Source organism: Sphingobacterium alimentarium (genome assembly GCF_004342685.1).
GTDB lineage: Bacteria > Bacteroidota > Bacteroidia > Sphingobacteriales > Sphingobacteriaceae > Sphingobacterium > Sphingobacterium alimentarium.
In genome coordinates, this window is the sequence record NZ_SMBZ01000002.1 from 1 (window position 1) to 57,671 (window position 57,671).

At 37.5% G+C, this 57,671-nt stretch carries 48 protein-coding genes and 2 tRNA genes (1 of these 50 running past the window's edge); 28 read left to right on the top strand and 22 right to left on the bottom strand.

Annotated features, from left to right (window positions below):
- Positions 1-237 precede the first annotated feature (237 nt).
- Together EDC17_RS00935 and EDC17_RS00940 are read right to left on the bottom strand one after the other, a co-directional pair.
- A complete protein-coding gene (locus tag EDC17_RS00935) occupies positions 238-1,953 on the bottom strand; it encodes a protein-disulfide reductase DsbD family protein (protein WP_132776296.1) in 1,716 nt (571 codons plus the stop codon).
- 106 nt (positions 1,954-2,059) lie between these two features.
- A complete protein-coding gene (locus tag EDC17_RS00940) occupies positions 2,060-3,124 on the bottom strand; it encodes a PLP-dependent cysteine synthase family protein (protein WP_132776023.1) in 1,065 nt (354 codons plus the stop codon).
- Positions 3,125-3,609: 485 nt separating this feature from the next.
- Here EDC17_RS00940 and EDC17_RS16965 point away from each other — a divergent pair, with 485 nt between their 5' ends.
- From EDC17_RS16965 to EDC17_RS00970, 7 genes are all read left to right on the top strand, one after another.
- Positions 3,610-5,967 carry a hypothetical protein gene (locus EDC17_RS16965; protein ID WP_449441390.1) on the top strand — a complete coding sequence of 786 codons (2,358 nt, stop codon included), beginning with the start codon at positions 3,610-3,612 and terminating at the stop codon, positions 5,965-5,967.
- A gap of 113 nt (positions 5,968-6,080) precedes the next feature.
- Positions 6,081-6,338: a hypothetical protein gene (locus tag EDC17_RS17695; protein ID WP_449441391.1), complete on the top strand. Its 258-nt coding sequence runs from the start codon at positions 6,081-6,083 to the stop codon at positions 6,336-6,338.
- Positions 6,339-6,361: 23 nt separating this feature from the next.
- Complete coding sequence (locus EDC17_RS00950; RefSeq protein WP_132776025.1) at positions 6,362-6,631, top strand: hypothetical protein; 270 nt, start codon at positions 6,362-6,364, stop codon at positions 6,629-6,631.
- 197 nt (positions 6,632-6,828) lie between these two features.
- Entirely contained in the window at positions 6,829-7,779 is a 951-nt protein-coding gene (locus tag EDC17_RS00955; protein ID WP_132776027.1) for a hypothetical protein, read from the top strand.
- A gap of 29 nt (positions 7,780-7,808) precedes the next feature.
- A complete protein-coding gene (locus EDC17_RS00960) occupies positions 7,809-8,075 on the top strand; it encodes a hypothetical protein (RefSeq protein WP_132776029.1) in 267 nt (88 codons plus the stop codon).
- Positions 8,076-8,089: 14 nt separating this feature from the next.
- A complete protein-coding gene (locus tag EDC17_RS00965) occupies positions 8,090-8,701 on the top strand; it encodes a hypothetical protein (RefSeq protein ID WP_132776030.1) in 612 nt (203 codons plus the stop codon).
- Positions 8,702-8,975: 274 nt separating this feature from the next.
- The gene (locus EDC17_RS00970) at positions 8,976-10,457 is read left to right on the top strand and encodes a hypothetical protein (RefSeq protein WP_132776032.1); all 1,482 of its coding nucleotides are present in this window, start codon (positions 8,976-8,978) and stop codon (positions 10,455-10,457) included.
- Positions 10,458-10,611: 154 nt separating this feature from the next.
- Here EDC17_RS00970 and EDC17_RS00975 read toward each other — a convergent pair.
- Positions 10,612-10,685 (bottom strand) — tRNA-Pro (locus EDC17_RS00975).
- Positions 10,686-10,992: 307 nt separating this feature from the next.
- Between EDC17_RS00975 and rplS the strand changes: the two genes are divergently transcribed.
- Positions 10,993-11,346: a 50S ribosomal protein L19 gene (gene rplS / locus EDC17_RS00980; RefSeq protein ID WP_132776034.1), complete on the top strand. Its 354-nt coding sequence runs from the start codon at positions 10,993-10,995 to the stop codon at positions 11,344-11,346.
- A gap of 75 nt (positions 11,347-11,421) precedes the next feature.
- Here rplS and EDC17_RS00985 read toward each other — a convergent pair whose 3' ends face one another.
- The 9 genes from EDC17_RS00985 to mobA form a co-directional block, all read right to left on the bottom strand.
- Positions 11,422-12,408 carry a potassium channel beta subunit family protein gene (locus tag EDC17_RS00985; RefSeq protein ID WP_132776036.1) on the bottom strand — a complete coding sequence of 329 codons (987 nt, stop codon included), beginning with the start codon at positions 12,406-12,408 and terminating at the stop codon, positions 11,422-11,424.
- A gap of 191 nt (positions 12,409-12,599) precedes the next feature.
- The gene (locus EDC17_RS00990) at positions 12,600-13,502 is read right to left on the bottom strand and encodes a helix-turn-helix transcriptional regulator (protein WP_132776038.1); all 903 of its coding nucleotides are present in this window, start codon (positions 13,500-13,502) and stop codon (positions 12,600-12,602) included.
- Entirely contained in the window at positions 13,481-14,050 is a 570-nt protein-coding gene (locus tag EDC17_RS00995; protein WP_132776040.1) for a metallophosphoesterase family protein, read from the bottom strand. Before EDC17_RS00995 ends, EDC17_RS00990 begins: the two co-directional genes overlap by 22 nt.
- Positions 14,037-15,710, bottom strand: coding sequence for an AAA family ATPase (locus EDC17_RS01000; protein ID WP_132776042.1), 1,674 nt, complete (start codon positions 15,708-15,710; stop codon positions 14,037-14,039). The genes EDC17_RS00995 and EDC17_RS01000 overlap by 14 nt, the downstream gene beginning before the upstream one ends.
- Before the next feature lie 113 nt (positions 15,711-15,823).
- Complete coding sequence (locus tag EDC17_RS01005) at positions 15,824-18,115, bottom strand: DUF262 domain-containing protein (protein ID WP_132776044.1); 2,292 nt, start codon at positions 18,113-18,115, stop codon at positions 15,824-15,826.
- The gene (locus tag EDC17_RS01010; protein WP_132776046.1) at positions 18,105-19,877 is read right to left on the bottom strand and encodes a DUF262 domain-containing protein; all 1,773 of its coding nucleotides are present in this window, start codon (positions 19,875-19,877) and stop codon (positions 18,105-18,107) included. Before EDC17_RS01010 ends, EDC17_RS01005 begins: the two co-directional genes overlap by 11 nt.
- 6 nt (positions 19,878-19,883) lie before the next feature.
- Complete coding sequence (locus EDC17_RS01015; RefSeq protein ID WP_132776048.1) at positions 19,884-20,366, bottom strand: 3'-5' exonuclease; 483 nt, start codon at positions 20,364-20,366, stop codon at positions 19,884-19,886.
- A gap of 389 nt (positions 20,367-20,755) precedes the next feature.
- The gene (gene mobB / locus EDC17_RS01025) at positions 20,756-22,021 is read right to left on the bottom strand and encodes a conjugal transfer protein MobB (protein ID WP_132776052.1); all 1,266 of its coding nucleotides are present in this window, start codon (positions 22,019-22,021) and stop codon (positions 20,756-20,758) included.
- A gap of 4 nt (positions 22,022-22,025) precedes the next feature.
- Positions 22,026-22,460, bottom strand: a complete 435-nt coding sequence (gene mobA, locus EDC17_RS01030) for a conjugal transfer protein MobA (RefSeq protein WP_132776054.1) — start codon at positions 22,458-22,460, stop codon at positions 22,026-22,028.
- Between the two features lie 547 nt (positions 22,461-23,007).
- Between mobA and EDC17_RS01035 the strand changes: the two genes are divergently transcribed.
- The 4 genes from EDC17_RS01035 to EDC17_RS01050 all read left to right on the top strand — a co-directional run bounded on the left by EDC17_RS01035 (position 23,008) and on the right by EDC17_RS01050 (position 25,087).
- A complete protein-coding gene (locus EDC17_RS01035; RefSeq protein ID WP_123852698.1) occupies positions 23,008-23,502 on the top strand; it encodes a DUF3408 domain-containing protein in 495 nt (164 codons plus the stop codon).
- Positions 23,503-24,010: 508 nt separating this feature from the next.
- Positions 24,011-24,394, top strand: coding sequence for a hypothetical protein (locus EDC17_RS01040; RefSeq protein ID WP_070565605.1), 384 nt, complete (start codon positions 24,011-24,013; stop codon positions 24,392-24,394).
- 100 nt (positions 24,395-24,494) lie between these two features.
- Positions 24,495-24,791, top strand: coding sequence for a helix-turn-helix domain-containing protein (locus EDC17_RS01045; RefSeq protein WP_031504736.1), 297 nt, complete (start codon positions 24,495-24,497; stop codon positions 24,789-24,791).
- Positions 24,788-25,087 carry a helix-turn-helix domain-containing protein gene (locus EDC17_RS01050; protein WP_132776055.1) on the top strand — a complete coding sequence of 100 codons (300 nt, stop codon included), beginning with the start codon at positions 24,788-24,790 and terminating at the stop codon, positions 25,085-25,087. The genes EDC17_RS01045 and EDC17_RS01050 overlap by 4 nt, the downstream gene beginning before the upstream one ends.
- A 115-nt stretch (positions 25,088-25,202) precedes the next feature.
- Here the strand turns inward: EDC17_RS01050 and EDC17_RS01055 are convergent, their stop codons facing one another.
- Positions 25,203-26,294, bottom strand: coding sequence for a ligand-binding sensor domain-containing protein (locus tag EDC17_RS01055; RefSeq protein WP_132776057.1), 1,092 nt, complete (start codon positions 26,292-26,294; stop codon positions 25,203-25,205).
- A 199-nt stretch (positions 26,295-26,493) separates the two neighbouring features.
- Positions 26,494-27,744, bottom strand: coding sequence for a site-specific integrase (locus tag EDC17_RS01060; RefSeq protein ID WP_132776058.1), 1,251 nt, complete (start codon positions 27,742-27,744; stop codon positions 26,494-26,496).
- A gap of 353 nt (positions 27,745-28,097) precedes the next feature.
- Here EDC17_RS01060 and EDC17_RS01065 point away from each other — a divergent pair, with 353 nt between their 5' ends.
- The 4 genes from EDC17_RS01065 to yidC all read left to right on the top strand — a co-directional run bounded on the left by EDC17_RS01065 (position 28,098) and on the right by yidC (position 33,855).
- Positions 28,098-29,198 (top strand): carbohydrate-binding family 9-like protein, encoded by a 1,101-nt coding sequence (locus EDC17_RS01065; RefSeq protein WP_207895617.1) that lies wholly within the window; start codon positions 28,098-28,100, stop codon positions 29,196-29,198.
- Positions 29,188-30,261: a family 10 glycosylhydrolase gene (locus EDC17_RS01070; protein WP_132776061.1), complete on the top strand. Its 1,074-nt coding sequence runs from the start codon at positions 29,188-29,190 to the stop codon at positions 30,259-30,261. Before EDC17_RS01065 ends, EDC17_RS01070 begins: the two co-directional genes overlap by 11 nt.
- A 160-nt stretch (positions 30,262-30,421) precedes the next feature.
- Positions 30,422-32,038: a CTP synthase gene (locus tag EDC17_RS01075; RefSeq protein ID WP_132776063.1), complete on the top strand. Its 1,617-nt coding sequence runs from the start codon at positions 30,422-30,424 to the stop codon at positions 32,036-32,038.
- 20 nt (positions 32,039-32,058) lie between these two features.
- Entirely contained in the window at positions 32,059-33,855 is a 1,797-nt protein-coding gene (gene yidC, locus EDC17_RS01080; protein WP_132776065.1) for a membrane protein insertase YidC, read from the top strand.
- Between the two features lie 116 nt (positions 33,856-33,971).
- Here yidC and EDC17_RS01085 read toward each other — a convergent pair whose 3' ends face one another.
- The 3 genes from EDC17_RS01085 to alaS form a co-directional block, all read right to left on the bottom strand.
- Positions 33,972-34,667, bottom strand: coding sequence for a response regulator transcription factor (locus EDC17_RS01085; RefSeq protein WP_132776066.1), 696 nt, complete (start codon positions 34,665-34,667; stop codon positions 33,972-33,974).
- A gap of 107 nt (positions 34,668-34,774) precedes the next feature.
- The gene (locus EDC17_RS01090) at positions 34,775-35,875 is read right to left on the bottom strand and encodes a TlpA family protein disulfide reductase (protein WP_132776068.1); all 1,101 of its coding nucleotides are present in this window, start codon (positions 35,873-35,875) and stop codon (positions 34,775-34,777) included.
- A gap of 15 nt (positions 35,876-35,890) precedes the next feature.
- Complete coding sequence (gene alaS / locus EDC17_RS01095) at positions 35,891-38,506, bottom strand: alanine--tRNA ligase (protein WP_132776070.1); 2,616 nt, start codon at positions 38,504-38,506, stop codon at positions 35,891-35,893.
- Positions 38,507-38,698: 192 nt separating this feature from the next.
- Here alaS and EDC17_RS01100 point away from each other — a divergent pair, with 192 nt between their 5' ends.
- The 3 genes from EDC17_RS01100 (at position 38,699) to EDC17_RS01110 (ending at position 41,842) form a co-directional block, all read left to right on the top strand.
- Entirely contained in the window at positions 38,699-39,526 is an 828-nt protein-coding gene (locus EDC17_RS01100; RefSeq protein WP_132776072.1) for a universal stress protein, read from the top strand.
- Positions 39,527-39,535: 9 nt separating this feature from the next.
- On the top strand, positions 39,536-40,393 hold the full coding sequence (locus tag EDC17_RS01105; protein WP_132776074.1) for a universal stress protein: 858 nt from the start codon (positions 39,536-39,538) through the stop codon (positions 40,391-40,393).
- 123 nt (positions 40,394-40,516) lie between these two features.
- On the top strand, positions 40,517-41,842 hold the full coding sequence (locus EDC17_RS01110; RefSeq protein ID WP_207895619.1) for an OmpA family protein: 1,326 nt from the start codon (positions 40,517-40,519) through the stop codon (positions 41,840-41,842).
- A 417-nt stretch (positions 41,843-42,259) separates the two neighbouring features.
- On the opposite strand, the gene EDC17_RS01115 is transcribed toward EDC17_RS01110, so the two are convergent.
- On the bottom strand, positions 42,260-43,609 hold the full coding sequence (locus EDC17_RS01115) for an acyl-CoA dehydrogenase family protein (protein WP_132776076.1): 1,350 nt from the start codon (positions 43,607-43,609) through the stop codon (positions 42,260-42,262).
- A gap of 233 nt (positions 43,610-43,842) precedes the next feature.
- Here EDC17_RS01115 and EDC17_RS01120 point away from each other — a divergent pair, with 233 nt between their 5' ends.
- From EDC17_RS01120 to EDC17_RS01135, 4 genes are all read left to right on the top strand, one after another.
- On the top strand, positions 43,843-44,052 hold the full coding sequence (locus EDC17_RS01120) for a hypothetical protein (protein WP_132776078.1): 210 nt from the start codon (positions 43,843-43,845) through the stop codon (positions 44,050-44,052).
- Positions 44,053-44,191: 139 nt separating this feature from the next.
- A complete protein-coding gene (purB, locus tag EDC17_RS01125; protein WP_132776080.1) occupies positions 44,192-45,541 on the top strand; it encodes an adenylosuccinate lyase in 1,350 nt (449 codons plus the stop codon).
- A gap of 66 nt (positions 45,542-45,607) precedes the next feature.
- Positions 45,608-46,162 carry a NifU family protein gene (locus EDC17_RS01130; RefSeq protein ID WP_132776082.1) on the top strand — a complete coding sequence of 185 codons (555 nt, stop codon included), beginning with the start codon at positions 45,608-45,610 and terminating at the stop codon, positions 46,160-46,162.
- Between the two features lie 103 nt (positions 46,163-46,265).
- Positions 46,266-47,894 carry an amidohydrolase gene (locus EDC17_RS01135; protein ID WP_132776084.1) on the top strand — a complete coding sequence of 543 codons (1,629 nt, stop codon included), beginning with the start codon at positions 46,266-46,268 and terminating at the stop codon, positions 47,892-47,894.
- Positions 47,895-47,964: 70 nt separating this feature from the next.
- Here the strand turns inward: EDC17_RS01135 and lipA are convergent, their stop codons facing one another.
- Positions 47,965-48,843, bottom strand: coding sequence for a lipoyl synthase (gene lipA, locus EDC17_RS01140; protein ID WP_132776085.1), 879 nt, complete (start codon positions 48,841-48,843; stop codon positions 47,965-47,967).
- 209 nt (positions 48,844-49,052) lie between these two features.
- Here lipA and EDC17_RS01145 point away from each other — a divergent pair, with 209 nt between their 5' ends.
- Positions 49,053-50,279: an IS110 family RNA-guided transposase gene (locus tag EDC17_RS01145; RefSeq protein ID WP_132776087.1), complete on the top strand. Its 1,227-nt coding sequence runs from the start codon at positions 49,053-49,055 to the stop codon at positions 50,277-50,279.
- Positions 50,280-50,580: 301 nt separating this feature from the next.
- Here EDC17_RS01145 and EDC17_RS01150 read toward each other — a convergent pair whose 3' ends face one another.
- A complete protein-coding gene (locus EDC17_RS01150; RefSeq protein WP_132776089.1) occupies positions 50,581-51,228 on the bottom strand; it encodes an outer membrane beta-barrel protein in 648 nt (215 codons plus the stop codon).
- Positions 51,229-51,408: 180 nt separating this feature from the next.
- Between EDC17_RS01150 and EDC17_RS01155 the strand changes: the two genes are divergently transcribed.
- Both EDC17_RS01155 and EDC17_RS01160 read left to right on the top strand, forming a co-directional pair.
- Positions 51,409-51,479: transfer RNA gene (locus EDC17_RS01155), tRNA-Cys, on the top strand.
- A 31-nt stretch (positions 51,480-51,510) separates the two neighbouring features.
- Entirely contained in the window at positions 51,511-51,690 is a 180-nt protein-coding gene (locus EDC17_RS01160; RefSeq protein ID WP_132776091.1) for a spore protein, read from the top strand.
- A 137-nt stretch (positions 51,691-51,827) separates the two neighbouring features.
- Here the strand turns inward: EDC17_RS01160 and EDC17_RS01165 are convergent, their stop codons facing one another.
- Both EDC17_RS01165 and sppA read right to left on the bottom strand, forming a co-directional pair.
- Positions 51,828-53,018, bottom strand: coding sequence for a phosphoglycerate kinase (locus EDC17_RS01165; protein ID WP_132776093.1), 1,191 nt, complete (start codon positions 53,016-53,018; stop codon positions 51,828-51,830).
- Positions 53,019-53,153: 135 nt separating this feature from the next.
- Positions 53,154-54,917 carry a signal peptide peptidase SppA gene (sppA, locus tag EDC17_RS01170; RefSeq protein WP_132776095.1) on the bottom strand — a complete coding sequence of 588 codons (1,764 nt, stop codon included), beginning with the start codon at positions 54,915-54,917 and terminating at the stop codon, positions 53,154-53,156.
- Between the two features lie 76 nt (positions 54,918-54,993).
- On the opposite strand from sppA, the gene folK reads away from it, so the two are divergent.
- Both folK and EDC17_RS01180 read left to right on the top strand, forming a co-directional pair.
- Entirely contained in the window at positions 54,994-55,818 is an 825-nt protein-coding gene (gene folK, locus EDC17_RS16790; protein ID WP_165894346.1) for a 2-amino-4-hydroxy-6-hydroxymethyldihydropteridine diphosphokinase, read from the top strand.
- 180 nt (positions 55,819-55,998) lie between these two features.
- Positions 55,999-57,671 carry the 5' portion of an FtsK/SpoIIIE family DNA translocase gene (locus EDC17_RS01180; RefSeq protein WP_132776097.1) on the top strand. 1,009 nt of this gene lie beyond the right edge of the window, so 1,673 of the gene's 2,682 nt are visible here — the first part of the coding sequence; its start codon is at positions 55,999-56,001; its stop codon lies off the right edge, out of view.

Consider the following 57,671-nt stretch of genomic DNA (forward strand, 5'->3'; position numbering starts at 1 on the left):
TCAATTCATCAAAGGTTGGTGGAAAGGCCATCAATTGATGCTGATAGTAGGGTTTGAAATTAGGTAATTTCCGAGACATAATCATCGATTTTTAATACTTAAATATATGAAAATCAAATGATTATATCAATAAAAATAAGAGGAAATATAACATAAAAAAAGACTGTACCACTTATTTATGATACAGCCCCATCTTCAATTAAAATAAACAGTTCAGGTTGTTGAAACTTCTTTTATCTATTTAGATTTAAATTTTTCGAGTCCCGATCGCAGGAAAGCCTCGTATTTGTCTATATCATACACAGCTCCGCTTGTAGGAACCAATAACTGGCCATCGCTATCCAATAAAGCATATAACGGCTGCGAATTGCTGTTGAATCGTGTGATCTGCAGGTCCGCATTGCGCTTGCTTACCGTATTGACTTTCTTTCCCGTCGAAGGGGAGATATAATGTTCGCTCTCTGGAAGCGTCAGCACCTTGTCATCCACATACAGCTCTACCAATATAAATTCCTCGTTTATCAGGTTTCTGATTTTCGGTGCGCTCCATACTTCCGCCTCCATCTTACGGCAGTTGACACAGTTCCAGCCCGTGAAATCTAGCATCAGCGGTTTATTCTGTGCTTTGCTAGCCGCCAGTGCCTCTTCGTAATCATAATACGGATCCATGCCCTTGATGGTGGCTTTGCTGTGAAAATAAGTATAATGCTTGCGCGAGGAGGCCTCAGCCGACTGCGCGCTATGTCCAGCGGATACGCCCGATGTCAAATCAAAGTCCTGTGTGCCTATAGGTGGCAAGAATGCCGATATCGCTTTCAGCGGAGCACCCCACATGCCTGGCACCATATACAGCACAAAGGTGAAAACCAGTATCGCCAGCATCGTGCGCGGCACCGAAAGGTATTCCAGCGTACTGTCGTGCGAAAACTTGATCTTGCCAATCAGATAGAGTCCCAACAGGCCGAATATCACAATCCATAAAGCCAAGTAGACCTCTCTGTCTAGGAAGTTCCAATTGTAGGCTAAGTCTACGTTGGACAGAAACTTCAGCGCCAGCGCCAGCTCCAGAAAGCCCAGCACCACTTTTACACTGTTGAGCCATCCCCCCGATTTAGGGAGAGACTTCAACATGGAGGGGAACATCGCAAAGAGCACAAATGGAATGGCCAGCGCCATAGAAAATCCGAGCATCCCGATCGCCGGACCCAAGCGTTCGCCACGGGTGGCAGCTTCCACCAGCAAAGTGCCGATGATCGGCCCAGTACAGGAGAAGGAAACCACAGCCAGACTGGCAGCCATAAAAAATAGGCCTACGAGTCCGCCTTTATCCGAATTGGAATCTATTTTGTTGACAAAAGAACTCGGCAGGGTAATCTCAAAAGCTCCTAAGAAGGAAGTCGCGAAGACCACCAAAAGTAGGAAGAAAAAGAAATTGAAAATACCGTTTGTAGAGAGTTCGTTGAGTGCTTCGGGACCAAAAGCGATAGTAATGAGCATACCCAAAGCCACGTAAATGACAATAATGGAAAGTCCATACAGCAGCGCTTGAGTGATCGCTTTGGAACGTGAACCTGCTTTTTTGGTAAAGAAACTCACTGTCAGCGGCACCATAGGGAAGATACAAGGCATAAAAAATGCTGCAAAACCACCCAGCACACCGGCGACAAAAATCTTCCACAGTGAAGCCTCCGGAGTAGAACCTTGATCGGAAGCGGGTACAACAGCAGCTTTTGCGGTTGAATCCTGCGCTGCGGAATCCACACCGTCGGAAAATACTACATCGTCAAAATTAACTAGTCCGGTCGTGTCCGCCTCCTCAGCCACAGTGCTTTCGCTCGACTGACCGTCGCTAAACTCCACATCATCAAAATTAATTAATGTATCTTGAGCTGTAAGATTTCCTGCTCCGAAGCTCAGGAAAATTACAAATACATATTGCAGAATATTTTTCATCATGTTGACTTTCATAAATTGGAAATAGATTAGCCAAGTGATGCTTGGCTAAATCTATTCTACCTAAACAAACCACCTAATCTCAATTAGGCTGGAAACATTATATCTAACCTATTAAAGGCTTTTCTAATCGCGCTATGGGTTGAAATCCCGTAAATTCAAGGTCTGTCGATATGTAGCCCTCTTTGATAGGCTCCTCTTTGACCAAATCCGTGCTTAAATATTTCTTGTTATCATCACATAAAAGTGTGACCACAACCGCATCATCTCCCAATTGTTCTTTAATTTTGATTGCTCCGATGACATTCGCACCTGAGGATATGCCTACTGCTAGACCTAATTGCTTGGCCAATTTTTGAGCCATCAGAATAGAATCACCATCCGAAGCGCACACCACCTCATCCAACTCTTCAAGCTTTACAATAGCAGGGATAAATTCATCCGAAATACCTTGAATACGATGTGCACCTACCTTGTAACCTGTGGTCAACGTAGGACTTTCCTGAGGTTCTAAAGGATGGATTTTCACAAAAGGGTTATAGTTTTTCAATTGCTTTCCTACACCCATTACGGTTCCGCCTGTACCTACACCTGCTACAAAAGCATCTGCGGTAAGACCTTTGTTTTTTAATTGCAACGCAATCTCTTTACCTGTAGTCAGCTCGTGCGCCTCCGCATTAAATTCATTTTCAAATTGACAAGGAAGAAATACACCTCCCGCAGCAGCCAATTCTTCACTCAACCTAATACTTCCCAGAAAGCCGCCCTCCTCTTTGCTGATGAGCTGAATATCCGCACCCATACTTTTTATAATATCGATACGCTCTTTGCTCAACCAATTAGGCATAATAATTTTTACCTGATGCCCGAGAGCCTTTCCTATAGCCGAAAACGCAATACCGGTATTACCGCTAGTCGCTTCTACAATGGTATCTTCAGGTTGGATCTGACAGTTCATATACGCCTTATACAAAATAAATAACGCCATACGATCTTTGATACTTCCTGTCAGGTTATAATTTTCACACTTTACGTAGATTTTGCCCGGCTTGCCTTTGTAGGTGTACTGCAACTCCAACATAGGTGTATTCCCCACCAAACACCATAAGTGCTTAAATCTATTCTCCATTTCAACTGAAAGTTCTTTTTCCTCCGTAAAAATATCGTTCATATGTAGCAATTGTAATTACAAACAAAATTGCATGAATAAAAAATATTATTCAACACCTACTTGTATATTCAAAAAATTAATCAGAATTTTTAATTAAAAACAAGAAATATATCAGTATTTCGGTTTTAGAATATTAGACTGCCGAAATTTTAGCTATACCAGACGGCATACCATTTTTACCTTACAGAAAAGTAGTTAGGTGTCTAATCCATTTATTAGAGAAATGAATTAGACACCTAAGTAAAAGATTAATGGATAAAGGGTTTTTAGAGGATGAACCCGAAAATATACAGTATCAAACCGGTGAAACAGGTTAAAGCCATGTCCCACATACCTATTCTACCCCAAAATTTATGGGCTTTACTGAAAGCATTGGGTCTGGGTTGCTTACCAAATTTTCTTAACGATGCGATAATTAACACTATCCAGAACCTGCTCCGTATGGTGGAGAATTAAAATCATTCCACCGTAACGATTGCCTTGTCGTGGATAATGGTTGGGTCGGTCATCTGCAAAATGTAGATACATCAAATGGTGCAGCCGTATTCCACCCATTGCAATTACCACCCTCACAAAAAGTAAGAGCCGAAGCCTACATTGCTGTGCGTGATGTTTATCAAGATCTTTATACCAAGGAGGCGAAGCTTCAGACCGAACGCAAAGAAGAAAGAGAAAATCTTAATCAATTATACGATGCCTTTGTCAAAAGGTACGGAAACCTCAACAGTGCCGATAATATCAAGCTCATCAAAACGGACAGTTCCGGAAAGGAAATACCTTATCTGGAACGTGTGGTTGGTGGTGTGGTACACAAAGCCGATATATTCAGTCACCCTGTAAGTTTTTCTACCTTAACCATAACAACGGACAATCCCGAAGAAGCATTAGCGGCCTCGCTCAATAAGTACGGAAACGTGGATTTGAATTATATGTCCGAAATCAGCGGTATGACTGATGACGCTTTGAAAGAAGCCTTACACGGTCGTATTTATTACAATCCTTTACAAAAGGAATACGAAATATCCGAACGCTGGATTGCAGGTAACGTTGTGGAAAAAGCCCAGGAAGTCAAAGCATATCTCGAAAGTAATCCCGATGATGCACAGGCTAAAGGAAGCCTTACCGTTTTGGAAGAAGCCCGACCAAGACGAATTGAGTTTGAAGAATTGGATTTTAACCTCGGCGAACGTTGGATACCCACTGGTATTTATGGCCGGTTTGCTTCACATCTTTTTGATACGGAGGTCAGCATTCATTACTCGGAGAGTTCTGATGATTTTTCTGTAAGCTGTAAACAAAAGAATGTTCATATATGGGATAAATACGCCGTAAAAGCTGAAAGCCGGGCGTTTGACGGGATTGCTCTGCTCAAACACGCCCTAGTCAATACTACGCCTGATATTACTAAAAAAGTGATGGTTGGCGATCAAGAAGTCAAGGTACGGGATATGGAAGCCATACAAATGGCGAATACCAAGATTGATGAAATCCGAACCGCTTTTACCGACTGGCTTCACGCACAGAACGATGAGTTTAAAAACAGGCTGACCGACCAGTACAACGATACTTTTAACTGTTTCGTTCGCCCGAACTATGACGGAAGCCATCAGGAATTTCCGGGATTAGACCGCAAGGGAGCAGGCATTGAAGACCTGTATTCAAGCCAAAAGGACACCGTTTGGATGATAAAGCTGAACAACGGCGCTATCTGCGACCACGAAGTAGGCGCAGGAAAAACACTGATAATGTGCACCGCAGCACAGGAAATGAAGCGTTTAGGATTAGCCCATAAGCCGATGATTATAGGGCTGAAAGCGAACATACCTGCCATTGCTGAAGACTACCGAAAAGCCTATCCACACGCTAAAATACTTTATCCAGGTATTGATGACTTTACGCCTAAAAAACGCCTGCGCATTTTCGGGGATATTAAAAATAACGATTGGGATTGTGTGATACTCACACACCACCAGTTTGGTATGATACCGCAGTCGCCCGAAATACAAAAGGAAATCCTCGAAATAGAACTGGACAGCGTAGAGCGTAACCTCGATGCCCTGAAATCGCAAGGTAAGGAAGTGACAAGGGGAATGCTCGCCGGGGTCATCAAGCGAAAAGAAAATCTTGAAGTAAAGCTGAAAACGCTGCAACACGATATTGAAAACCGTAAGGATGATATTGTGGACTTTAAGATGATGGGCATAGACCATTTGTTTCTGGACGAAAGCCACCAATTTAAAAACCTGATGTTCAACACCCGCCATACACGGGTTGCCGGATTGGGTAATGTGGATGGAAGCCAGAAAGCATTAAACCTGCTCTTTGCAGTTCGCACCATTCAGGAACGCACCAATGCTGATATGGGCGCAACCTTTCTTTCGGGTACGACCATCAGCAATTCCCTGACGGAGCTGTACCTGCTGTTCAAATACCTGCGACCACGGGCAATGGAAAAACAGGGTATTCATTCCTTTGATGCCTGGGCAGCGATCTACGCACGGAAAACCACCGATTACGAATTTTCGGTGGCTAACAATATCGTGGCAAAAGAGCGTTTCCGTTACTTCATCAAAGTGCCGGAACTGGCTCAATTCTATTCTGAAATTACGGATTACAGAACGGCAAAAGATATAGGTATTGACCGCCCGATTAAAAACGAAATTCTGTATAACATTCCACCAACCCTATTTCAGGAGCTTTTCATTAAAAAGTTGATGGAATTTGCCAAAACAGGCAATGCAGAATTGTTGGGCAGACCTCCGCTAAGCGCCAGCGAAGAAAAAGCAAAGATGCTCATCGCTACGGATTACGCCCGCAAGATGTCGCTCGATATGCGTAGGTAAGTGGTATCTATGCAGACCATCCCGATAATAAGGCTTCGCATTGTGCGGCAAATATTGCCAAATATTACAACAGATACGACGCACAAAAAGGAACGCAGTTCGTTTTTTCGGATTTGGGAACCTACAAGCCAGGCGAATGGAATGTGTACTCCGAAATCAAACGCAAGCTCGTGGAAGACCAAGGCATACCTGCCCACGAAGTAAGGTTTATTCAGGAGGCGAAAAATGACAAGCAACGTAGGGAACTTATAAACGGGATGAATGAGGGCAAAATTCGTGTGCTGTTCGGTTCTACAAGTATGCTCGGAACTGGCGTAAACGCACAATTCCTGATCAGGTCAATATCAAACATCATTACGGCATTGATCTGAAATCGACTCCGATGATTATTGTCATGATAGTATTGTCGGTCATTATCTCATTGGGCTTAGGTACTCTATATGACAAAAACAGGCAATTAAGCGACAAAAAATCATATGAGATGCGTTACCGAATGATGGAATTAGATTTTCCAAATGTTACATCAAATATTGATTCCGTATACTCACATGACCCTTCTAAATTCCACAAATTGGTTATTAAAAGAGAAGAAGAGAAAAAACTTATCTTCAATATAAAAAAGACACAAAAAGATATTAGAGATTTAGATAATGACAAGCTATAAAAAGAAAGAAAGCTTTTTCTTTGTCAAGAAAAAAGAAAACCTTAGGGGCAGTAATAGTCAGATAAGGAACAAAAAAATCAAAAGAGGGTATTTGCTTTTTTTCATTTAGTAGAATCCGCAGAACAAAAAAAGAGTTCTCCAATACCATCTTATTATATAAATTTGATACCGACTAAAAAGCGTTAGCAATATTTTTTATGAGATATTTATTTATAGGGTGTATTTTTATGGTTTGCACTCTCACTTCTTGCAATAACTATACTAACCAAAACAAATCGGAAGGAACAATCGATACTTCGGAAACATCTAAGCTATCTGACAGTGTTATCTTGATTCAACACGTACATGACTGGAACAATATCTACAACACAAAAAATATTAGCTTGTTCCAAGATCTCTATGCTGATCAAGTACTGCTTTATGGTCAATCCTTGTATTTACGAGAATGTATCAAAAACAAGAATGATTTCTTTAATAGATTCCCTGACAGTAGACAACAAATCAACGGAATAATAACCATTGATAGTATAGGCGAATATGCTAAATGTAATTTCGTGAAACGAGTGATGATCAACAACAAAACTACAGATTATCAATCATACTTGATTTTCGAAAAGCAAGACGACATATGGAAGATCGTCGCTGAAAGCGACTTAATAACAGATAAAAATATAGCAAAAACTAATTCAAAAGTTCCAGATGGTTCAATAAAAGGTGATTTTAATGGAGATGGAAAACTCGATTATGTATGGGCAGTGTCACCAATATTGAGGGATGATGAAATGAGTTGTTTTGGAGAATGTATTGTACAGATTTATTTTTCAGATCCGAACTTATCTATTTTAAAAATCCACGGTATAAATACTTCTCTGGAAAATCTTGGAGATCTTAACAATGATGGAAGAGATGAATTAGGTTTTCAGCCAGCATGGTTTACAAGTTGTTGGCGCAAATATTATGTTAAAACTTGGAAAAACAATAAATGGGAAGATTTAATAGAACCAATACCCACGCACTGCAATCAATGGGAAGCTGGATATTTTCCCATTGAAAAAGATTTAGAAAAAAATAATCATGTCATAGTTACCTACAGCTTTCATAGCGGTAACGACATAAAAACACTTAAAAAATCAATTTTTGTAGATTAAAATTGAAAACCAAAAATCTATATATAAAAATGAATAATAAAAAATATTACATCTGGCAACTTGCTTCATTTTTAGCTAGCCACAATATGAAGATGTCAGGAGAAGAATTAGCGGAACATCTTAATCGAAACAATTTCCTAACAAATTATGGGACAACCTACCAAGGTGGACGAGGTACCTATAAACTTATTAAAGAAACGTGGAAATGGGTTCAGGAAGATCTAAATTTATCTGACGAAGCAGAAAAGATAGCAAATTCCTTTGTCAAACCAGACGGAACTTATGCGTATCAATAAAATAGATTATTATAATGAAAGTATTACTACTATTAATTGTTTTGGGAATTATCATAGGTTGTAGTTCACATACGAAAAATGCAAACGAAAACACTTCTTTACAACAAGAGCCAAGTAGCATTTACACAGAAGATGGCGAGGAAATCACAGACGTGCCTAGTGAAACCGATTATGATGAATCTATACCTATATCTCAATATTTTAAAATAGAAACCATTAATGAAGCCTATTTCTTAGACAATGGATATTGTGTCCTAGATATTGATGTCAAAAATATTTATTCCCATAAATTTACCTCTTTCACATTAAGTGCGATCACATACTATAAATTAAAGAATAGTACAGAATACAGGAAAAGTCATGCTCAGACAGGAAGCGACATTAAAAATGAATATAAAAGAATTACTAATTGGCAACCAAATGAAATCAAAAATATAAAGATAGAATTACCAAGTACTGTGGATAGACCTGCGGAACGATTTCATAGAACGCCAAAGGAGATTTTCGTTGAACTTTCATGTTATGCAATTTCTATTGAAGATGAACCCAATGGTGTCTTTGCCCGATTTGACTTGATGGATTTGTGGAAAGCAAAACAAGAAGAACTCATTTCAAAGGGACAATAATAGACAGTTTACTTAAGTATATTTATTCTTCTATTTGAACCATAGTATTTTAACACAAAAAACCAATAAAGACTTCGTGAGAGGTTGTCCGAAGTGAAATATTACTTCTCGCTAGCTATTTTTACTAACCCTTATTAATAAGAATTTTAGGTAAATATCGCGCACAGGAAGTGATCGATGAAAGAAATGTAGAGAGTAGTCAGAATATTACTGACACTAGCTTGGATATATTATTTCCAAATTCCGGTGATGAGAAAGCAGATTATAACAATTATTGGGAGAAAAAACTCCTGAATTACTTAATGATTTAGAAATGATAAATAGAATATCGAAAATTATCGTATTGGCGATGATAGTTATTATGATTGGAACGTTTTGTGCGAATGCACAAGTTAATAAATGGAAATTGAACGAGAAGAAACCTGCATCAATATCCGATCAAAACAGGCTTCCGTACAAACATTCCGACTATGCAATCGTTAGCAGAAATGTAAAAGAATCGTTTGAAAAATGGTTACAAAAGGGTGAATTTGAAAAGTCGACAGAATATGAGAGAAGAGTAAAAGAAAATAGTAATAGTAAGTTTTCAGAAATTTGTGTTTCTGAAATGGAAAAAATAATCAGTCAAGTGTCAATGAGGATCATTCAATATGATGCTGACAATGAATTATTTATATTTAAATTCAGAAACAGCGACCACATTGGGGTAAATGAGGATAGGTATGCAAGGAGATCGTTAGATTTATCAAAATTTGCTTTCCTATCTGTCCCATTCTCACAAGCTGAAAGATTCAAAAAGGATTTTGAGAATTCAAATTATTATGTTAATAAAGTTATTTTTGGATTGAAATGGAGTAAAATAGGGAACCAGCTTGTCCCAACAAAAGGCATAATAGCTGTATCTGAAAAAAACACTAAGCCAAAAATATTTTCAGCAGGATATCATTTTGTGATTCCTGATGATAATAATCAAGAAGATATTATTTTCTCAACATCTAAACTCAAAATTCAGATTATCGGAATTTCGCCAATCGTGTTTAATTATAGTCAATATTATAACTCAATAGTCGAGCATGAAAAAGAACTAGAGCTTGTAAATGAAGTGAAAGAAATAGAAAAAAAAGCGAGCGAGGATGCGGAAAAATTATCATTATTGATAGAAAAAGAAGCAGAGGAGAAAAAAAAGCAGGAAGAGGAGCAGAAAAGGCAAATTATAGCAGAAGAACAGAAAAACAGAGCGTTTATTGACTTTTCACCTAACAAAATTCTTATTGGTAAATTAAAGGCCTATTATGCTGATAAGGAAATTGCTGTTATCAACTTATATGATGAGAGCTCTTCATCTTTGTTAAAAGGATGTATATCTGTTAAATTGCCCAAGACAATAGCTCCCGCAATAATCGAAAATGTGGAACGGGAAAAAGGAAACTATCCTGGAAAAATAGTAGTTGTGCCTACTCAACATGGAAAAGTAGATTCCTCTTCATCTTTGGAAGCGACTGTGTTATTTTTTCTATATGATAGAAATCAAGGAATGTACGGAGGCACCATCTTGGATAGAAATACGGAAATAAGCATGCATGGTTTATCTATATCAAGGACTAAAAGAACTACGAGAGTGTCCTCTAAAGCCCTGATATTCCCCTATGACCGTCAAGGTATATCTCTAACCAATATCAATGATCCTAAAGCCATAGACAAAAAGAACTTGTTTTATGATTGGAAAATTGCAGAAACCCCAAACTTGCTATATTAAAAGGTTTCAATTAGAGACTATATTTTAAAATCACAAAGGCTTTTGTAGTATGCATTATCCAATTTTACTCAGGTTAACAATCTACGGAGGCAGTCTAATTTCGTCCGAAATATGTCCGAAAACAGAAAAAGCCACTGATAATCAGTGGCTTTTGTCGGGGTGGCAGGATTCGAACCTACGACCTCCACATCCCAAATGTGGCGCGATACCGGGCTACGCTACACCCCGAAAAGGTATCACCTTTGTTGATTGTGATGCAAATATACAGCGATTTCTTTACTTGTCAAGAGTTTTTTTTCATTTCTATAATAACCAATTGATTTATTGTTAAATAGCTTTTTTAAAAGACGTAAATAATAAAAGTCAAAAATTAGACCCATTATATGCTATGAAAAATAATATATATTCCTTACCTTTGCACTCACCTTACAAGTGAGGTGGTTTTTTAATAAAACATTTTTAAAATTAAAATAAAAGCTGTAATATTGCATTCCGATTTTTACAGGATATAAATCGTTTATAATTACTCGAAATCATGGATTTAGTAAAATTTGTAGAAGAACAAGCGGTAGTAAAGAATGAAATTCCCGCTTTCAAAGCAGGAGATACCATCAGCGTGCATTATAAAATTCGCGAAGGAAACAAAGAGCGTGTTCAGGTGTACCAAGGTGTAGTTATCCAATTAAACAGCGAAGGTACTAACGCTACTTTTACCGTTCGTAAAATCTCTAACGGTGTAGGTGTTGAACGTATTTTCCCTGTAAATTCTCCTAACATTGAAAAAATTGACGTAAACAGTGTAGGAAAAGTACGTCGCGCTAAATTATTCTATTTACGTGGCCTTACTGGTAAAGCTGCTCGTATCAAAGCTAAACGTATTACTAAGTAATCCGTTTCTTGCTAGACGACGTCTCAAATCATAAAAAAGGATGTAACAGCGTTACATCCTTTTTTATTTTGCCTCTTAGCGTAGGATTTGGGGTTTCGTCTCCATAATATCGTCTATACGAGTCAATACTTCTGGTGTCAACAAAGGCAGCACATCCAATGCTTTTAAGTTTTCCGTCAATTGACTTTCTTTTGTTGCGCCCAATATCGCCGAAGTCACATTCGGGTTGCTGATACACCATGCAATAGAAAGCGTACTTAAGCTCACACCCAATTCCTCAGCCAAGTCGGCCAATTTGATGACCTTGGAGATTTTATCATCCACCAACGTAGCGTCCTTCAACCATTCATAACCTTCCAAAGATAAACGTGTTCCCTCAGGGATACCATTATTATATTTTCCAGTCAACAATCCTGAAGCCAGCGGTGACCAGATCGTCGTTCCCATGCCTACATTTTTGAAAATCGACAGAAACTCGGATTCCATTTTGCGTCTGTTGAACAAATTGTATTCGGGTTGCTCCACTGCTGGACCTTCCAATCCCAATTCCTTAGCGACCATATGCGCCTCTACGATTTCGGCAGCAGACCACTCACTCGTACCCCAATATAAAATTTTGCCTTGCTGAATCAAGGTATTCATCGTACGCACAATCTCTTCCATCGGCACATTCGGATCCGAGCGATGACAGTAATACAGATCAAGATAGTCGGTCTGTAATCGGGTCAGCGCTTCATGGCAGGCTTCCATTAAGTGCTTGCGGCTCAACCCATGTTGATTGGGTTTCTTATCCTCCCCTTTCCAACCGAAGAAAGCTTTACTCGATAGTACATACGATGTACGGTCCCAATCCTTTTGCTTCAAGACACGCCCCATCATCTCTTCCGATTTACCTGCCGAATACACTTCCGCATTATCAAAAAAGTTAACTCCAGCATCATATGCAATAGACATAAGTCTGTCATTATCCCGATCATCTGTCTGACGGGCAAAGGTAACCCACGATCCAAAAGACAAAACGCTCAATTGAAGACCCGTTTTCCCCATTTTTCTATATTCCATAGCTTTTTTATTTTAAAGTTTTCAGGAAAAAGCTGTATCGGTTGAATACTAAGCTTTTATAAAGATTGTCAAAAAAGTCAGGTAACGATTTGGTAACGGTGCTTATTGCTTTGCTTTTCAACGTGTTTCCGTTAGCTCATAGCAAATATACAAAATTTTAATTTTTCTTTATCAATATATTTATGCAGTCTCTACTCTTCATATATACTTTGAATATTCCTAACAGTTGATTTTAAATCATCAATCAAGCTTTGAGGTTTAAGTACTTTAAGGTTTTCTCCAAAGGATAAGAGTTCCATAAAGAAATCATGTGTAATGAATAGTTTAAGCTGTATTCTCAATTCATCTTCATTATCTATCAGAATTTGCTGAGAATCGTGTAACGGCAATGATTTGATATATTTCCCCTGAAATGCATTGAAAGAAAGTACTACATCTTCTGGCTGATGACCGTTCGGACTGATAATACCAAAGCAGTATCTGTAATGTTCATTTACATCAAAATCTTTTGGAAAGTTGAATTTCTTATTCAAAATTCCCAAATCTGTTAAACGGTCAAGTGCAAAACTCTTTATCTTGTTATCTACTAAATCTTTTGATAAGACATACCATCTGTTTTTGAATTCTTTCAGCGCATACGGTTCCACTAATCTTTCAGTCAATTCGTCTTCCCAATATTTTTGATACACAAATTTTATTTGAATCTGATTTTTAATAGCATGAAGTATTCCATACAAATGTTCTGTACCTTGAGGTTTTCGCTTCTCAAAATGAATATGCTTAGAAAGCCTATCTGTTAAATTCAAAGCATTAAATGTATCGAAAGCTTCCAATATCCTTTCGTTTGCTTCGGGCTGTTCGTCAAAATCTATGTAATAGACTTTTTTAGAAAAGTCAAACAAAATATCGATATTGTACAAAGAACGAATATCATCCCTATCTCGTTGAAATGTACGCTTTGAAATATTGAAATTGTAGGCTTGAATTTCTGATTCCAAGGTAAGATATTCTTCAATTTCGGCAAATGTCGCAGGTCGCTTTCTTAATTTTTTTATAATGAGATTATATCTTGCTATTGATTCTCTTTTTGACATAACTTATGATAAATAGATGCGTTAATATACTGACTTTTATGTTTTTCTATCCCATAGTTGGAATGATTGTGTCCAAATATGTGGTACTTTGGCTCAAACTGAAATACAAAATCACTAATTTCTTTACTGCCAAACCCATTATCTAAAATACCGTGAGGAGGATAATGTGATGCAATGATATCGATTCTATTTTTCGTTTCGATGCCTTTGTAAAAAGGGAAAGCACTTATTCCCATTATGCTTATGTCACTTATTACAATCGATTCGTCATTTAACCATATAATGTTTTTGGGTATCAATTTTTTACCCCATTCTGGTTCTAACTCGAAAGGTAAATCGTGATTTCCATGAATAAATATTTTATGTGGTATTTCTAATTTAACATACCAATCAAAAAAATCAAAAATTTCATCCATATCTCCTGCATTACAAATATCTCCACAATGAATTACAATCTGAATATTTTTAGGAATATCGATTAAACGATGTTTACCATGCGTGTCTGATAACAATAAAATGTTTTGGTCTTTTATTTTAATCGTGTGCATAGCCAAATCCAATTTTAGTTCTATTTATACTGATGGATTCTTCATTACAAAATGACTGTATTTGTTCAAAATTAGTCACAGTGCCATGAACAATTTCCTGTATTTCACTTTTGCGAATAATATTATCTATCTGTCCGCCTGAAAAGTCAAACTTATCTGCGAGCATTTGACAACTCTCATCATCTAAATGTGACAACTTTGATTTCCATATCTTAGCTCTTATTTCTTTTGTAGGTTTCTTGAAAGGTACTTTGAATAAAAATCTTCGTTCAAAGGCAGTATCCAAATTATTAGCTAAGTTGGTAGTTGCCATTAAAATACCTTCAAAGTTTTCAAGCTCTTCCAGTATAATATTTTGAATAGCATTTTCAGTTTGAGCCACATTGGAATTACTGTTTTCTTTCCTTTTAGAAATAATGGCATCCGCTTCATTAAAGAATAAAATAGGCGTTAGTTTACATTCTTTTGCATATGCTCTGTAATCCGTAAAAATTCGTTTAATGATTTTTTCACTTTCGCCAAACCACATAGATTTTGACTGGCTGATTTCTACTTTCATTATTTCTCGGTCTGTAGCTTTTGCCAATTGTTTTACAATTTCGGTTTTTCCTGTTCCAGGTGCACCGTGCAATAAAACTGCAATTCCTTGGGGTAAACCTTTATTTGTCAACCTTGTCTGTGTTTCATGATATTTAGCTTCCTGAAGTAAATTTTGAAGCGTTTCTAATTGATTCATCTCCTCATTATCAAAAACCAATTCACGATAAATAACTTCCGAAGGGACAATAATATTATCTTTTCTCTTTTTGTTTAGAAAAAGTTTAATGCCACAATCATTCAGAAGTTGAAGAGAAGTATCCGTCAATTTCATTTCAGTATCATTGAAAAATTGAGCTTCTATAATTTCAACCAAATTATTGTTAGTAAGGATATGATTACCAGATAACAATTTTTGTATTTCATTTACTCTCTCTGATGGACTATCATAAATACCCTCCAAAGCTCTTCCAATATCTGTAGATTCGTTTCCTGACACTGTTTTCCATATTAAGTATAAAAAAAGATAAGTGTCTTCTATACTTAAACTGAATTGCTTTACTTTTTCTATTAACGCAAAATGAGTGTTGTCTGCAATCAATTTTTCAACATCCCGAAATAATTCAAAGGTTGAAATTTTATCATCGTCTCGTTGATCGCCTAATTTGTATAACTGTTCTAACAAATCTATTATACCCTTTATTTTACTCTCGTTGATTTTGGGCAAAGGTTTATTTTGCAAAATGGCTTCTGTGATTTTTTCATAAATAACAAATTGGTCATTAGCTCCTGCCAACTTCACACGGTGTCTTGATTTCTTTTTTTCAAAAATCCCAACTTTGTGTAAGTACTCAAAATCATCGCTGTATTCCAAAATTTTCATTGGATTACATTCAAAATAATCTATTAAATCGTTTAAATCAACAGTGTCCCCTTTGTAGTTTAGAGCAAAAACCATTGCAATAAAAAAGGTTTGATTCTCTGACGTTTTGAAATATTGAGAAAGTGTATGTAGTTCGGATTTTATGCTTTCAAAAAATGAATTTTCAAGCTTACAATTTTTTGATTGTTCATACACTTTCCCAATGCTTTCCAGAATTTGTTTCTTTGTGATACTTTCCATAAACCTATCTTTATTTGACAAAGGTAGATTGAGAGTAAGACAAAGTGTGTCGTGGTTGTGAAGGTAGAATGTTTTTTATTTATGTAGATTAAAACCAAACAATTCCGATATTTCTAAATATCGGAATTGTTTTCATAAAGATTTAAAATTTCAACAAGAGGGATTAATTCATCAATTAAGTTTTCACAACTTAAAATATAGCAGTTTCTCTCTTCATCAAATTTAAAAGATGAATGATTGAATTCTTTACTCAAATTGTAAACAACCCAATTGTTATTGATTTGTTCCAATTCAACGCCATTTTTTAAATGTAATCTGCTAAAATTTGAGTATTGAGCACAAGAGTAAGCTTCATTGATATGAATTCTAACATATTGCGGGCTATGATATCTAAACCAAAATACAAATGGATTATGATGATAAGAATTCAAACTTTGATTATAAAAAATTTCAACTCTATTCTCATAATTCTTTGTATAAATAGGGTGGTCAAGTATAGTTTTATACTTGGGATTTAAACAGTACCATAACCAACTATCTTTATAACTTGCTATATTTTCTGAAACTTTGGTTTCAATAAAATTATGCCAATCACTAATATTTTCTTTGGAAAATATTTTAAATAACTCTTCAAAATTTGACTTAATTTCTTCATCTGGTGATGCTAACACCCGATGCCATTTTCCTTTTTGTCCGAAAAATCTAAACTCTCCCAAGTTTGAGTATCCTACATTTATGGAATAATCTCCGAAACACAATAACAGACGGATAATATCTTGATAAGCTACTTCTCTATACATGCTATAGAAATTATCTGTAATTTTTTGTAGCTCCGCATTGGTATATGAGGTAAAATCAAAATTGAAAATCAACCCTCTTAAAGTTGAATGGTCTTCAATCTTGAAAATTAAATCTTTTCGAAAAATATCATCTTGAAAAAGATTATATTTTGCTATTTCGTGTTGAATATACTCTTTTCTAAAAGATACTGATATAGTATTCAGATTTTGATAAGGATTAGATATTGATAACGAAAAAATAGTGTTTAGTATATCGTTGTAATAATCTGTTCTTAATTCTGAATCTAAAGATGTTTTATTTTTCTGATTGACATTGTTGATATAATTTCTAATAATTCGTAAAAAGTCTTTCAAGTTAGAGGTGACAGTTATAGAGTCTGCTTTTGTGATATAATTTAACCATCCAAATAATAAAATATTTTCAAAATGTGAAAAATTATCATTGTTAAATATTTTCAGAATAAGATTTAGTGATGGCTGGTTAATTGCGATTCTATCTTTCTGGAATTTTTCAGAGAAAATATCACCAAAATAATCTACCCATTCGTTGTACCCAAGCCCAATTACTAAATCGAATGTTTGAATTAATATTTGTAGGTTTTCTTCTTTTGAATAAACAATATCAATAGCTACATCATTGAATTGATAATTTCTACCAATATTATCTTTATAGTATAGATATTCGGTTATTTTTCTGATAAATGAAAGCATCAATTCATCACATCGCTTCGTGAATTTAGAAACATCTTGTTCTACATCGACCGTTTTATTGAAACTTTCAATCGTGAATTTCCAAAAAACATCTAACCATACACCATCTATTTTTTCTATGAAAAATTTAGATGAGTTATGTGATGATATTACATTTTCAAAAGAAGCCTTAAAATTTTCAAAGTCAGAAAGAGGTTTACCTCTTGCATTCATTTTTATGTATAGGTTGTCGCCTAATCCATATTCATTAATTTGTAAAAAGTGAAAATTAACAGGTCGTTTTTCTTTTAATGTTTCGAATGAAATATCTGAAAAAAGCTTTGATACATCTTCCAATGTTTGTAGAATGCCTTTTACAGTTGGGTCATAGTCCCAATTAAGATTGTACCATGGCTGGTTTTTTATTGTACAAACTATATTTTGCGTGTTTTCTTCTGTTTCAATTCTTATTTTTTCTATGTTTTCATCTTTATTTAATGATTTTAAAAATTCTTTAGCAGATTGTCTCGTCTTGTAACTAAATAGATGTAGACCATTTTCATAAAAAGACACATCGTCTTTAAAAGCAAGAAACCAATAGATTATATACAGCGTGGTTAATCTTTGTTGACCATCAAGAGGAATAAAAGTTGAATTTTCAATATAACCGTACACAAAATCTAAATTCAGATGTTTATCACTTCCATTTTGACTTTCTCGCATAACGCTGTATAAATCTTTAAGAAATTTTTCTCGGATATAAGCCGTTTTTTCATCATTTCGACCTTGAGCATAATCTCTCTGAATCATTGGGATTTCTATTCCATTTTCGATTTGAATATGTTCTTTTGCGATATTTTTCCAAACAAAGATATTATTGGTTAATATATCTAAGAGTGTATAATTAATATTCATAGGTTTCTAAATTTTGGTTTTTTACAAAATTCATCTGCTCTTGAATTTTGAATAAGTATTCATCTCTGTCTTCTAAAGTCCAATAATTAAGGTGTTTTGGATAATCTGAATAGTACTTTAAGAAAGAGTTTTTTGTTGCGTTTGGTATGTAAAAACCGTTTAGTTCAAAATCAATTATTGACTTTCTTTTTACCCCAAATGCACTATTTCCTAATGAAGAATTTTTTTTCGTATCCAACAATGCCATATTAGAAATATGATGTTCTCCAATCAATTTTTCAAATGGTATCTTTGATTTTTTACTGGTACTTTCCGTATTGTTCTCTTTGTAATCAAGGTTTTCTAAAACTTCTCTGGATAAATCTTCAAATTGTAGTTTAAGGTTTTTTGCACTTGTGTCTTTTAATTCTACAATAAGGTTTTCTATTCTATCAGTTAATTCACGATCAGAATCTATTGCTTTAAGAACTTTTTTGTGGTCTTCAAGCCATTGTGAATACTCACTTTGCTTTACCTCTAATGCATTTTGTGGATGGATGTGTTCCAAACTCCATTTAATTTCTTCAACTTTTAATTGCTTGAAAGGAAATCTATTAGTTTTGGAACGGTATACTTCCATCACATTGAAGAATACCAATGTTTTTTCAACTTGATTGTAAGAATTTTTATAATCTAAGTCTTCAATCTTAATATGACAAAAACGTTCTTCTATTTCCTTGAAAAGGTACTTGACAAATAATGTCTTGTTGGATTCTTGATACTCCTTTATAAGAATTAGTATATCGACACCGTCCCAAATAAGTAGTCCTATTAAATGATAATATTCGTGATTTGAATACCAATCTTGAAGGATGGTAAAATATAAGTCAATTTCATTCCAATTCGATTCAATAAAATCATATTCTTTAGACTCTCTAGATTTAACATAAAGCGGATAGTAATATCTAAAGACATCAAACTCTTCTTTTATCGCTATATTTTTATTCCGCACAATTAGTTGAAAGATATAATCTATTCTAGTTGCTAATTTGTTTTCAGATTTATTAATAAAATTCCAGAAATCATCGTTTTGTAAGGCATTTTCTATTTGATTCCATTTGTTAGAAATATCTAATTGATGCGTATATATATCTTTTGATTGATTTTCAAAATTCGCTTTACTCAAAAACAATGCTTTTATTAATTCTGCATTAGTTAAACTTATCTTGCCACTATTCAATCGGGTAAATACTTTTACAAGTTCTTCTCTGTTGCTTTCTTCGACATCGTACCAAATTACTTCAACTTTTTCCAACAAAGTTTGAAAAATATTCATTTCGATATTAGAATCAATTTTTGTTTCCTTTTTAATATTTAGCCAAGAATCAATTACTTTGTAAGCATTTGATATGTGTGAGAAATCGGGATTGGAGTAATCAAAACTTCCTGTGTCTAATTTTTTGAAAAAATCTACACAATTTTGCCTTACTTCAAAATCTAATTGGAATTTTTCATCAATAAATCGCTTGAATCGAGTCAGCAGTATGTATATGGTTGTTAATCTCTGCTGTCCATCAATTATTTCATACTTGTTTTCTTCAATCTTACTTACTACAATAGGTTGCAAGCAATAGGATTCTTGTTTAGTCACATACACTTCATAGATATCATCTAAAAGTTCTTCAACTTGTTTTTTATCCCAACGGTAGCCTCGCTGATAGGAAGGGATAAAATAAATATTATCTGAGAAATTTATCTCTTTAATTTTTTTAGGTTCTATCATATTTTATTATAAACTATTACTTTGCAAATGTATCAAAAACAATTCAGCACAGGCTTTAGCATCGCTTAAAGCATCATGATGATTTAATGAAATTTTATAATGATTGCACAATGAAGCTAAATTTTGTTTAAAAAGACGATAGGTACAATGTTTTTCATACTCGGGATTTTCCATACCATAATATTCCAACGTTTTTTCTAAAACTGGAAAATCAAAAGACAAGCCATTGTGAGCTACAACGGCTTGTCCTTTGATATAAGGTTCTAATCTGTGCCAGATTTTGTCGAAAGTGAGAGCTTCTTTTGTCATGTCTGGAGTAATGCCATGAATGTCAATAAATCTCCCCCAATAATAGTTATCAGGCGGTTGTACTAATAAGTTAATTTCATCAGTGATAATACCATTATTGACACGAACAAGTCCAACCTGACAAATACTCCAACGATAACCTTGTGCAGTTTCAAAGTCTATTGCGGTAAAACATTCCATTTACAAAGCAGGTGCATGTTTTCCTTTGTGTGAGCCATTTGGGTGTCTCATACACGAACCACTTGTTAAGCTTGAAAGAGATGAATACTTTGTCCCGCAATGCTTACACACATACTGCGATTTTTCACTTCCCTCATATAGTTTGTGTTTTCCTTTATGAGAACCATTAGGGTGTCGCATACACGAACCACTTGTTAGACTTGATACGCTGGAATACTTTGTTCCGCAATACTCACAATTGTAATTTGCCATAATCTGTAATTTTTTATATATGCTTACTCTCAAAGTTTTCAGCTTTCCTTATTTTACATAGCAAAAATACTTAAAGAGTAAGCCAATCCGTGTCATACTCTATAAGTTATAAAAAAATAACACTAAGAACCTGTATATTATCTTCTATGCTTTGGATGTTTTTTCTTTTTCATCCGATTGGCAAACTGTTCTTCCTCGTAGTCCTCGCCCTGTGCATCGGGTAATAAGCTGAGTAATCCTAAATCGGAATTGGATGAATGCTCATTTGAAAGAAATTCAAAAAGGTCTTTTGTCGGTACGCTGTCTATTTCATTTGCTTTAGAAACAGGGTTATTCTGTATTTTCAATTCGGGTTTGTTTCCATTGTTCCACCAATCATTAAATACGTTTGCAGACAAATTTCTGTCTAATTGTGAGCCGTTCCAAACGCTACGACTTCCGTGGTCAATAAAGGTCATACCGTAAATTCGTCCTTCATTATTACGTCTCACAACCGTATTAATTCCCTGTTCAGCCAATTGTTTTTTAAAATCCGTTTCGTTGCTTATGGTGTGCATAGCCAATTCAACGGTATTCTTTAAAACTAACCTTGCAGGATTGGTTTTCATTTTCTCTTTGGACTGCTCAAAATGTTTTTGAAGTTGTGCAATTCCTGCATCTTTCCCGAAAAGTGATGCTTTGAATGGATTACTTACCTTGTTTCCATTCTGGTCCAAAGCAACATAGACCAATCCGTTTACAGGTTGTCCATTCCGTTCGCCTTTGACTTCTTCTGCTGTGATGTTGAATAGAGAAAGCAAAGCATTGTAACCACCCATAGTTGAAAAACTATAATGATTTGGCAGATGCCGTACTATCGAAGCAATCTGACTTTTGATGTCACCATTTTTATGATTTATGGGCTTGAAAACTCTATTGTTTTGTTTCTGTTCTTGTTCGGTTGCCTTTTGTAGATTATATTTCTGTTCTAAATCCCTACAGATAGCCATTGAACGTGGGTGGTCGTAATCATCGGGGATTTTCTTTCCATCAATAGCTACACAAGTTGAAACGATATGGATGTGTGTACGGTCTATGTCTGTATGTTTGAAAACGATGTAAGGTTGATTGACATATCCCATACGCTCCATATATTCCTTTGCCATTTCCATAAACTGTTCATCATTGACCGTATCCGAAGGATCTGGGTTCAGTGATATATGCCGAACCGTCTTTTCCGTTTTATTATTTGCTGATAAATACGGCTCAAAGCACTTGTTGAAATGCGCTACGGAATACTTACCATCTACTGTGTCGGGTATCTTATTGAGCAATAGAACCGTTCCGTTTTCCTTGTCCACTTTCTGCTGATTGTACAAAATTGCACCATACATATTGCTTCCCTTTCCAATTTTTGCAATCATAACTTTACTCTTTTTTCAGATACTTCTCTTCAAATTCCTGTGTCAAACGGATGACCTCTTTAGTAACTTGTACCAATTCTATGGTTTCCTTTTCCAATCTAAAAAGGTATGTTCCTGCTTTTTTCTCCGAAAAATTGCGGTATAATATCTTCACAATCTGATTGTAATTTGTTCCGATTGATCGGAACTGGCTAAAAAACCGGGTCAATTTTTCGTGATATTCTATTGCATCCATATCAATTTTTACGGTTTTTACTGTCTTCTGAAAGATACAGGCTGTAATAAAATGAGCGATTACTTTCATTTCTGACTGGTCAAAGAGGGCAAGGAATCTGGCATTATCCTCCGCATTCAGGTTAAAGGAATACCGATGCACCGCAGGGTCAATCTTTGGTTTTCTTCCTGATTTCTTAATCTGTTTTCTTTTTTTCTCTTCCATAATAATCCATTTTAATTTTTAAACAAACGAGCGACTTCGGAGCCGTTTCCAGCCCCCTGCAAGGGCAAGTGCTCTTGAGGTGCGGAAATTTATTTCGAGGACCTCAAGAGATAACTTGCTCTGAACAGGAGTTCAGAAAAATCCGTTTTGCAAACGGATTGTAGTTAGCAGGGAAAACCCATAGCTTCCATTACAAATTTCGGTAAGACTATTTAAATAACAGCTATTTACAACAATGACAATGAACGCCAAATGATGCCACTGAATACCACCTTAAAGCAGATTGGGACTGCTTTTATTTCCTTTGTATATGGCTAGCTAGCTGATTGGTTATATCCTTAATGAAGTAACTAAACAGCATAAATCCCGACAGCAAATCTGCGTGATTGAATGCAGACGAATTGCAGATTTTTGAGTTAATGAACTAACCAATTAAGGGTCTGCAGGTGCTTAGGTAGATAGGTAGTTATATAGATACAACAGTATATACAGCTGATTGCTTAGTTAACCAAACAGCTAATTGGATATAATATTAAAAATGATAGATATGATACACGAAGAAAACAAAAATCAGCAACCCGAAAAAGAGGATTTCTCTATTGAAAATTTCCTAACTGATGAAAAGAAACAATCTTTCACGGAACAACAGGCAGTAACACATCGGGAAGATTTTGTCAAACCCAAAGTAGATGAGGAAGCTATTATGCGTGTAATGGCAGGTGAAGAACCTTCGGAAACTGAAACGGAAAACACAAAAACACCTGCGAGTAATACAAGAAGGATGATTTACAAGCCAAAGAAGCTGACCAAAGAGGACTACTGCGGACGGTTCTTCAAAATTCCCACGACAACGGCAAGCAGGGGGAAATCAGTGTATGTACGGCAGGAACACCACGAAACATTTAACAGGCTTACAAATATTATGGGCATCGACAAACTGACGATTTATGCGTATCTGGACAACATTATCGAATACCATTTTCAAGAGTTCGGGGAATTGATTAGGGAAATCTATAACGAGAAACACAAACCGTTGTTTTGATAACTATACGTGGTGGGTGGTACGTTTCTACCTCTTAAAATTATTTTCCAAAAGAAAAAAACAGAAAAAAAAGAAAGCCATTTTAGCAAGGCGGACAGGCGGAAAAACCAAAAGGAAACGGAATAAGTCCCGAAGGGTGGCAGGGCAAACACAACCACTCGGCGAAGCCACCATATTTGACCTGCCATTATGCCGTAGTCTTTTGGTTGGGTGGTGCGGTGGCTGTCCGCCTTAACTTTGCTACCTTTTTATTCTTTTTTAATCAATTCCAATCAAAGAAAGGGTACAAAAAAACACGTAAGGGCTAAAGATAGGGTGTTTTTGGTATGCTTTCCCTTATCCGTAAAAAACTCTTTAAATGTGCGAGGGCTTTGCAAGGAAAATTTAAAGTGTTTTGAGGATTACTTTCCATTCATATTGTGCCAACATAAGCCAAATACTGCCAAATACTGCCTAATGAAAACAATACATTCCCTTGTGTTCTATATTGGGTGCAAATTTTGAACCTATGGCACAAAAAGTAATACCTGACAAAGAGCAGAAAGAGAAAGAACAAATCAGAAAAAAAGAACATAGTCCTTTGATACAGGTTGATAAGCAGAGTGACCCGATTTCTAATTTCATCGCTAATTTAAAACGTCAGTTCAGGGAAGCAAAAGGCTTAATAGATTGGAACAGGCTATTCGGGGGAAAACGTACTGAACAACAAAAGCAGACTTCCGAACCTGAAAGCATAATAGGTGCGACAAAAACGCTTATCCGTTCGGACTTCAAAAATGAAGAAAAAAATCAGGCTATACAGACCAATAAAAAGCCTGCTTTAAAAATGGACAATACAATCATAACGCAACAGTCTCGTCCTAAAAGTAAGAAACCAAAGTTAGGATTATAGCCTAGTATTTGGCAACTGTACGCCAAATACCGCCATCGGATGCAACATTAAAATGACCTATGTGAATAGCTTTTATTTTAGAGGTTTAAATGATGCAGATATGGAAATAACAGTTTTAGACATTCAGATTTTAAAAGCATTGCATAGGGAAGTTAAGGAAGTTTCCAATTTGATAGCGGAAATGACTACACCCTACAAAGCACTGCAACAGGCAACGAAATGGCTCGACCAACAGGAAGCCTGCCAATTGCTCAACATCAGCAAAAGAACGTTGCAGACGTATAGGGCAAAAGGCATTCTTGGAGCAACGCAAATTAATCGGAAAACGTATTTCAGATTATCTGAAGTGGAGTTACTTATGCAGGGAGAGCGACCATTAAAAAAGCAAAAGAAATGAAACAGATTGGAAATTCAAACGAAGATATGCTTGCCTTGCTCGAAGCTATGGTAGGCATCAAAAATGAATTGTTGTATATCAGAGAATATTTCCACCCATTACTAAAAGGGGAAATCTATCTGTCAGGCGAACAGGTTTGCGAGATGCTCCACATCAGCAAACGGACATTGCAACAGTACAGGGATGACGGACTGATACCTTTTATCAAGCTCGAACGGAAAATCTTGTTTCGTGAAAGCGATATTGTAAAAGTATTGGAAGATAACTATCAGTGTTGGGATAGTTTGGGAATGTAATGTTTTGACCCTTGGCGAAGAAGCGGATTTCGAAGCACAGAGCTTCATTTAAGCACTGAACCCGCTTTTTTGCCAAACCCCTGTTGCCTACTGCCATATTTTCATTCGTCTTTGGTTATTCCGAAAAAGTCGTAAATGTTTTTCCGTCGTAGCGATATAGTCCGCAATTTCGAGTTCCAATCCAAATATTGCCATTTCTGTCTTCGAGCATATTCCAAACCGAATTTTTACCAATACCATCTTTGGTTGTAAAATTTTCAAATATTTTTCCATTGTAACACCATATTCCATCTTCACTCTCTATTGTTCCCGTTTTTTCTTCTCCGCTGAACCAAACTTTACCTGATCTATCAACCAAAATAGGATTACCGATTCCAACCTTTTCGGTATAATTAGTAAAGGTTTTACCATCGTGAAAAAAGTTACCGTTACTTCTGCCACCAAACCAAATTTGTCCGTTCTTATCTTCTATCATATACCTAATCCATCCATCACCATTGGGTTTAGAGCTTGTAATGGATTTACCATTGAAACGTATAACACCTTCTTGAGCAATTGGTCCAGACCCCATCCAAATTATTCCGTTGCTATCTTCTAAAAAGCATTGTATCCATTTAAGCTGAAGATTTTGATTGTTTGAAATGTTGCTCTTATCTAAAAATCGACTAAACGATTTTCCATCATAACAATATAAATCCTGTGAAGTGCCGAACCAGATTATTCCGTTTTTGCCTTGCAACATACTCCAAACCGAATTTTTACCAGACTGTGTTGTTGCAGTCACTACACCAATTGAAGTGGTCATTGTAAACGGAATTTTTGAAATAGTCTTCCCATCGAAACGGCTAACACCATCGTCTGTTCCAAACCAAATGTTTCCCGATTTATCTTCTAAAATTGACCAAATAGAATTGTTACTTAGTCCATCTTTTTCCGTGAATTGGGTAAATTCATTTCCGTCATATCGGTAAACACCTTCGCCTGTTGTCCCAAACCAAAGATTGCCGTCTTTGTCTTGCAGGCTACAATGTACATTTTGATGTTCAGTTGTGCCTTGCGTTTTTGTCAACTTTGCATTTTTACTTGTAAATGATTGTTGTTCGACAACCGTTTTAGTTGGTTGTTCTGTTTTTGTCTGTCCGTTACAAGATGTGAATATTATTGATACCAACAGTAAAGAGAAGATTGGATTTTTGAATTTTGTCATTTGTTGCTTTTGTCTGTTAGTATTTTTAATTTGTTCTATGTTTGCGCGCTGTTGGGAATGGTTGCAGGTAACCTTCGGATTGGCGAAAGTTATCCGTTTTAATTGTTTGTAAATATTTATTAATTTGTTTTCTCAACAGCTAAAATACAAAAAAAAGCCAATGCTTATAACATTGACTTTCTTAGTCGCTTTATGGGTTTCAAAGTTGGGAAGCAAAAGACCTTTCTAATCCCTTAAATTTATGTGATACCTTTTGCATATCCTTTCCAACTTTCTCGTTGAGTATCTTGGCATAAATTTGTGTGGTAGCAATATTTTTATGCCCTAACATCTTGCTCAAACTTTCTAATGGAACACCCTCGCTTAAAAATAGCGTGGCAAAGGTATGACGTGCTAAATGAAAGGTTACTTTCTTTTCTACAAGGCAGTCAATCAGTTGAGATATTCTCTTTAAGCTGTCATTACAAATCGTATTTGATGGTACAGGAAATACCTTTCCGTCCTTTGACAATCCTGCATATTTTTCAATAATCATTTTCGGAATATCCAAGAGCATCACGTTTGATGATGTAGCGGTTTTCTTTCTTCGTACAATAATCCACCTGTTACCGTCAAAAAAATCTTGGATATTGCTGTTTTTAAGTCCTTTCATATCTGAATAGGAAAGACCTGTAAAGCAACTGAAAACAAACAGGTCTTTAACTAATTCGTCTTTCTTTTTCTCGCAGTTGAACGTTACGAGCTGTTCCAATTCATTACGCAACAGATAACCACGGTCTTTATCCTTTTTGGTATTCTTGTACTCGCTGAACGGATTAAAAGCAAGGTGCTTTCTGCTCATTGCCAATCGGCAAAGTGTAGTAAATCCAATCATATACAGCCAAATGGTGTTGTGTGTTAAACTTTGGTCGTCACGCAGGTAGTAATCAAAGTCCTGCACAAAATCAGGTGTAAGGTCGTTAAAGGGCACATCGGAATAGCCGTATTTTGTAAGTGCAAAATTTTGAAGATGTTTCAAAAGTATTTTGTATTTACTGCGTGTGCCATTCACTCGAAGTCCACTATTAACCTTTTTCTCATAGTCGGACAGGAACTGTTCATAGAATTTGAAAAAGGTCAATTCTCCGCTTTCCATTCCAAGAAGGGCATTTTTAAGTTTAGCACTGTTTACAGCTCCCTCGTTTTTCAGGATTTTGGAATAACATTCCTCGATACCCGAACGAATTTTGTCAAGTTTGCTGTTTGTGTCCTGGGCTTCTCGGCTTTTACCTAAAACCCTGCCGTACTTCAAATCCCAATTTGTTGCGGAAATATCCAGTTTTGTACTGAATGCAGACTGGTTACCGTTTACGGTAACCCTGCACATAACCGTAACTTTTCCGTTTTTCTTTGGGGCGTTCTTTTTAAGGTAGAACAGTACCTTAAATGTTGATTTTTTTGTCGTTTCCATACTCACAATTCTTAATGATAAAGTTAAACTTATGTGAGCTACGGAACAATATGAAAAACTATGCAGAAAGCTGAAATACAGTATTTTAATACTTTTGTTCCCAATGTTTAAAAGTAACGTTTTAGTAACCTTACTTTTGCCAAACCTCGCTTTTTTCTGCTTTTTTCCTCATTACCTAAAAATCATAAAACGGCTGTAAAGTCTTTATTTACAACCGTTTTGCCTGTTATTAATCTTTGATGTATTTTTACTGAAACTTTATTTTAAATGTATAAAATCTATAAGTATTTACTGCTCTGGATTTTCACAAAATTTATTATATGACAGTAATTTTATGTAATTTGGGAATAACCATGAGTGTAAATAAATCAATTTTAATTTTTTCCAGTATAATCTTTCTGCTCCAATATACTTACGCGCAGCAGACTATTCAACAAGTGAGAAAACTACAAAGTTCACCAGCCCTATACAATGCCCACAAAATCACTGAAAAGATTACTATAGATGGAAAGATGGAGGAAATATGGGCAAAAGCACCTTGGTCTTCCCTATTTGCGGATATAGAAGGCGATGGCCAACCTGTTCCACCCCTAAAGACCCAATTCAAAATGCTGTGGGATGACAACAACCTTTACATTTATGCCAAACTCGAGGAACCCCACATCTGGGCAAGCATACAGCAACGCGACGCAATTATATACCATGACAATGATTTTGAGGTCTTTCTGAAGCCCACCCCCTCCTCTCCGATTTATTATGAATTGGAAATAAACCCACACAATACGGTAATGGATCTTTTAATGCCCAAACCCTATCGTTTTGGTGGTCAAGCACTCATGCATTGGGATATTCAAAATTTACAAACAGTCGTACATGTAGAAGGCACCTTAAACAATCCGAATGACAAAGACAGCTACTGGTCTGTTGAGATTGCCATTCCTTTTCAGTCGCTCACGAAATTTGGAACCCGCAAGACACCTAGCCTGAATTCGCATTGGCGAATGAATTTTTCGCGCGTACAGTGGCAACATCAGCTCGAAAATGGCCAGTATTCTCGCAAGAAAGAAAACCAAAAACTCCTACCCGAGGATAATTGGGTGTGGTCGCCCATTGGGCTGATAAATATGCACTATCCGGAGCGCTGGGGATACATTTATTTCACTGCCGATTCTACAATTGATTCTTATCCGGCCTCCTATCGCGCCGAGAAAACGGCCTGGAACATCCATTATCTGCAGCAAATTCATAGAAATAAAGAGAAACAGTATGCTGCAGAATTGAGTAGCCTAGAGGGCTATGCTGAATTTCTAAAGGAAGACCTGAAAAATTTTGATGTGCAAATCACCGTAGCTGCAGACAAATCATTCTACCGCGTATCCCTGAAAGAGAAAAATTCAACCCATTTTTTCACCATTGACAACCACGGCAACTATACCACTAATTATGAACAATAGAAGATCTTTTTTAAAAGCAGCAGGCCTAGGCCTTGCAGCACTTCAACTTCATCCTACGCAGCTATTAGGGTCTACCAAATCCTCTTTTACCTTTGACTATTGGCTGTGGGTCAGACCCAATGACAAGGAGAGCGACACCGCCATAAAAAAGAAGCTCCAAAGTTATCGCGAAGCCGGAGTACGGGGTATCTTTTTTGAGAATTACAGTAAAAGACATTTCCAGCTTACGAAAGAATATGGTCTGGAGGCACACCGATGGATGTGGACAATGAATCGTGGTGAGAAAGAATTACTAGAACAGCATCCTGAATACTATGCGGTAAGTCGATCAGGAAAATCTTGCGCCACCAATCCTCCATATGTCGGATATTATCGATTTTTGTGTCCTTCGCATCCTGACGTGCCGAAATATCTAGAAGAAAAAGCGAGAGAACAATTAGCAATGGAAGATGTAGATGGGCTACATCTGGACTATATACGCTATCCTGATGTTATTTTGCCGGTAAACTTATGGGACAACTACAAATTAGACCAATCAACGGAATTGGCAGACTATGACTTCTGCTATAGCAAATACAGCAAGGATGCATTTCTCCGAGAGACAGGCATAGACATTGACAAGGTCGAACGTCCTGAACAAAGTCTTTCATGGCGCGCTTTTCGCTATGGACAAATTACCAAAGTGGTGAACCGCATTTGTGAAGCGGCCAAAGAATATCAAAAACCTGTCACCGCAGCGGTGTTTCCTACACCTGATTTGGCGCGTCGTATCGTACGCCAAGATTGGCCCAACTGGAACCTGTCCGCTGTATTTCCGATGATTTATCACGGCTTTTATAAAGAACCAATACATTGGATTGGTACTGCGGTAGAAGAAGGCGTAAATGCGCTAAAAGGAAAATACCCGCTCTATGCGGGCCTGTACTTGCCTGACTTCAAAAATTTGGATGAATTAGAACAAGCTATTCGACTATCTAAAACGAAGGGCGCAGCAGGAATATCCTTATTTGGCGAATCGGACTTTGATACACAGACGATAAAACTTTTACAAAAAATGCGCTAATATTTTTCTTGCTTGCTAGCAGACAATAGCAAGCAAGAATATTTTAACAATTGATTATATTTCCCTAATCCCAAAAAAAATATTACCTTTGTATCCCGTACATAAGGCTGATGTAAAGGAGTAAAATCCCACATCTAGAGTTGAAAATTCCATAATTGCTATGACTAAATATATCTTTGTTACGGGCGGCGTAACCTCGTCGTTAGGGAAAGGCATTATTGCAGCCTCTCTTGCCAAGCTTCTACAGGCACGTGGCTTTAAAGTTACCATTCAAAAATTTGATCCTTACATTAATATCGATCCAGGAACCCTGAATCCATATGAGCATGGGGAATGTTATGTGACGGAGGACGGTGCCGAGACCGATCTGGACTTAGGTCACTACGAGCGTTTTTTGAATGTGCCGACTTCACAGGCTAACAATGTAACAACGGGTCGTATCTATAAACACGTCATCGAACAAGAACGCGCAGGAGCTTACTTGGGTAAGACCGTACAGGTCGTACCGCATATCACCGACGAAATCAAACGTCGTATGCAACTTTTGGGGCAATCGGGTGAGTATGATATCGTAATTACTGAATTAGGTGGTACGGTAGGTGATATTGAATCGTTACCATTCGTCGAAGCTGTTCGTCAATTACGCTGGGAGTTGGGCAACAATGATTCTTTGGTGATCCATTTGACGTTGATTCCTTACCTTGCGGCAGCAGGCGAATTAAAAACCAAACCTACACAACACTCGGTGAAGACATTATTAGAATACGGCGTGCAGCCAGATATTTTAGTATGTCGTACAGAGCACAAATTGTCTCAAGAAATCCGTAAAAAATTAGCTTTATTCTGTAATGTAAATATCAATGCTGTAGTAGAATCTATTGATGCTTCTACCATCTATGATGTGCCATTGCTGATGTTGAAAGAGCAATTGGATAAGACGGTATTGACGAAATTAAAATTGTCGACCAAAAACGAACCTAATCTAGAAAACTGGAAAGCATTCTTGGGTCGCCTTAAAAACCCTACTAACGAAGTAAATATCGCACTAGTGGGTAAATATGTAGAACTACCGGATGCTTATAAATCTATTTCAGAAGGATTCATCCATGCCGGTGCTGCAAATGAAACTAAAGTAAAAGTGAAATACTTCGCTGCGGAAAGCATGAACGATGAAAACGTAGCGGAAAAACTTAAAAATATTGACGGTGTATTAGTCGCTCCGGGCTTCGGTGAACGTGGTTTGGACGGCAAGCTTTCGACAATCAAATATGTGCGTGAAAATAAGATTCCATTCTTCGGAATCTGTTTAGGTATGCAATGTTCGGTCATCGAATTTGGGCGTAATGTATTGGGATTAAAAGATGCCAACTCATTCGAAATGAATGAAAACACAGAACATCCTGTCATCAACTTGATGGAAGAACAAAAAAACATCAAGAATATGGGCGGTACGATGCGCCTAGGTGCTTACGATTGCGAAATCAAAAAAGGTACAAAAGCCTATGCAATCTACGGCAAAACAAAAATCACAGAGCGTCACCGCCACCGTTACGAATTCAACAACGATTACTTAGAACAATTCGAAAAAGCGGGCATGATCGCTTCAGGAGTAAATCCTGACACGGGATTAGTTGAAATCGTGGAATTGAAAGACCACCCTTTCTTTGTGGCTGGTCAATTTCATCCAGAATTAAAATCAACAGTTGCTAATCCTCACCCACTTTTTGTTAGTTTTGTAGCTGCTGCATTGGCAAATAAAATAGCTTTAAAAAAATAATTTTGAACAAAACAATTTAAATGGATAGAAATAACATTATTGGATTAATTCTAATCTTTATCATTTTCGGAGGTTCATTCTATTTGATGAAACCTAGCGAAGCTGAAATAAAACTAGAACAGGCTCGACAAGATTCTATTGCCATGGCTAAGAATGGCGTAATCGTAAATAAAGACACAAGTAGCCAAACTGTAGTATTGGATTCTGCTGCATTAGCACAACCATTTGGTGCTGCTAAAGTAGCGCAAGAAGAATTGATAACACTAGAAAATGACATTCTCAAAATCGACCTAACTTCCAAAGGTGGTAAAGTGAAGAATGTACTTTTGAAAGGTGAAACAAATTTTGATGGCTCGGCCCTAAATATTTTAGAAGGCGATAACAATAAGTTTGGATTTATATTCAAAGCAGCTGGTGAAAATATCAACACCAATGATTTGGTGTTTTCTGTGGTAAACAAAACGGCCAACACAGCTACTCTTCGTCTTAATTACAAAGACAATCAGTACATTGAGTACGTATATAATTTGACAAATGGCCATAATCTTGCCTTGAATGTCAATGCCGTAGGTATCCAAAATCTAGTGGATGTACAGCAAAAAACAATAGTAATTGATTGGGAAGCTACATTATTACAGAAGGAACAAAATATTAAGTCCGAGCGTGAGAAATCGAGCATCTTCTTTAAAGAATCCAATGGAGATATCGATTATTTGTCGGAATCAAGTGATGACGAAGAAAAAATCGACGAAAATAAAATAGATTGGATTGCCTTCAAACAGCACTTCTTCTCCTCTATTTTCTCGTCAAAACAACAATTTGAAAACACCAACCTTGTGACGCGCCTAGCAACACAAGATGGCGTAGTGAAAACTTATAAAGCTACTGCTGAATTAGCATTCAATGCACAAGCAAATAACCATTATGAGTTCAACTACTTCTTTGGTCCAAACAAATACAAAACATTAAAGGCGGAAAATCAGTCTTACGAAAAAATCATCAACATGGGCTGGGGTCCAATGGGCTGGATCAATAGATTCTTGACGGTTCCTTTGTTTGATTGGTTGGATGGATATGCATTGAGCTACGGTATCGTTATTTTGCTTTTAACTTTATTGTTGAAAGGTGCTATGTTCCCGTTGACGCGCAAATCTTACCTATCGATGGCTAAAATGCGTGTATTGAAACCACAATTAGATGCTATCAAAGAGAAAGTTGGCGATGACAACCCTATGTTGTTGCAACAAGAGCAAATGAAATTATACAAGCAAGCAGGTGTCAATCCGCTTGGTGGTTGTTTACCGATGTTGCTGCAAATGCCATTTACATTAGCTTTCTTCTTTTTCTTCCCTAATTTATATGAGTTGAGAGGTGAAAGTTTCTTATGGATGAAGGATTTGTCTACGTATGACTCTTTTATCACGTTCAGCCCGATTATGGGTATCGGACATATCTCATTGATGTGTGTGTTGATGACGTTAGTTACGCTATTGACAACTTGGTACAATAATGCGACTTCAGGTGCAACTTCAGGAATGGGCAACCAAATGAAATATATTGGTTACATCATGCCGTTGTTATTCTTCTTCATGTTGAATAGTTTTCCTGCCGGACTGAACTACTACTATTTCTTAGGAGCAGTGTTCACATTATTAACACAATTTATCATCCGTCAATCTATTAACGATGATAAGATCTTAGCGAAATTGGAAGAGAATAAAAAGAATCCGAAAGTAAAAAAGAAATCATCCTTCCAAGCACGTATGGAAGAAATGATGAGACAGCAACAAGCTGCACAACAAAATAAAAACAAATAATATCGACATAGATATTACGAAAATAAAATCCCGATTAGCAATTGCTAATCGGGATTTTTTTATGCTTTTGCATGATTTGTAATTGTTCTTTATAGCAGAGCAGACAAACAGATGGTCTATGCGTATTGCAACTCAAACTTATAACCTACACCTTTGACCGTGGACACGTAGTTGTCGCCAATCTTCTCCCTCAGCTTACGGATGTGCACATCGATCGTACGGTTCGTTACCACAACCGAATCTTCCCATATCGACTTCAGAATCTGTTCGCGTGTGTACACTTTATTTGGCTTGGAGGCTAATAAATAAAGCAACTCAAACTCTTTACGTGCTAACACGATTTTCTCTGAACCACGGTAAACGACAAATTCGTCACGATCTATGATAAGATCTGCAATAGCCACTTTGTCTGTTGCAGCATCGGCCACGTCGACTGTATTGCGTCTCAATATGGCATTGATGCGCGACATGAGCGCACGCGGCTTGATAGGTTTAGCGATATAATCGTCTGCTCCCACGTGAAACCCAGCTATTTCTGAATATTCCTCGCTGCGAGCCGTCAAGAATATCATAAAGGTATTTTTGAATTCAACCATATTGCGCATCAATCGACAGGCTTCTATCCCATCCATCACAGGCATCATGACATCCAAAATGATTAAATCTGGTTTTACTTCTTTGGCTTTTTCGATGGCAAGCCTCCCATTGGTAGCTGTGTAAACTTGATACCCTTCTCTCCTTAGATTGTAGGAAATGAGATCTAAAATATCGGACTCATCATCTACCACAAGTATTTTTTGCTTGGAACTCATAGTATCTTTTTTTGCTAAAATATGTACTTAATGGTAAGATAAAGTTAATCAAATATTATGAAATTGTTAAGCCTTAACACAGGACATAACAACTCATATACATTTTATTATTTCTTGAAAGTAGACTGTAGAAAATCCTCCAACTCTTTGCTTCGCAAGTTTTTGGCAATAATTTTTCCTTCAGGATCCAATACTACAGAGCTTGGAATCGCTTTAATACGGTAATCAATAATCACATCCGAAGACCATGCTTTCAGATCCGAAATATTTGTCCAGATGAGTTTATCCTCTTCGATAGCGCGCATCCAGGAGCCTGGATTATTATCTAGAGAGACACCTAAAATCTCAAATCCTTGATTTTTGTAGGTATTGTAAAGACGTACCAAATTCGGATTTTCTTTACGACATGGCATACACCAGGATGCCCAAAAGTCAACCAAAACATATTTACCACGGTATTCAGAAAGTTTTACCGCTTTATTATTTGTTGTATAAGCCTCGATCTCCGGAGCTACCTGTCCCACAGCCAAACGCTTTAGCTTCTCAATTTCCTCACGAAACTGATTGACCATCGCATTGTCTTTAAACTGCTCCTTGATCTTTTCTGAATAAGCAATAAGTTCGCTCTCCGCCAATTCCGGATCCAGTGTACTCACCGCATAAAATCCCGCTAAATTATTGTACTTCTCGGCAAATTTAACGGCTTCCTTTGTATAGAAATTCATCGAATTTCTATACGCACTCATATACTCCGAACGTAGCACTTCAATTTCATTTTCCGACTTATTCGCTATACGCTTCGTGAAATCGGACTGCAACGAATCTTCGACAAATTCTTTGCGCGTCTTGATAGGCGCAAACTCTTTTAATGCGGTAGACAGTTCCGAACCTTCTACTGCATAGGCGTCCGGATTCTGCAGATCAGCCGCAAATGTCAATTTCTCTCCCGGCGTAAGTATGATAGGATATTTATTTTTCCCAACTTGAACCGTCAGCAATCGAGATTGCGTAGCTGCTCGTTCGAATTTGAACCTATTTTGATCAGAAAGAAAAACAGAATCTAACTTACGATCTCCTTCATAAAAAGCTACCACTTTTACATTTCCTGGATTTTGAATCTCTCCAGAGATAGATATCGTGTCTTTGTTCGAACATCCTATCACACTCAACAGCATCATACTTGCAAAAAATGACTGTAGCTTCTTCATATTATTTTGTTGTTTTTATTTTGTTAAAAAATCTTTCGCACGTGCAATTGCTTTGTCCAATCCGCTCGCATCCTTACCTCCTGCTGTAGCGAAGAATGGTTGACCACCGCCACCACCTTGGATGTCTTTTGCTAGATCACGGATCACAGCGCCTGCATTCAATCCTTTTTCTTTCACCAAATCTTCTGATACCACCACCGTCAAACTTGGTTTCCCGTCGAATTCAGCACCCAATACCAAGAACAAATTATTCAATGCACCTTTCAAGGCATAGGCCAAAGTCTTTACCGCATCTGCATTTGGTAAATCCACACGTGCAGCCAAGAAATTCACGCCATCGATATTTTCAAACTTCGCTTCTAAATCCTTCTTCATGGCCAACGATTTTTCGCGGATAGCATTTTCGATTCCTTTCTTCAAGGCGCTGTTCTCGTCGACAAGTTTAGAAATCGCAGAAACAAAATCTTTGGGATTATTCAAGATTTCTCTCATATTCTGAGCCAATTCAAAATGCTCACGGATTACCGCAGCAGCTTTGGTACCTGTGATCGCTTCAATACGACGCACACCGGCTGCAACAGCGGACTCAGATACGATTTTGAAGAAACCAATCTGTCCAGTAGCTTTCACGTGCGTACCACCACAAAGCTCTTTCGAGAAAGCATCATCAAATGTAATCACACGTACATAGTCACCATATTTCTCACCGAATAATGCAGTCACTCCTGATTCGATCGCTTTTTGATATGGCACTTGACGTTCCTCTTTCAAGGCAATATTTTCACGAATCTTCGCATTCACAATATCTTCTACTGCTTTGATTTCGTCATAAGTCATTTTTGAGAAATGCGAAATATCAAAACGCAATACATCCGGATTCACCAATGAACCTTTTTGATTCACGTGATCACCCAACACTTGTTTCAAGGCAGCATGCAATAAGTGTGTACCTGAGTGATTAGCTTCTGTGTCCAAACGCTTTGCAACATCTACTTTCGCCTCGAAATAACCTTCCAAAGAAGACGGCAATTGATTCACAAAGTGAACAAACAATCCATTTTCCTTTTTCGTATCCGTAACGAATACTTTTTCACCGGATTCAGAAATTAACACACCTGTATCCCCTACTTGTCCGCCACCTTCCGCATAAAAAGGTGTTACAGACAATACCAATTGGTATTGATCCTTGCCTTTTGCCGAAACTTTACGGTATTTTATGATTTCAGTATTTGCAGTTAAGGAGTCATAACCAACAAATTCTGATTCATCAATATCACTTACGGTAACCCAATCTCCTGTATCAATAGTAGTAGCCGCTCTTGAACGATCTTTTTGTGCTTGCAAAGCTTTATCAAAAGCTTCCATATCCACATAAAGTCCTTTTTCACGAGCTAATAAGTCCGTCAAGTCAATCGGGAATCCATATGTATCAAATAATTCAAACGCAAAATCCCCATCAATTACTTGATTGCCTTCGGCGTAATTTTCGAAACGTTGGATACCTGTTGTCAAAGTACGTAAGAAAGAAACTTCTTCTTCCAGAATGACTTTCTCCACGAAATCTTGTTGTGCATACAACTCATCAAAAACACCTTTGAACTGCGCTGCTAATACAGGAACCAATTCATGGAAGAACGGATTTTTGAAATTCAAAAATGTATAAGCATAACGTACTGCACGACGCAAAATACGACGGATTACATAGCCCGCTTTATTATTGGATGGCAACTGACCATCTGCTATTGCAAAACTCACCGCACGGATGTGATCAGACAATACACGCATAGCGATATCTGTCTTTTCATCTTGTCCGTATGGAATACCTGATTTCTCAGAAATATATTGAATCAATGGTTGGAATACATCGGTGTCGTAATTTGAGGTTTTCCCTTGTATACAACGTACCAAACGCTCGAAGCCCATACCTGTGTCCACATGTTTGTTTGGAAGATGCTCAAGACTTCCGTTTTTCAAACGGTTGAATTGCATAAATACCAAGTTCCAAATCTCTATTACTTGTGGGTGGTCAGCATTTACTAAATCTTGACCTTTCACCGCAGCACGCTCTTCATTCGAGCGCATATCAAAATGGATTTCCGAACAAGGGCCACACGGTCCTTGGTCGCCCATTTCCCAGAAATTATCCTTTTTATTTCCTAATAAGATTCTATCTTCTGCAATATGTGCTTTCCAAAAATTGAAAGCTTCACTATCACGCTCCAAATTCTCCGAAGCATCGCCTTCAAAAATTGTTACATACAAACGGTCCTTGTCCAATTTCAACACTTCTGTCAACAATTCCCAAGCCCATTCTATTGCTTCTTTTTTGAAATAATCTCCAAAAGACCAATTACCCAACATTTCGAACAAAGTGTGGTGATAGGTATCAATCCCCACCTCTTCCAAATCATTGTGCTTACCAGAGACGCGCAAACAACGTTGTGTATCGGCTACTCGTGGATATTTGACCGCTGCTTCACCCAGAAACAATTCTTTGAATTGATTCATCCCGGCGTTTGTAAACATTAAAGTAGGGTCATTTTTGACTACCACAGGAGCTGATGGTACGATATGATGTGATTTGCTTTGAAAATATTCCAAAAACGCTGCGCGTATTTCTCTACTGGTCATGAAATTATACTTTTTTAAAGTCGCAAATTTACTCAAAATAGCTGGCTAAAACAATCATATTGATTATTTGTTTGCCCTTTTCATTTCGAGCAAAAATCACCACAAACATATCTAAAACCTGCATTAATCATATTTTTATTGAAGAATGTTTAGTAAATTTATACTGTTACTTTACAGCGATAACTATACTTCATGACAAAAACAATATTAGTTCCGACAGATTTTTCGACAAACGCTTTATATGCAGCACGCTATGCTTGCCAAATAGCTACCACGAACAATTACAACATTCATCTATTTCATTGTTATACCAGCAGTACGGCCGTAGAAGCAGACAACTCTACCGAATTAAAAGCAGACGTACTCATTCAGGAATTAAAAGAGCAATTATTAAAAAATTACCCTTTATTAACTATCGAGACTGAATGTGTGTCCAGGTTATTGACAGATGTATTGCCGGATTATGCGGTGGCACCAAAATTTGCTTTAGTTGTAATGGGCACAACGGGAGCTGGTGAGGGTAAGCCTATTTTATGGGGAAGTAACACTTCATTTATAACCAGTAAAGTAAAAATCCCCGTTATTGCTATCCCATCAGGTGCGGAAACATTCGCTGCTGACAATATAGCTATACTTACTAATTTTAAAGCCGAAGAGGTAGAGACGCTGAACAATTTTATAACATACGTATCACCTATCAAAAATCTGGATATCATCCATATCTACAAGGACAATAAGAAAGCAAAAGATGTGGAGCAACAGCTTCAGGACTGGAGTTTCAATATTAAAGAGCTAAGTGCTATCGAAACGGTTAATACGATTGCGCAGCCTATTCAACATGACAATGAAGAATTAGATACTATTCCCGAAGTTATCAATCATATTGTGGGTAGCAACTCCTATGATATGATTCTTGTGACGAAGGTTCGTAAGTCGTTCTTTCAGCGTATCACTTCACCATCGGTGTCCCGTCAGATCACATTGAGTCTGCAAAAACCTACTTTTTTTGATAATATTTAATTTTAGAATATGAACAAGCTATTAATACCGGTTGATTTTTCGATCCACTCTGACAAAGCTATTGAATATGCCGTTCAATTAGCACAAAAAAGCAAACATACCATCGACTTGTTGCATGTATTTACCGATCACAGCAACATTTATCAAAATGCACTGACAAATCCAGAACTGATAGATCCGCGAGTACCCGAGACCAAGCAAAAGATGAAAGCATTAATTGATCGGATACAAGCTGAACTTCCCGAAATCCAATTGAATACGATTTATGCCGATGGCAATCTCTATGATGAAGTGAGCCGCTTGGCTGTCAAAGAAGAATATGACGCCATCCTCATGGGTACCAAAGGTGCGTTTGGATTGGATGCACTATTGGTAGGTTCCAATATGTTTGATGTTTTCTTGAATACGAAAGTACCCGTGCTTGCAGTTCCGTACAGCGAAAAAACCTTTAAAGTAGATAAGGTTGGTTTGCTATGTAATTTCAAATACGGAGAAATCGATGTGCTGAAACAGGCCATCAAAGTATATGGCAATGATTTCGAACTGGTGCTCATTCACGTGAATACATCCAACGAATCCATTCATAATATTGACAAAAGCTTTGATGTCTTTATTGAAAAGATCATTGAAGAAACTGGCATAGAGGATATATCCTATGTGATCAAATCTCAAACTTTCTTCGTACAATACAAAGAGGATATCTCGTCGGCTATAAATTCTGTAATTTCAGATGAAATGCTAGACGCTTTACTTGTAACAAAGAGTAAAAAAGGATTTTTGAGAAAGATCGTCGAAGAGAATATCGTTCGTCGGATGGCTTATCAAATTCAGATTCCCAAATTCTTTGCGCGCCGTCTAGAAGAATAGAAATGAAGACGTTGTAGCGATACATCGACAATAATCACCATACTTGAGTGTTTTCAATCCGAAAGTATGGTGATTATTTTTTTTTGGCAATAAAATTGAGATAGGAGTTAAAAAATTATATTTATGATACGCAATAAATACAAAAAGGTTTCTTTGATGATTGCAGCAGGATTAGTGTCCTCAGCTTCATTTGCACAAGTTGCACACTCCACAATTGAAGGTACTACTCCTTTTGCACCTAGTACAGATTACAAAACATGGTCAATTGGATTAAATGCTGGTGTGTTAAACCAATCCAACATCTTTGGATTCAACCGTGCTGGATTTGATAAATTAGACCATAATGTGGGTTATAGTGCTTATATCAAAAAATATATCTCTCCATCATTTGGTTTAAAAGCACAATATTTGGGCGGTAAAGTGGGTGGTAAAAACGAAACTACCAACGCTGAATTTGAAGCTAAGATGCCATGGTCGGCAGCATTATCTGCTGAATGGACTCTAGCAAATACCAATTGGAGATTCGTAAACAGTATCATTAAGCCTTACTTCTCAGTAGGTGTAGGAGCTATGAATTTTGAAACGACTAGCACTATCGGCGGAACTTCCAATACCGCTGAAGAACAAACAAAATTATATGTTCCTGTGGATGCAGGTTTAAAATTCGCTATTGCCAAAGGTGTGAACCTGGATTTAGGTTACCAAATAAACTGGGCTAACCAAGATTTTGATGGCATAGCAGGTGGTCAATACAAAAACGATTTATTCTCATATGCACATGCAGGTCTTGAATTTGCATTGGGTGGATCTGGAAAACCTTTCTTAGGAAATAGCAATCCAGCTGCAACATTGGCTGCGGATGTGAATAAAAAATATGACGAAATCAAATCTGAACGTGATGCGTTAATCGCATCAAACAATGAGCTGAAAGGTCAAATCGCACAAATCAACAACGACCTGAAAGATGATGATGGCGATGGTGTGCCAAACAAATTCGATAAATGTCCTAACACACCTTCTGGTGTTCAGGTAGACGGAGCTGGTTGTCCTATTACAGTGAAAAACGAAACTAAAGTTATCGAGAAAATCGTCGTAACGGAAGAAGACAGAAAAGTAGTGGACGAAGCTATCAAAAACTTAGAGTTCGAAACTGGTAAATCTACTATCCGCTCGACATCGTATTCTTCATTGGATCGCGTAGCTGCAATTTTGATTGAGAAAAATTTTAGCTTAAAATTAGCAGGTCACACAGACAATACAGGTTCATTACAAACGAACTTACGTTTGTCAAAAGAACGCGCGGAAGCAGTGAAAGCTTATTTAGTATCTAAAGGTGCTAATCCTTCACGTATTGAAGCGACTGGGTACGGTCCAAACCAACCTATTGCTTCTAATAGTACGGCTGAAGGTCGTCAACAAAACCGTCGTGTAGAGTTTACATTATACTAGGATACGCAATAACTTACTTTCAATATAAAAAGTGCTTGGTCATGACCAAGCACTTTCTATTTTACTTCCGATTTCAAGAACAAATTAATGTTTGAAATTTATTTTTGCATTTCATTGAAATCTAAATAATTTATCTATATTTACAACATAAAATTGATTAAAAGCAATTTTATGTTGTAAATATGAGCTGCACTGATGACTATAATTAATTATAATTTATCAGTTCTCGTAAAGACAATATTCTGCTAAAATTAGGACAATCACTATTTTAACAAGATTATCTTACAAATTTGAACTGAGGATTTGAGGTTTTAACACTGTAGTCAAAAGTCCAAAAATCGCCGCGTAGAATTTTTCATAAAATTAATTTTCTCAGGATTGTTAAGGGTTAAAGGGGACATTCGCGTCCCCTTTATTTTATACAAAAGCACTAAAACCAGTTATACTGCGTCCCACGATTAGGGAGTTAATCTCTTTGGTTCCTTCATACGAATAAATAGCTTCGGCATCCGCCAAAAAGCGTGCTACATTATATTCTAAAAGGATACCGTTACCACCCATGACTTCACGAGCCCGCGAAACAATATCTCGGGTCCGTAGTGTACAAAAAACTTTAGCCAATGAAGCATGCTCGTCTTTCAGTTTTCCTTCATCCTGCAATTCAGAAAGCCTATACACCAACGTTTGCATGGCTGTCAGATTAGACAGCATTTCTACGAGATGATTCTGAATCAATTGGAACGAGGCAATGGGTTTACCGAACTGCTCCCGCTTCAATGTATATTCCAGGGCATTCTCATACGCACCGCGAGCACAACCTACAGCCATCCACGCTACACCTGCACGGGTCATTTGCAATACCTTTGCCGTGTCGCGGAATGTATTGGCATGTGGCAGTCTGTCCGCTTCCGGAACGACACAGTCCGTGAGCGTAATCAATCCATTCTGCACGATACGCAATGCCATCTTGCCTTTAATCTTTTCGACAGAAAAACCAGGATTTTCTTTACGAACGATAAATCCCTTCACCTGATTGTCGTCCACATCTCTCGCCCAAATGATTGTTATATCCGAAAAAGTGGAGTTGCCTATCCATTTTTTCTGACCGTTCAGCACCCATCCATCTGCCGTTTTCTTGCAGGTAGTGGTCAAACCGCCTGCTGTTGCCGAACCTACTTCGGGTTCCGTAAGACCGAAAGCTCCGATTTTTTTCAGTTGCTGCATCTGCGGCAACCATTCTTGCTTTTGCTCTTCCGAGCCACAAAAGTATATGGAGCCCATGGCCAATCCACTCTGCACACCCAGGAAAGTGGCAATAGAAGGATCGATACGACCAAATTCGGCAGCTATGATGCCATCCACTAATGAACTGCCTCCAGCGCATCCATATCCTTCGTACACGTAACCGCATACATTCAAATCGGCCAATTTTGGTATAATTTCAAATGGGAAATCATCATGCAACCAATATTTATTGACTAAAGGTTTGATTTCTGCTTCCAAAAATGCACGTACTTTCAGTTGCAGTGCGCGATCTTCGGGAGACAACTTCGCTGAAATATCATAAAAATCTGCATCAACGGGAGGCGGATCTTTCTTTTTCTTTGTGGAGGTCAACATTTTCATTGCCATATGCAATTGCGCTTCATCCATCTTCGAAACTGAATTAATTATCGCAGCCAAATCGACTTTCTGCGAAAGTTTTTCCAATTGGGCAAGATCCACCGTTTTGAACAATTTTATGAGTTTTTGAAACTTATCAAACATATTATCTGCTTTAGTTTAAAATGTTGTATTAAAATAACTTTTTATTCTTGCATTTTAAGAAAACTGTACTATATTTGCATCCGAAATAAAGTATTATTCAATTTTATCAACTGATTTTCAGCGGATTAAAAAGAAAATAAAAATATTTTTATTTTGTGGGTTACCTTTTAAAGGTACCCGTATTAATAGGTATAGTAAACAAATTTGTTTCAATTAAAATAGAAAATTAAAAGATGAAAAATTTATTCGCATTCGGATTTTTAGCATTAGCTTTAACTGTAGCTTCATGTAACAACACTACTCAAACTGAAGAAACTGCTGATTCTTTAACTAACGTTATCGATTCAACTGCTACAGCTTTAACTGATTCAATCAACGCTACAGCTGATTCAGCTACTGCAGTTGTTGATTCTATCGCTGACTCAGTTGCTAACGCTCAATAATTCGAAAAAGAGTTAAAATACTCCAAAAAGCTCGTGTTGTGATGACACGGGCTTTTTTGTTTTTAAACTACCCTGTACTACAATATTTTCGTATTTTTGTGGCTAGTTAATTAGTCCTTCTGACGCATATATAAAACTTATGACATTATCATCGCTTACAGCCGTAACTCCAATTGACGGAAGATATTACAATGCTACCAACGAATTATCTGAGTTTTTCTCTGAGTTTGCACTTATCAAGTACCGTGTATTGGTAGAAGTAGAGTATTTCATTGCTTTGACCGAATCCGGTATTCCTCAGTTAGCTCATTTTGATGGTTCACTCAATGATAAATTGAGAAATATTTATCAAAACTTCTCCATCGAAGATGCACAATGGATAAAAGACACGGAGAAAGTAACCAATCATGATGTCAAAGCTGTTGAATATTTTTTAAAGAACGAATTTGAAAAATTAGGTCTTCACGATTCGCTGGAATTCATTCACTTTGGATTGACTTCTCAAGACATTAACAATACGGCTATTCCTTATTCTTGGAAACAAGCCATTCAAAACGTATATCTACCTACTTTGACTGAACTGTTGAATGAGCTGAAAAGTTTAGCAGAGGAGTGGAAAGATATTTCGATGTTGGCACGTACGCACGGTCAGCCAGCCTCTCCTACTCGATTGGGTAAAGAGATTAAGGTTTTCATTGAGCGCATCGAAAAGCAGGTGAATGCAGTATCAGCTGTTCCGTATTCTGCCAAATTCGGTGGTGCTACAGGAAATTTCAATGCACATCATGTAGCTTATCCAGCAGTAGATTGGGTAGCTTTTGGAAATAAATTTGTAAACGAGCAATTGGGCTTAGATCGTTCGCAGACAACCACACAAATCGAGCATTACGATAATTTTGCGGCAAGCTGTGATGGCTTAAAGCGTATAAACAATATTTTGATCGACTTATGCCGTGATATCTGGACATATATTTCGATGGATTACTTCAAGCAAAAAATCACTGCCGGTCAGATTGGATCGTCAGCCATGCCACACAAAGTAAATCCTATTGATTTTGAAAATGCAGAAGGAAACTTGGGTATTGCGAATGCTATTTTCGAACATCTAGCGGCTAAATTGCCAATCTCAAGATTACAACGCGACTTAACAGATTCAACGGTACTGCGTAATATCGGTGTACCATTTGCACATACACTTATCGCATTTAAGTCCACATTACGTGGTCTTCGCAAGTTAATTTTGAATGCGGATGCATTCCAAAAAGATCTTGAAAACAACTGGGCTGTAGTAGCTGAAGCGATTCAAACAATTTTGCGCCGCGAAGGATATCCGAAGCCTTATGAAGCACTTAAAGACTTGACACGCACCAATTCACACGTGACACAAGAAACTATAGCTGCATTCGTCGAGGGATTAGATATCAGCGAAGAAGTGAAAGCAGAAATCAAAAATATCACGCCTTGGAACTATACAGGCGTGTCTTTATAAGCTTTTACGATTCAATGACTGTGAAATTTATACTATCTAGTATATTTGAATAATTAATAAAGGAATATGGCAACTATTAACGTATATACTGAATCTACACCAAACCCATCAACCATGAAGTTTTTGGTAAACAAACTTCTGATCAATGGTAGTGTAGATTATCCAGATAGAGAAAAAGCACAAGAATCTCCATTTGCACGTGAGCTTTACAAATTTAACTTCGTAAACGGTGTTTTCTTCGCTTCTAATTTTGTAACGATCACCAAAACGGACGATGCAGAATGGAGTGACATTGAAGCACTACTGAAAGAATTTGTAAAGGGTGCTGTAGAATCGGAATTAAAAATCCAAGAAGTCGCAAAAGATGAAGATGTTGCTTTTGAGGGCTCGGATGTAGAAGTAAAAATTCAGCAAGTACTGCATGATTATGTAAGACCCGCTGTAGAACAAGACGGTGGTGCTATTGCATTCAAATCTTTTGATAGTGGAACGGTGACTGTAGAATTGAGAGGTTCATGCAGTGGGTGCCCTTCATCGACTATTACGTTGAAGGCAGGGATAGAAGGTTTGTTAAAACGCATGGTTCCGGAAGTGGAAGAAGTGGTTGCAGAAGCCATGTAAATGCATAATATTGCCTCCATAAAAAGGCTTAGTATTTTTTTACTAAGCCTTTTTTGTGTAATTATTCAATCCTTTGACTAACTTTATGAAAATGCTAATGACCATGAAATACCTCTACTTACTTGCTTCTTTGCTATTATTCATTCGTTGTACCACGAATATAGAAGCGGACCTCATCGTCTACAATGCACGCGTATATACTGTTGACTCTGCTTTTAGTATTCAGGAAGCCTTTGCAGTCAAAAATGGGATTTTTATCGACATTGGGAGCAGTAAGCATATCCTAGAAAGATACAAAGCCAAACAGATTATAGATGCCGAGCAAAAGCCTGTGTATCCTGGATTCTATGACGCACATGCCCACTCCTTCATGTTGGCTGATTATTTCCAACAGGTTGATCTCGTAGGTTGCCAATCGGTGCAAGAATTAGTTAGTAGATTACAAGAATACCAAAAGAAGTACCCCGACAAGAAATGGATCGTAGGCGGTGGTTGGGATCAAAATCTTTGGCCCGAAAAGAAATACCCACATCGGGATACGTTGGATAAATATTTCCCTGATGTTCCTATTTTTATAAATCGCATAGACTATCACGCCGCTTTAGTCAATTCAGAGGCTTTACGCATCGCCCAAATTGATTCTGCCCAGATGGTAGAGGGTGGGCTGATAGCTACGGATAGCAGTCAACGCATTACCGGTATCCTTGTTGATAATGCGATGGCTCTAGTATCAAAATATATTCCAGCGGGGAGCGAAGACAATATTTTACACAAACTAAGACAAGCTCAAGACTCGCTGCTCTCCGTAGGGTTGACTTCGATTGTAGATGCGGGATTGGATACCGAGCAATTAGAGCTTCTACGCAAATTTTACGAAACGGATTCGCTACAGATTCGCAACTATGCGATGATGTTTGCGGAACCTCACAATATCAATAAATACATCAACGAAGGAATATACGAATCCGAAAAGCTCACCATAAAGGCTATTAAACTAATGGCAGATGGCGCTCTTGGCTCACGAGGTGCTTGCTTATTAGAAAATTATAGTGACGATAGCAGTAGGGGTTTCCTTTTACATTCACGCGAAGAATTTCAAAATGCTCTTGAACAACTGGCAAAATCGCCTTTTCAGGTAGCTATTCACGCTATTGGCGACTCTAGTAACCGGATGTTGTTGGATATCTATGGTAGCTTAGATGTCAGAAACAAAAGGTGGCGGATTGAACACGCACAAATTGTGAGTCCTGAAGATTTCATTAAATTCAAAACTTTTAGAGTTCTTCCTTCCATCCAACCGACTCATGCAACTTCCGATATGAATTGGCTTTACGACCGTATTGGTCCCGAGCGTGCTAAAGGTGCGTATGCTTACCGCAAACTGCTCGATGCCTATGGTAAAGTGATGATCGGCACAGATTTTCCGATCGAACATTTTAACCCACTATATAGTTTTCATGCAGCTGTAACGCGTCAAGATAGTAAAGGTCTACCTAAAGGTGGTTTTCAGATGGATAATGCGTTGTCGCGGGAAGAAGCCTTGCGTGGAATGACCATATGGTCTGCTTATGGTTGTTTCCAAGAGAAAAAAAGAGGTTCTATTGAGAAAGGCAAAGATGCGGATTTTGTGATCTTGGATGATGATATTATGTCTGCGCCAAATGATAAACTTCGAACGATAAAAACTTTGAAAACTATTATAGCAGGCAATATAGTTTACAGCAAAAATTAATTAAACAATAAAGGAGCTCATTTGGAGCTCCTTTATTGTTTAATTATACCTCGTAGGGCATAATTATATTTTACATATCAAATAGATGTTTCTCCGCATGATACGAAGATCTCACCAATGGACCAGACTCTACATATTTGAAGCCCATTTGTAGTCCTATTTGTTTATATTTTTCAAATTGTGCAGGCGTAATCCAGTCTATTACGGGATGATGTGCTTTTGTTGGTTGTAGATATTGACCTAATGTAAGGATGTGCACACCTACATTATACAGATCTTGCATCGCCTCTATTACATCCTCTTCAGTCTCTCCCAGCCCAAGCATAATTCCTGATTTGGTGCGTAATCCAGCCTCAGAAATACGTCTTAAACACTCCAAAGAGCGATCATACTTCGCTTGAATACGAACTTCTCTCGTCAGACGACGTACAGTTTCCAAATTGTGAGATACCACTTCTGGTCTTACTGCCAATACACGACCCAAGTTATCCCATTGCCCTTTAAAATCCGGAATTAAAGTTTCCAAAGTTGTTTCTGGACTTTCGCGACGAATAGCATTTATCGTCTCGGCCCAAATGATCGATCCACCGTCTTTCAAGTCATCGCGGTCGACAGAAGTGATTACACAATGCTTTACTTGCATCAACTTCACAGAGTTGGCTACACGATTTGGCTCATCCATATCCACTGCAAGTGGACGACCTGTCGCCACCGCACAAAATGAACATGAACGCGTACAGATATTTCCCAAAATCATAAATGTAGCAGTACCAGCCCCCCAACATTCTCCCATGTTAGGACAATTGCCGCTCTCACATATCGTATGCAATTTATGCTCGTCAACCAAATTACGAACATGACGATACTCTTTTCCTACAGGAAGTTTAACGCGCAACCAATCAGGCTTACGCTGTGTCTGATGGACAGGTATAACGGGTAGTTCAATCATAGGTACAAATGTAATGAAACTTTGTAAAATCTACATGCTATTATTACGTATGCAATTCATAGAAGTGTAATAATCGAAAATTATTAGACCGAACTAAATAAAACATTCATGATACATCGGGTATCACAAACAGCCATGAAAGTCACGGGCTCATAGTCCCAATAGCATTTAGCCAAAATGGTATCTTAGTACCAATAAATATAAGACATATGGCTGTCAGTGGATTACCCTTTATTCTTGATCGTGGTTGTGGACTGGATGTCCACAAAGACACAGTAGTTGCTACCATTAAAGGTAGTGATTTTGACACAGAGACAAAAACCTTTTTAACTTTTACGGATGACCTATACAGTTTAGTGGAATGGGTTCAATCTCATTCCATTAGACAGGTTGCCATGGAGAGCACTGGTGTTTACTGGCGACCGGTTTACGCGGTTCTTGAGGATTACTTTGATATCTTACTTGTTAATGCGCGTCATATCAAAAATGTTCCGGGACAGAAGACCGACAAGAAGGATAGCGAATGGATCACCAAATTGCTTCTTTCGGGTCTGCTGAAGGGGAGTTTCATCCCACCACAACACATCCGTGAGCTTAGGGAGCTGTATCGACATACACGCAAATTAATCGCTATGCGGACCGCAGAAAAGAACCGGTTACAGAATATCCTTGAATCGGCAAACATCAAACTTCGGAGTGTAGTCAGCGACGTATTTGGAGTAAGTGCCATGAAAATGGTGCGAGCCATGGCTGAAGGTCCGAGCGACCCTTTAATATTGGCAAACATGGCTAAAGGGTCGCTAGTCAAGAAACACGCAGAGTTACTCAAGGCACTTACCGGTAAGATTACAGACCATCACCGCTTCATGTTGAACCTTATACTGCAATCCATCGATCACATCAATCTACAAATAGCACAATTAGAGGCTCAGATGGAACAGTACACTCGCCTCATGAAACAGGAGCTGGAACTACTGAAATCGATCCCGGGAGTATCTTCCAGGGTAGCCTTGGGAATCGTTTCAGAAATCGGAACGGACATGACCCATTTTGCAACGCATCAGAACCTTGCTTCATCGGTTGGGGTTTGCCCGGGTAACAATGAGAGTGCAGGAAAGAAGTACTCCTCAAAAATAACACATGGAAACAAATACCTCAAGACAACACTCGTTGAGGCCGCATGGGTAGCCTCTAGATCTAAGGCCAATCCCTTACTTGCCGTAAAACATCATCAAATCGCTGCACGAAGAGGACAGAAAAAGGCAACAATAGCCATTGCACATAAGATCTTGATCGCCGCATATCATGTTCTCAGGGACAAGGAACCCTATCAGTTACATCCTCAGGATATAAAAATAGTGGAAAACAGAAGACTTAAGAAAATTAAAAGATTACAGAAGCAATTGAGTAACCTTAAAAATACGTCATACAAATAGAAGATCGACTTTTTTTGGTGGTTTGACACCCCGGAAATAAAACTGATATCAGACGTTAAGAACCAACAGTTGATGCCTTTTGAGCTCGTAGAAAAAATTATACTCTTGTTTTTATCAATCACTTCTCTTGATAAATAATCATTAATAAGAAACAGAAACGAATAGTATAGATGAAAAAACAGACCCTTGAACACTCACTGGTCTACTATTGTATTGCAGTAAACTTGAAAACAATCATAACTTTCAGAAAAAAAAAGGTCTTCCTTATCGGAAGACCTTTATCTACGATTCATCGGATGGATTAAAATTCAAATCCAACACCAAATGATAATACTCTATTTTTCACGTCATTGGTTAGGAATTTATCACCAGCAATATTGGTAAGACCTAAACCATAATTTGCATTGATTAAGAAACCACCTGCTAATTTAACACCAGCTGTGATGTTAGCACCAAAATCAACACCTTTCAAAGTTTCATCCTTACCAAATTTAAACTCATTTAAAGTTGTTGAAGAACCATCACCATCATCACCGATTCTGTTGAATTTATTCTTTCCACTTAAACCGAAACCTACATATGGTCCTGCTCCTAATTGCAATTCCGCGCCACCTAAAGGTAGTTTACCTACAAAGTTTACCGGAACTTCCAACCACATTGTGTTTTGAGTCAACTCATATGTATTTCCATTAAAACGTGCTTCAGCGAATTTTGCACCTTTACCTTGTAAAGATAATCCTGGCTGAATAGCAAAGTTCGGGCTCACATTCGCATTTACATAACCAGTGATATAAAAGTTGGTTGCTGACTTCGTATCCGAAAGATCATCCGAACTTCCGTAGCTATACGAAGGAAGTGTAACACCCGCTTTCAATCCGTAACCTGTTTGAGCTTGAGCTCCTGCTGCCATCAATAATGCTGCACCTAACGATAGTAAAACTTTTTTCATAACCTTAATATTTTGTTTATCCAATTATTTAAAGCTACCTCAAAATCGAAGTAACTAACCACATAGGGTTTTACAAATTTGATACCAAAAATAATCTTCATGCTTTTTGAAGTTTATTTTGAAATTATTTTGGCATTTTCAAAATTAAGAGTTACTTTTGCACACCCAGTAAGGGAAAAGGGTCGGATGGCCGAGTGGCTAGGCAGAGGTCTGCAAAACCTCCTACAGCGGTTCGAATCCGCTTCCGACCTCGTTAAAACGTAAAATAAAATATTAAATACAATGGGAGTTACACGTTTAAAAAGAAAAGATAGAAGAAACAAAACTGTTTCACGTGTTGAAGTTCAGTTTTTGAAATTAGGCCGTAACATCGAACTAGGTTCTCGTTCACAAATGCCTAAAAAAAGTCAAATCGTTAAAAACGATGAAATCTTAAACCAATTAGCTGCTGAAGCTAAATAGTTTATACTTCATCTCTAGGATATAAAAAAGGATTACAGCATGCTGTAATCCTTTTTTATTATACCTCATTCATCCAAACATAAAAACCCCCGTATAGGAGCTATACGGGGGTTTTGGTAAGTGTACATTGTATTTTATTAGTCCTGAATCGCCGCAATACCTAGCAGGGTCTTACCCTCCATGTATTCCAATAATGCTCCTCCTCCTGTACTTACATAGCTTACATGCTCTGTCATATCAAATTTAGCTACTGCTGCCGCTGAATCTCCACCACCTATCAAAGAGAAAGCTCCTTGTTCAGTCGCCAAAACAACCGCATCCGCTACAACTTTTGTTCCTTTAGCAAAAGTATCAAATTCGAAAACTCCCATTGGGCCATTCCATAATAAGGTCTTGGAAGCTGAGATAACCTGCGCAAAATGTCTTGCAGATTCTTCACCGATATCCAAGCCTTCCAGATTCGCAGGAATTTCATCAATTGGACCATTGTATACTGTAGCATCGTTAGCAAATTTATCAGCAATTTGAGCATCCGTAGGTAATACCAAGTTTACGCCTTTTTCTTCTGCTTTCTTTACCAATTCATTCGCCAGATCCAATTTATCATTTTCACATAATGAATTACCAATCTCGCCACCGCGTGCTTTGACAAATGTATACGCCATACCACCGCCAATGATCAGATTATCCACTTTATCCAATAAAGCCTCGATTAGTTGGATTTTGTCCGATACTTTGGCACCACCCATAATTGCTGTGAATGGACGTTCTGGGTTATTCAACACTTTCTCGGCATTGCTTAGTTCAGCTTCAATCAAATAACCGAAGTATTTAGCTTCTGGGAAAAACTGTGCTATTACAGCAGTCGAAGCGTGAGCACGGTGTGCAGTACCGAAAGCATCATTTACATATACATCGCCCAGTTTGGATAATTTTTCAGCAAAATCCTTATCCCCTTTTTCTTCTTCTTTGTAGAAGCGTAAGTTTTCTAATAATAATACTTCTCCCGCTTGTAATGCTGCCGCCTTATCAATAGCCTCCTGACCGATACAATCATTCGCAAACTGTACATCTACGCCTAATACTTGTGAGAGATGACTCACGATATGACGCAAAGAATATTTATCGGTAGGACCTTCTTTTGGACGTCCCAAGTGAGACATCAGGATCACAGATCCACCGTCATTTAAGATTTTTTTTATTGTTGGAGTAGCTCCCTGAATACGGTTGTCATCTGTAATGGCAAAATTATCATCTAACGGCACATTGAAATCTACACGAATTAGGGCTTTCTTACCTGAGAAATTAAAGTTGTCAATTGTTTTCATACGCTTTTATAAATTCGAAGAAATTTTAAAATTATTGCTAATTCAATTTCGGTTCAAATTATTTTTAGTTAAGTTGATTAAAGGTGTAAATATATAAAAAGCCAAGAACTTATTAAGTTACTTAGCTTTTTGTTGTTAATAAATTTCAATAGTATACGGAATACGTGCTTGAATGCCTGTATTCTTAAGTAGACGCTGCATTTCAGTCATATATTTATGGTAGTCACGCATTTCCTCTGCAAACATCCACATCTTGATTTTCTCTTTTGACGTAGAAAAGATAGCTGCAAACTTATCTTTAGATTTAGGATATTCTTGTACATGGTACGAATCTATTTTCCCTTTGGCTGCAGCAGATTTAATTGCAGTTTGTAAATCGCCAATCTTATCTACCAATCCAATCTGAAGAGCTTGGTCACCTGTCCATACGCGTCCTTGGCCAATACTATCCACTTGTGCTATAGACATGTTACGGCCTTTGGCTACGCGATCCATAAATGTTTGATATACATTGTTGACTTCCACTTGAATAATAGCTTTCTCTTCTGCTGTCAGGGGTTTATCCGGGCTATTCATCAAGCCTGCATATTTGCCCGTGTTGACTTCCTCAAATTTAATCCCCAATTTATCATTCATCAAACCTTTTAAATTAGGTATAAGACCGAAAACACCTATCGAACCCGTTAATGTGGTTTTCTCTGCAAATATAGAATCGGCAGCAGCTGCAATATAATAACCGCCAGAAGCAGCATAATCGCCCATCGAAACGATCACCGGCTTAACCTTTTTGGTCAAGGTAACCTCTCTCCAAATAATGTCAGAAGCAAGAGCTGATCCACCGCCCGAATTAACACGTAGTACCACTGCTTTTACTTTATCGTTTTCACGCAATTTACGGAGCTCACGAGAAATACGATCACCGCCAATTTCACTGGTCTCTCCTTCTCCATCTACGATATCTCCATAGGCATACAGTACCGCTATCTCCTCACCATCTTTATTATCTGTTGCTATTGCATTATAATTTGAAATAGAAACTACAGAAACATCCTTCTTCTCACTTATATCAAGACGCTTCTTCATCTCGGCAATTAATTCATCCTTGTAAAGTTTGCCGTCAATGAATTTGTAGGTCAAAGCTGCATCTGCATTGCGGATTAAGTAAGCATCTGCATAGTGACGAAGGGAATCTTTACTAATTTTTCTTCCTGCAGACACATCATCCAAAAATGCATCATAAATACTATTTAAATAAGACGTCACTTGCAGTCTGTTGGCATCACTCATCTTATCCAACATAAAAGGTTCGACTGCTGACTTAAAAGTTCCCACTTTAATGACTTGCATGTCTACGCCCAACTTATCCAATGCGTCTTTCATAAACATGGTGCTGGAACTCAAGCCTCTAAAATCTATTGATCCTTCCGGATTTAAATAAATTTTATCTGCTACAGAAGATAAATAATAGGCTTTTTGCGAATATCCTTCGCTATATGCTACAATAAATTTTTTACTTTCTTTGAAGTCGACTAAAGCATCACGAATAGCCTTTAACGTCGCAAAACCACCTCCTACTGTGTAGGGATTTAGATATATTCCTTTGATATTATCATCGGTCTTGGCAGCTTTGATTTTGGACAAAATTTCATTTAAGCCCATGGATTTGGTAGCTACTCCCAAGGGAAGATTAAGATCAGCAAAAGGGTTTGGCTCGTCCTTCTCTAGGATATCAAAATCAAAGGATAGATACAATACTGAATTGGTAGGTGTTGGGGCATTTTTATCACTAGACGAACTCTGGATTAATACCGCAATAATGAAAATAAATACAAAGAATAAAATAATTCCTGTAATAAATACACCTGTAATAGTTGCTAAAACTTGTTTAAAGAAGCTCATACATTAATTTAAATTAAAGTAATAAATTTACAGAATTATTATTAATTATGACTAAAAAACATCACGACAAACGAAAATGAATAAGATATACATCTTATTGGGGGCTAATCTAGGCAATCCGACACAGCAGTTGCAGAAGGCTCAAGCCTTACTAAGTGACAAATTAGGTCCATTATTACACGCTTCTGCGCTGTATGAATCCGAAGCTTGGGGCGTGGAAGACCAACCCATATTCATCAATCAAGTATTACTCTTAGCGACCGAGTATTCCCCGCAACAGTGTCTAGCCATCTGCCAGGCTATTGAAAATGAATTGGGCCGGGTACGAAAAGAAAAGTGGGGTGCCCGCTTGATTGACATCGATATCCTGTATTACAATTCGGAAATCATCCAGGAGCCTGACTTAGTAATTCCTCATCCATATATCCAAGAACGAAAGTTTACACTGATGCCGCTTGTAGAAATAGCTGCCACGTATTTACATCCAAAATTTCAACTCAGTAATGAACAATTATTGCTAAATTGCACAGACAAATTGGTAGTAAAAAAAATGAATACTATGACCTTTCAAATAATTAGTCTGGATATTCTCAATCAGTCGATGATGGGTAATAGTGAATTGATTAAACAACTGATAGATATGTACATACAGCAGTCTCCTGTGGATTTTGAGACTTTAAGAGAAGCTATCCATACCGGCGACAAGGTCTTGATACGCGAACGTGCACATCATATCAAACCTACTATGCAGTATATCGGTGCCCAAAATTTGCAGGATGACTTCCAGAAATTGGAAACGCTAGCAAAAGAGGACGCTCCTTTAGCAGAAATAGAAGAACTATTTAATCAGATACAGCCATCTTTCGAATTAATGATGCAGGAATTAAAAAGCATCGCATAAATCTGCGGATAAGCACCTTATACAAACATTATAGGTGTTTATCCTCATACACAAAAAAATAAACTTTCATTAGGTTTACACCTATTCATCTTCTATCTACAAGCGAGAACTAATGCTAAAAAATCAGCATATCTTATGCGATATTTTTAATAAGTTTGTATTAGAATAGAATTCATTTTCATGGCATACAAGGGCAATTCATTTAAGAATAATACATATAATAAATCTTCCAAAGAAACGAAAGGTACAGCTAAAGCTACTCCCAAAAGAGATCCCATAATCAAACCCTTCGATAATATTGATTTTTCGGAAGGACAGCGCAAAGCGCTCAAAATAGTTGGGCTATTCTTAATCTTGTGCTCGTTCTTATTTGCGGTGGCTTTCACCTCTTATTTATTTACATGGAAAGAAGATCAAAGCTACATTTCGATAACGAATGGATCATGGAACACCTTATTCAGCACAAGCGAAGAGCTTATTGATGAGGGTGTGGAAGTCCCTATGGTGCAAAATAAGCTAGGTAAGTTGGGTGCATTATTGGCAAATCAATTTATCTTCGAATGGTTTGGCGTAGCTTCCTACTTATTTGTGCTCTTATTCTTTGTAATTGGGTACAAATTCTTGTACCGCAAATCTCTTTTACCTATTTGGAAGACCGTTTTGTATACGTTGATCGGTATTATCTTCTTATCAGTCACATTAGGATTTATTCAGGATTATATTTTCGAAGTACCCCATATTCTCGAAGGTAAATTCGGCTATTGGACGAATCAACTCCTCAATGCACAAATCGGGAAATATGGTGTCGGTGGACTAATCTTATTTGCCTATTTGGCAGCACTGGTATTAATTTATAATCTTGATCTCAAATTAGCACTTAATAACTGGTCCTCTACAAACGATGACACGGAAGATTTTGATCTTGTCCAAGATAAACCGATAAGCAAATCAGACAATATCAACAAAACAAATTCTATCGAGACAGAAGGAGATGGCGAGGAAAATATCGATGGCGCCGTGATTCAGGTATCTAATACACTACGTGATAAGTCTACAGATACCGTATCTATCAATGACCGATATGCGCATCTTCACCAACAAAAGACTGAATCAGAAGACGAGGAAATTGGTTTAGATGAGGAAGAAGTTTCGCATAGTGTACACTTTGAAACCAAAGACACTGCCGTGGAAACCGCTTCAAATTCTTTTGACCTGTCTGTGGATACCCCATTAGAGATTGAAAACACGCCGGAAGAACCCGTAGTAGAAGAGGTGTCGCTGGCGGTAGAAGAAGTTAAAGAGGAAAAACAGATTACAGCGAATGATTTAGTTGCTCAATTCGGAGAGTATGATCCAAAACTGGATTTGTCGGGTTACCAATATCCTACTCTGGATCTGTTAAAAGAATACGGTACCGGAAAAATTACGATTAACCAACAGGAATTAGAAGCTAACAAAAATAGAATTGTAGATACGCTTCGCAACTACAATATCGAAATCGAACATATTAAAGCTACAATCGGGCCGACGGTTACTCTATACGAAATCATTCCAAAGCCAGGTGTTCGTATTTCGAGAATCAAAAATCTCGAAGATGATATCGCCTTAAGTTTAGCGGCTTTGGGTATTCGTATCATTGCTCCTATGCCGGGTAAAGGTACTATCGGTATTGAGGTGCCTAACAGCTCTCCTGAAATGGTATCCATGCGTTCAGTTCTAGCTACCGAAAAATTCCAAAAGACGGATATGGATCTACCTATTGCATTGGGTAAAACCATTTCGAACGAAGTATATATCGCTGACTTAGCAAAAATGCCTCACTTACTCGTAGCAGGTGCTACAGGTCAAGGTAA

Coding starts and splice junctions, on each gene's coding strand:
- EDC17_RS00935 (WP_132776296.1), bottom strand. CDS start 1,953: ATGAAAAATATTCTGCAATATGTATTTGTAATTTTCCTGAGCTTCGGA.
- EDC17_RS00940 (WP_132776023.1), bottom strand. CDS start 3,124: ATGAACGATATTTTTACGGAGGAAAAAGAACTTTCAGTTGAAATGGAG.
- EDC17_RS00950 (WP_132776025.1), top strand. CDS start 6,362: ATGATAGTATTGTCGGTCATTATCTCATTGGGCTTAGGTACTCTATAT.
- EDC17_RS00955 (WP_132776027.1), top strand. CDS start 6,829: ATGAGATATTTATTTATAGGGTGTATTTTTATGGTTTGCACTCTCACT.
- EDC17_RS00960 (WP_132776029.1), top strand. CDS start 7,809: ATGAATAATAAAAAATATTACATCTGGCAACTTGCTTCATTTTTAGCT.
- EDC17_RS00965 (WP_132776030.1), top strand. CDS start 8,090: ATGAAAGTATTACTACTATTAATTGTTTTGGGAATTATCATAGGTTGT.
- rplS (WP_132776034.1), top strand. CDS start 10,993: ATGGATTTAGTAAAATTTGTAGAAGAACAAGCGGTAGTAAAGAATGAA.
- EDC17_RS00985 (WP_132776036.1), bottom strand. CDS start 12,408: ATGGAATATAGAAAAATGGGGAAAACGGGTCTTCAATTGAGCGTTTTG.
- EDC17_RS00990 (WP_132776038.1), bottom strand. CDS start 13,502: ATGTCAAAAAGAGAATCAATAGCAAGATATAATCTCATTATAAAAAAA.
- EDC17_RS00995 (WP_132776040.1), bottom strand. CDS start 14,050: ATGCACACGATTAAAATAAAAGACCAAAACATTTTATTGTTATCAGAC.
- EDC17_RS01000 (WP_132776042.1), bottom strand. CDS start 15,710: ATGGAAAGTATCACAAAGAAACAAATTCTGGAAAGCATTGGGAAAGTG.
- EDC17_RS01005 (WP_132776044.1), bottom strand. CDS start 18,115: ATGAATATTAATTATACACTCTTAGATATATTAACCAATAATATCTTT.
- EDC17_RS01010 (WP_132776046.1), bottom strand. CDS start 19,877: ATGATAGAACCTAAAAAAATTAAAGAGATAAATTTCTCAGATAATATT.
- EDC17_RS01015 (WP_132776048.1), bottom strand. CDS start 20,366: ATGGAATGTTTTACCGCAATAGACTTTGAAACTGCACAAGGTTATCGT.
- mobB (WP_132776052.1), bottom strand. CDS start 22,021: ATGATTGCAAAAATTGGAAAGGGAAGCAATATGTATGGTGCAATTTTG.
- mobA (WP_132776054.1), bottom strand. CDS start 22,460: ATGGAAGAGAAAAAAAGAAAACAGATTAAGAAATCAGGAAGAAAACCA.
- EDC17_RS01035 (WP_123852698.1), top strand. CDS start 23,008: ATGATACACGAAGAAAACAAAAATCAGCAACCCGAAAAAGAGGATTTC.
- EDC17_RS01040 (WP_070565605.1), top strand. CDS start 24,011: ATGGCACAAAAAGTAATACCTGACAAAGAGCAGAAAGAGAAAGAACAA.
- EDC17_RS01045 (WP_031504736.1), top strand. CDS start 24,495: ATGGAAATAACAGTTTTAGACATTCAGATTTTAAAAGCATTGCATAGG.
- EDC17_RS01050 (WP_132776055.1), top strand. CDS start 24,788: ATGAAACAGATTGGAAATTCAAACGAAGATATGCTTGCCTTGCTCGAA.
- EDC17_RS01055 (WP_132776057.1), bottom strand. CDS start 26,294: ATGACAAAATTCAAAAATCCAATCTTCTCTTTACTGTTGGTATCAATA.
- EDC17_RS01060 (WP_132776058.1), bottom strand. CDS start 27,744: ATGGAAACGACAAAAAAATCAACATTTAAGGTACTGTTCTACCTTAAA.
- EDC17_RS01065 (WP_207895617.1), top strand. CDS start 28,098: ATGAGTGTAAATAAATCAATTTTAATTTTTTCCAGTATAATCTTTCTG.
- EDC17_RS01070 (WP_132776061.1), top strand. CDS start 29,188: ATGAACAATAGAAGATCTTTTTTAAAAGCAGCAGGCCTAGGCCTTGCA.
- EDC17_RS01075 (WP_132776063.1), top strand. CDS start 30,422: ATGACTAAATATATCTTTGTTACGGGCGGCGTAACCTCGTCGTTAGGG.
- yidC (WP_132776065.1), top strand. CDS start 32,059: ATGGATAGAAATAACATTATTGGATTAATTCTAATCTTTATCATTTTC.
- EDC17_RS01085 (WP_132776066.1), bottom strand. CDS start 34,667: ATGAGTTCCAAGCAAAAAATACTTGTGGTAGATGATGAGTCCGATATT.
- EDC17_RS01090 (WP_132776068.1), bottom strand. CDS start 35,875: ATGAAGAAGCTACAGTCATTTTTTGCAAGTATGATGCTGTTGAGTGTG.
- alaS (WP_132776070.1), bottom strand. CDS start 38,506: ATGACCAGTAGAGAAATACGCGCAGCGTTTTTGGAATATTTTCAAAGC.
- EDC17_RS01100 (WP_132776072.1), top strand. CDS start 38,699: ATGACAAAAACAATATTAGTTCCGACAGATTTTTCGACAAACGCTTTA.
- EDC17_RS01105 (WP_132776074.1), top strand. CDS start 39,536: ATGAACAAGCTATTAATACCGGTTGATTTTTCGATCCACTCTGACAAA.
- EDC17_RS01110 (WP_207895619.1), top strand. CDS start 40,517: ATGATACGCAATAAATACAAAAAGGTTTCTTTGATGATTGCAGCAGGA.
- EDC17_RS01115 (WP_132776076.1), bottom strand. CDS start 43,609: ATGTTTGATAAGTTTCAAAAACTCATAAAATTGTTCAAAACGGTGGAT.
- EDC17_RS01120 (WP_132776078.1), top strand. CDS start 43,843: ATGAAAAATTTATTCGCATTCGGATTTTTAGCATTAGCTTTAACTGTA.
- purB (WP_132776080.1), top strand. CDS start 44,192: ATGACATTATCATCGCTTACAGCCGTAACTCCAATTGACGGAAGATAT.
- EDC17_RS01130 (WP_132776082.1), top strand. CDS start 45,608: ATGGCAACTATTAACGTATATACTGAATCTACACCAAACCCATCAACC.
- EDC17_RS01135 (WP_132776084.1), top strand. CDS start 46,266: ATGAAATACCTCTACTTACTTGCTTCTTTGCTATTATTCATTCGTTGT.
- lipA (WP_132776085.1), bottom strand. CDS start 48,843: ATGATTGAACTACCCGTTATACCTGTCCATCAGACACAGCGTAAGCCT.
- EDC17_RS01145 (WP_132776087.1), top strand. CDS start 49,053: ATGGCTGTCAGTGGATTACCCTTTATTCTTGATCGTGGTTGTGGACTG.
- EDC17_RS01150 (WP_132776089.1), bottom strand. CDS start 51,228: ATGAAAAAAGTTTTACTATCGTTAGGTGCAGCATTATTGATGGCAGCA.
- EDC17_RS01160 (WP_132776091.1), top strand. CDS start 51,511: ATGGGAGTTACACGTTTAAAAAGAAAAGATAGAAGAAACAAAACTGTT.
- EDC17_RS01165 (WP_132776093.1), bottom strand. CDS start 53,018: ATGAAAACAATTGACAACTTTAATTTCTCAGGTAAGAAAGCCCTAATT.
- sppA (WP_132776095.1), bottom strand. CDS start 54,917: ATGAGCTTCTTTAAACAAGTTTTAGCAACTATTACAGGTGTATTTATT.
- folK (WP_165894346.1), top strand. CDS start 54,994: ATGAATAAGATATACATCTTATTGGGGGCTAATCTAGGCAATCCGACA.